This is a genomic window from Pseudomonas sp. 30_B, from assembly GCF_017491605.1.
Taxonomy (GTDB): domain Bacteria; phylum Pseudomonadota; class Gammaproteobacteria; order Pseudomonadales; family Pseudomonadaceae; genus Pseudomonas.
In genome coordinates this window covers 162,011-219,207 of sequence record NZ_JAFGYY010000004.1, presented here as the reverse complement: position 1 = coordinate 219,207, position 57,197 = coordinate 162,011, and the positions used below count along the sequence as shown (strand labels likewise).

The following is a 57,197-nucleotide window of genomic DNA, read 5'->3' as shown; positions in this document are numbered from 1 at the left end:
GGTCGAGCCGGCCGCTGAAGTCACCACCGAGACCGTCGAGGCCGAAGTGGTGAACGAAGCCGTCGAGCAGACCGAGCAATCGGTTGCCGAGCAGGCTGAAGGCGAAAAAGCCGAGAAGACCGAGGAAGAAGAAGGCAACGTGGTAGAAAAACACCACAGCTGATAGCTTCCTGGCGAGAAAAAGGGGATGCGATTGCATCCCCTTTTTTATTGCCCTCGCACTGTGGTGCTAGTCAGCTTTGTAGGAGCGGACTCTGTCCGCGATGGGTCCGCATCGCGCCGTAAGCCAATCGCGGACGAAGTCCGCTCCTACGCCCGATCTGGTCCTGCATCTCGGGGCGATTCGCGAGCAAGCTCGCTCCTACAAGTGCCTGAGCGGCGGGCACAAAAAAGGGATGCCATGGCATCCCCTACTTCACAGCCGAAACGACCTCAATAGAGATTCGGCTCCATCTCCAGCTCAACGCCAAAACGCTGCTGGATGTCGTCCCGGATGCGCTCCGCCAGCGCATATAGCTGCGCACCGGTAGCTCCGCCGTAATTGACCAGCACCAGCGCCTGCTGTGCATGCACGCCCGCCGCGCCGTCACGGAAGCCCTTCCACCCCGCCTTGTCGATCAGCCAGCCGGCCGCCAGCTTCACCAGGCCGTCGCCTTGCGGGTAGGCCACCAGGTCGCTGTAGCGCGCGCGCAGGTGGTCCGCCTGGCTGGCAGGCACCACGGGATTCTTGAAGAAGCTCCCGGCATTGCCGAGCACCGCCGGGTCGGGCAGCTTTTCACGGCGGATCGCGCAGATCACCCGCGATACATCAGCCGGCGTCGGCGCGGCGACGCCCTCTTCCGCCAGACGCTGACGTACGGGACCGTAGTCCAGGTGCAATGGCGCCGCGCGACGCAAGGCGAAGCGCACCCGCAGGATCAGCCAGCGGCCCGACTCACGCTTGAAGCGGCTGTCGCGATAGGCGAAGGCGCAGTCTTCCAGGCCGAACTCGCGCAGCTCGCCGCTTTGGCGATCCAGCGCGGTCAGGCCGGCAAACACGTCCTTGATCTCGACGCCGTAGGCACCGATGTTCTGCATGGGCGCGGCGCCCACGGTGCCGGGAATCAGGCTGAGGTTTTCCAGTCCGCCAAAGCCCTGCCCGAGGGTCCAGCGCACGAAGTCGTCCCAGACCTCGCCGGCTTCCGCCTCGACCAGCACGCGATCGCCGTCGTCACTGAGGATGCGAACGCCACGGGACGCTATGCGCAGTACCAGCGCCTCGACGTCACGGGTCAGCAGCAGGTTGCTGCCGCCACCGATCACCATCAGCGGCAGGTTCTTTTCGGCGGCGGCGGCGATGCCTGCGCGCACCTCGGTGTCGTCATGCGCCTGGGCGAACCAGCGGGCGGCAACCTCGACACCAAAGGTGTTGTAGGGCTTGAGGGACAGGTTTTCTTGCAGTTGCAGCGTCACAGGCGCCTCTTCACTTCCGTGAGCAGACCGTCGCAGGCCTGCTCCACCAGGTCCAGCACCTGCTCGAATCCGTCGTCGCCGCCGTAGTACGGGTCGGGGACTTCATCGATTTCCAGCTCGTAGCGGCGCAGGAACAGGTCCAGCTCGGCCGCCCCGTTTCCGGCACGCAGGTGCTTCAGGTCGCGCAGGTTGGCGTGATCCATGGCGAGGATCAGGTCGTAGCGGGAAAAATCCTCCACACTGACCTGCCGCGCACGCAGGTTCGACAGGTCATAGCCGCGACGCAACGCTGCGGCGCGGGTGCGCGCATCCGGCGCCTTGCCGACGTGCCAGTCGCCGGTGCCGGCGGAGTCGATCTCGATGCGATCCTCAAGACCCGCTGCGCGAACCTTTTGGCGGAATACGCCCTCGGCGGTGGGCGAGCGGCAGATGTTGCCCAGGCAGACGAACAGGACCTTCATCAGGCCCCCAGGATGCGCCGTACGCGCTCCAGGTCTTCCGGGGTATCGACACCAGCCTGCGGCGCTTCCAGGGCGTCAGCCACGTGGATACGTACGCCGTGCCAGAGCGCGCGCAGCTGCTCCAGGCACTCGGTGTCTTCCAGCCAGCACGGGCCCCAGGCCACGAAGTCGCGAAGGAAACGTGCGCGGTAGGCGTAGATGCCGATGTGGCGGCGATACGGCACGTTGGCCGGCAGAGACTCGCGGTCCACCGCAAAGGCGTCCCGCGCCCAGGGCAGCGTGGCGCGGCTGAAGGTCAGGGCCAGGCCGTTCTTGTCGCTCACCACTTTGACGATGTTCGGGTTGAACAGCGCGGCCGGATCGTGGATTTCCTCGCACAGGGTGGCGATGCCCGCTTCCGGGTGCGCCGCGAGGTTGGCGGCCACCTGGTCGATGATCGACGGCGGTACCAGCGGCTCGTCGCCCTGTACGTTGACCACGATGGCGTCGTCGGCCAGGCCCAGCGCGTCCGCCACTTCCGCCAGACGGTCGGTGCCGGAGTTGTGGTCGGCACGGGTCAGCACCACCTCGGCGCCGAAGCCCTGGCAGGCATCGAAGATGCGCTGATCGTCGGTGGCGACCACCACCTGGGTGGCCGAGCTTTTGCCGGCCTGCGCCCAGACGTGCTGGATCATCGGCTTGCCGGCGATGTCCTGCAGCGGCTTGCCGGGCAGGCGGGTGGAGGCGTAGCGGGCGGGAATGACGACGGTGTAGGCCTGGCTCATGGCGTTACTTGTCCAGACGCTCGTCGACGTTCAGGGTACGCGCCTCGCCTTCGAGCATCACCGGGATGCCGTCGCGCACCGGGTAGGCCAGGCCGTCGGCCTTGCAGATCAGCTCGGACTTGTCGTCGGTGAGCTTGAGCGGGCCCTTGCACAGCGGACAGGCGAGGATATCGAGGAGTTTCGGGTCCATGGTGCGTTCCTTGAGCTTGAACAGCGAAGAATGTGAATGCGGGCGGCGCCGGATTGCGACGGTGGATCAGCGGGCGAGCAGGCGCTCGAGCTGGGCGTCGAACCAGGCGACGAAGGCCGGTGAGGGCTGTGCTTCGACGGCGAGGTACCACCAGTCGGGCGCGGCGAAGGACCGGCATTTCACCGCATCCTTCTCGGTCATGACCAGCGGCAGTTCCGGCGTGAAGCGCAGCTGCTCGGCGGTATAGGCCGCATGGTCGGGGAAGGGATGCGGAATCGGCCGCCAGTTTAGCGCCTCGAGCGTCGTGAAGAAACGCTGCGGGTTGCCGATCCCGGCCAGGGCATGGAGCGGCTGACCGGCGGGGAAATGCTCGACGCCACGGCGTTCGCCGCTGGCCAGGTTGACCAGGGCAGAAGGTTGCAGGACGAAGGAGAAGGCGCCCGGCGGATCGGACGGCGCGCCGTTGTGCAGCACGGCATCCACCTCCTGCAGGCGCTCGGCCGGCTCGCGCAGCGGCCCGGCGGGCAAGCAGCGGCCGTTGCCCAGGCCACGGGCAGCGTCGATCAGCACCAGTTCCAGGTCACGGGCCAGGCGATAATGCTGCAGGCCGTCGTCACAGAGGATCAGGTCCAGCGGCTCCTCGGCCAGCAGCGCGCGCACGGCGCCGGAGCGGTCCGGGTCGATCATCAGCGGCACGCCACTGCGGCGCACGATCATCAGCGGCTCGTCCCCCGCCTCCGCCGCCGACTGCTCGGCGCGCACGCGCCAGGGCGTCTGCGGGGGCCTGGCGCCGTAACCGCGGCTGACCACGCCAACCTTCAGGCCACGGGCGCGGCAGTGTTCGATCAACCAGAGGATCATCGGCGTCTTGCCGGTGCCGCCCACGGTGATGTTGCCGACCACGATGATCGGCACGGGGGAGCGGTAGGCCGGCCTGGCGCCGGAGAGGAAACCTTCGCGGCGGCCACGGGCGACGCGCCGGTAGAGCAGTTCGAGGGGCTTGAGCAAGGCCAGGGCCGGGTGGCCCTTGTACCAGGCGTCGAGCAGGCGGTCGGAGAACGCCATCAGGGGGTCTTCTTGTCCGCCTGGGCCTCGATGGTGGTGATGCGCAGGTGGGTGAAGCCCAGCTTGCCTGCGGCATCCATCGCGGTGACCACGGACTGGTAGTTCACCTTGCCGTCGGCGGTAATCACTACCGGCAGGCTGTTGTCGCCGGCGGACTCGCGCTGCATGGCATTCATCAGGTTTTCCAGGTCGTCACGGGCCAGGCTCTGGCCGTTCAGGGCGTAGTGCCCCTCGACGCTGATGGAGATTTCCAGCTGTTTGATCTCGGTGGCTTCCGGCGGCGTGCCGCTGACCGCCTCGGGCAGTTCGACCTTGAGTTGCGCCGGCTTGGTGAACGAGGTGCTGACCACGAAGAACAGCAGCAGCACGAAGATCACGTCGATCAGCGACGCGAGGTTGATGAAGACATCCTCGCGGGCCGCGCCACCCGCTCTGCGGCGGAACTTCACGCTTTGCCTTCCATGGAGAAATCGACTTCGCGATCGCCCTGGGTCACTTCCACCAGCTTGATGGCTTCCTGCTCCATGGCGATGACCAGTTCATCGACGCGGCGCAGCAGGTAACGGTGGAAGAACACCGCCGGGATCGCCACGATCAGACCCGAAGCGGTGGTGATCAGGGCCTTGGAGATACCGCCGGCGAGCATCGGCGCGTTGGCCATGCCGTCGCCCATGAAGGCGCTGAAGATCTGGATCATGCCGAACACGGTGCCCAGCAGGCCGAGCAGCGGGGCCATGGCAGCGATGGTGCCAAGCGCGTTGAGGTAGCGCTCCAGCTCGTGGATGACCCGGGAGGCGGCCTCCTCGATACACTCCTTCATGATCTCGCGACCATGCTTGGAGTTGGCCAGGCCGGCAGCGAGGATTTCACCCAGCGGGGACGACGCGCGCAGGTCCTTCAGGGCCTGGCTGTTCATCTTCTTGTCCTTGATCTGCTTCCACACCTGGCCGAGCAGTTGCGGCGGGGCCACGCGGCTCAAGCGCAGGGTCCAGAGACGTTCGGCGATGATCGCCATGGCAGCGACGGAGCTCAGCATGATCGGCAGCATCATCCAGCCGCCAGCTTTGACCAGTTCCCACACAGTGGTGAATCCCCTGAAAAAAAGTGGCGCCACTCTAGCACAGGGGCCCGTGCCAGCCGACCGCCCCCGTCTCATTTTTCCTGCCAGAAATGTGCGCCTTCCCGCACTCCCCGGAGCTCGCCGTGGGTGCCAAGCACCAGCGACAGAGCGCCCTCCTGCGCCGTATCGTGAATCCGGATGCCAAGTGCATGGAAGCGCTCGACGACCGACGGATGGGGATGGCCGTAGGGGTTGTTGGCGCCGCGGGAAATGATCGCGGCAGATGGCGAAATGCCCCGCAGGAAGGCAGGCCCGGAAGAGCTGCGGCTGCCATGGTGCCCGGCCAGCAGCCAGTCGACACGAACGTCCGGGTGCCCGGCCAACCAGGCCAGCTCGCCGGATTGCGGCAGGTCGCCGGTCAGTAACAGGCGCTCGCCGTCGGCTTCGATCTGGAGGACGCAGGAGCGATCATTGCTCTCCTGCGCGCCCGCCCATGCCCAGGACGTGAAGCTCACGCCATCGATGTCCCAGTGCTGGTTCCGGCAAGGGCTTGCCCGCAGCTCAGGGGATAGGCGATCCGGCTCACCGCTGATCACCCGAGCCGGCCGCAGCGACTTCTTCACCGCCAGGGCGCCACCCGCGTGGTCATTGTCGGCATGGCTGAGCATCAGCAGGTCGAGATGGTTGATCCCCAGGCTACGCAAGATCGGCACGACGACCCGCTCGCCGATGTCGAAGTCGCCATTGCGCGCGCCGGTGTCGTAGAGCCAGGCCTGGCTACGGGTGCGGACCAGCACCGACAGGCCCTGCCCCACATCCAGCACCCGGACTTCGGCCTGACCCAGCGGCAACAGCGGAATCGACGGCCAGAACACCGGCAGGAACATCGCCACCCCGAGCGCCCGCAATGGAACACCTGCCGGAGCCAGCAGCAATAACGCCCCGAGCATCGCCAGCAACAACGACCAGGTCGGCGCCGCCACGGGCTGCCAGGCAGGCGCCAGCCCGGCCATCCAGCCCAGCAGGCGGAACAGCAGTTCCAGCAACCCGCCGGACACCCAGAGCAGCGCCTCGCCCAGCCAGGGGATGCCCAACGCCAGACTGCCCAGCAAGGCCAGCGGCACGACCACCATTTCCACCCAAGGCACGGCGATCAGGTTGGCGATGACTCCGGAAACGCTCAATGGCAGGCCGAGGGCCATGGACGCGGGCAGCAACCCGATCGCCATCAGCCATTGCGCGCGCAGCCAGGTGCGCCAGGCCGTCCAGCGCCCCAGGCGGCCGGAGAAGCCGAAGATCAGCAGCGCCACCGCCGCGTAGGACAACCAGAAGCCCGGCAGCAGCACGACCAAGGGTTCGGCCAGGAGCACCACCAGCAAGGCGCCGAGCAAGGGCGTCCACAGACCACTGCGGCGATAGCGCAGGCGCCAGAGCAGGACGATCGAGACCATGACGCAGGCCCGCTGCAACGGCACATCGAACCCCGCCATCAGGCTGTAGGACCAGGCGCCGGCCGCAGCCAGCAGGCAAGCGCAGGGCTGCCAGGGCAGGCGCGACGGCCAGCAGCCGAAACGCGCCAACCCCGCGACCACGGCATAGAGCAGCCCCGCCAGCAGGGAAATGTGCGAGCCGGAGATCACCATCAGGTGCAGGGTTCCGGTGTCCTGCAGCACCTGCCAGTCCGCCGTCGTGAGGCCAGACGCATCGCCCAGCACCAGCGCAGCCAGCGCGCCGGAGCGCCCCTGGGCATCGACTGCCAGCAAACTCTGCCGCCAGGCTTCGCGCCAGGCCGGCGGACCGCTGGCCGCCTCCAGTCGCTGCCCGTCCTTCACGCTGCCGGTGGCGCCGATACGCTGCGCGGTAAGCCAGGCCTCGTAGTCGAAGCCCGCGCCATTGGCCATGCCATGGGGTCGCTTGAGCTTCACCGCCAGGCGCCAGCGTTCGCCCCCCTCCACCGGCGGGCCATCGAACCAGGACAGGCGCAAGGTGGCCGGCACCCGCGCCCGCGGGCTGGAGACATCGGAAAGCATGAAGCGCACCGAAGGCCCGGAGCGATCCGGCAGCCCCTCTACCCTTCCCTCCAGCCAAAGCGTGCGGCCGTCGAGGTCCCTGGCCAGCCGGTCATCCATGGCCCACTGCGCCGACTGGCAGGCCCAGGCAAACCCGAGCAGGAACAGGCCAATGAAATAGCCACGGGTGAACAGCAGCGGCAACGCCAGCACAACCAGCAGCAACAGCACCCATCCGGGTGGAATTGCCGATAACCAGCGCAGCGCCAGCAGCCCGAAGGCCAGCGCGAACATCCCTGAACGAGGCAATGGACTCCTCCCTGGAGCCACCGCATGACCGCTGGTCTGGCCGATTCGCGATCAGGCCGCTGCGGTTACACACGGACATACTTGGCAACCAATGACTGTCACCTAGCTAGGCATAATGGGCCGTCGTCCGTCTGCCAGAGATTTCCTCCATGCCGCGCCGAATTTTCAAGCGCTACATGCCGGATCCGGAGAGCATCAGGAACCATAAGGGCCTGCGCTTTCTCGGACCGCTGATCCAGTCGCCCAACCTCTGGCACCTGAACCGCCGCTCCGTGTCCCGCGCCATGGGCATGGGGCTGTTCGCCGCCTTCATCCCAATCCCGTTGCAGATGCTGCTGGCCGCCTCCCTGGCCGTATGGGTGCGGGCCAACCTGCCGATCTCGGTCGGGCTGGTCTGGCTGACCAATCCGATCACCATGCCGCCGGTGTTCTACTGCACCTACAAGATGGGCGCCTGGGTCATGGGCATCCCGGCGCGCGCCCTCCCCGACCACCTGACCTGGGAGTGGATCAGCGGCGAACTGTCGATGCTCTGGCAGCCGTTCCTGCTCGGTTCGGTGATCTGCGGGATTCTGGTGGGTATCCTCGGTTACCTCGCCACCGAGGGTTACTGGCGCTGGTGGATCGGCCGCAGCTGGCGGCGTCGCCGGGCGCTGCGCAATGTGCAGAACGGGTCATGAGCCTTTCATAGGAGCGAGCTTGCTCGCGAACCCGCCCAACGCCAGAGCGCCGGCAAGATTGTTCGCGAGCAAGCTCGCTCCTACAGGTACAAAAAAGCCGCCCCGAGGGGCGGCTTTTTCATGGGCCGGTGGATCACTCGTAACGCAACGACTCCGCCGGCTGGGTCGACGCCGCGCGCCAGGCCGGGTACAGCGTGGCGAGGAAGCTCATCGACAGCGCCGCGACGCAGATCAAGACGATATCCAGCACCTGCGGATCGGACGGCAGGTAGTTGATGAAGTAAATGTCCGAGTTGAACACGTGGGTGCCGGCGACGCGCTCCAGGGTCGAGACGATGGCGGTGACGTTGTACGCCGCCAGCACGCCCAGCACGCAGCCGATGACGGTACCGATCAGGCCGATCACCGTGCCCTGCACCATGAAGATCGCCATGATCTGCTTCGGCGTGGCGCCCAGGGTACGCAGGATGGCGATGTCCGCGCGCTTGTCGGCCACCACCATGATCAGGGTGGCGATGATGTTGAAGGCGGCGACCGCGACGATCAGCAACAGCAGCAGGCCGATCATGGTCTTTTCCATCTTCATCGCGCTGAACAGGCTGCCCTGGGTGTGGGTCCAGTCCACCGAGCGATAACCGTCGCCCAGTTGTTTGGCGATGGCAGCGCCGATGTCCGGCGCCTGGAACAGGTCCTTCAGGGCGATGCGCACGCTCTGCACCTGGCCGGGCTGCCAGCGCATCAGGCTGGCGGCGTCATCGACGTGGATCAGCGCCAGGGTGCTGTCCAGCTCGGCACCGACCTTGAACACGCCAACGACATTCAGCCGCTGCATGCGCGGGGTGATGCCGCCAGGCGCCGTGCTGGGCTCGGGGACGATCAGCAGCAGGCTGTTACCGACGCCGACGTGGAAGCGCCGCGCGGTGATCTCACCGATGACCACGCCGAATTCGGTGGTCTTGAGGTCCTCGAGACGCCCCTGGACCATGTGCTGGCCGATGATCGACACCTGGGTTTCCAGCGCCGGGTCGACACCGTCCACTTCGATGGGCTGCATCAGGCCCTTGTAGGAGAGCATGCCGTCGACCTGGGTATAGGGCACCGCGCCGACAACCTGCGGATTTTTCTTCGCCGCCTCGGCCACGTGCTGCCAGTCGTCCAGCGGGCCGCTGGCCTGCTGCAGCACGGCATGCGGGACCATGCCGAGGATGCGCGAGCGCATTTCCTTCTGGAATCCGTTCATCACCGAGAGCACCACGATCATGGCCAGCACGCCCAGGGCGAGGCCGATCATCGAGGTCAGGGAGATGAAGGAGATGTAGTGGTTGCGTCGCTTGGCCCGCGTATAGCGGGTGCCGATGAAGACGGACAGGGGTCTGAACATTCCGGTATCCCTTAGGCGGCGACCAGCCGGCCCTCCTCCAGGCGCAGCACGCGGTCCATCTGCTGGGCAAGGTGGGTGTCGTGGGTCACCACCAGGAAGGCGGTGCGCAGGGACTGCGACAGTTCCAGCATCAGTTCCTGGATACCGTGGGCCGTGTGCTGATCGAGGTTGCCGGTAGGCTCGTCGAGCAGCACCAGTTTCGGCGTATTCACCAGGGCGCGGGCGATGGCCACGCGCTGGCGCTCACCACCGGAGAGTTCGGCCGGCTTATGGCTCAGGCGGTGCTTCAGGCCCACGCGCTCCAGCAGCGCGGTCGCGCGCTGCCGTGCCTCGGGGATCGGCGTCTTGCCGATCAGCAACGGCATGCAGACGTTCTCCAGGGCGGTGAATTCAGGCAGCAGGTGGTGGAACTGGTAGACGAAGCCCAGCGCGCGGTTGCGCAGCAGGCCGCGCTGCTTCTCGTTCAGCGCCGACAGCTGTTCGCCGGCCAGCCAGACGCTGCCGGTGCTGGGCGTGTCGAGGCCGCCGAGCATGTTCAGCAGGGTGCTCTTGCCCGAGCCGGAGCTGCCGACGATGGCGACGCGCTCGCCGGGGAGCAGCTCCAGCTGCACGCCGGAGAGTACCTCGACCGACTGCGGGCCCTCCTCGTAGCGCTTGCCGAGGTCGCGGCAGCTCAGGACGGCCTGGTCGTTGGGGGTCGGCTTACTCATAACGCAGGGCCTCCGCGGGCTGGGTGCGGGCCGCACGCCAGGCCGGATACAGGGTGGCGAAGAAACTCAGGATCAGCGCGGCACTGCACACCAGGATCACGTCCTCGCTCATCAGCTGCGAGGGCAGGTAATCGATGAAGTAGACGTCCGCGTTGAGGAATTTGTGGCCCAGCAGGCGTTCCAGCAGGGCAATGGCGGAGCTGACGTTGAGCGCCGCGAGCACGCCCAGCACACCGCCGATGAAGGTGCCGATCACGCCGATCACCGTGCCCTGGACCATGAAGGTCGCCATGATCTGCCCCGGCGTGGCGCCCAGGGTACGCAGGATGGCGATGTCGGCCTTCTTGTCGGTGACGACCATGACCAGGGTGGAAATGATGTTGAACGCGGCGACCGCAACGATCAGCAGCAGCAACAGGCCGATCATGGATTTCTCCATGCGGATCGCCTGGTACAGGTTGCCGTGGCTGCGGGTCCAGTCGCGGGCGAAGTAGTCGTTGCCCTTCAGGGTGCGGGCGATTTCCCAGGCGGTGCGTGGTGCCTGGAACAGGTCGTCGAGCTTCAGGCGCAGGCCTTCCACCTGGCCGTCCTTGAGGCGGCGCATGCGTGCGGCGTCGTCGATATGGACCATGCCGACGTAGCCATCCAGCTCGCCGGCGCCAATGTGGAAGGTGCCGACCACGGTGAAGCGCTTCATGCGCGGGAACACGCCGGCCGGAGTGACCGAGACTTCCGGGGCGATGAAGGTAACCTTGTCGCCCAGCTTCACGCCGAGGTTCTTCGCCGCCTTGTCGCCGATGATGATGCCGAACTCGCCGGGCTTCAGGCTCTGCAGCGAGCCCTGCGTGAAGAACTGGTCGATGATCGAGACCTTGCTCTCCTCGTTCGGGTCCACGGCGTTGATCAGCACCTTCTGCACCGTGCCGCCGGCGCTGAGCAGGCCCTGCATCTGGATGAAGGGGGCGACCTCCAGCACGTTGGGATGCTGGGTCTTGATCTGCCCGGCGATGCCCTGCCAGTCGGAGATGGGCTGGTAGGACTCGACCGTGGCGTGGGGCACCATGCCCAGCACGCGAGTGCGCATCTCATGGTCGAAACCGTTCATGACCGAGAGTACGACGATCATCACCACCACGCCCAGCGCGAGGCCGATCATGGAAGTGAGCGAAATGAAGGAGACAAAGTGACTGCGGCGTTTTGCGCGGGTGTAGCGCGTTCCGATGTAGACGGAAAGGGGTCTGAACATGTGGGGCCGATTTAGAAGATGAAGAGTGCGTCGAACGCCAGAGTCTACTTACGATCAGCTGCGCGTCGGCATAACTGCGTTAAAAACAGGCTCGGATGCTCATTTACCAAACGTAAACTGCGCGTCCTCGCCAATTTGACTCGCTAGCGCTCGCCCTTCGGGCCAGCCTTTGGCTGTTACTCCCGTTGGTCGTTGCGCCTTGTTCTGCTCTAGCTCGGGTGATCGTAACCAGACTCTTGGGTCCTTCTGGTGTTCGACTTCCGTGTGGCGAGGCTCGGCAGGCGGCTTTACACTCAGACCATCACTGCCTCCGTGGGTTCGCCATGTCCACTCCAGACGCGGATGACCGCCGCGAATACTATCGTATTGAAGACACGCTCGCATTGGAATTTCGCCCGCTGCGCGAGGACGAAATCCAGTCGCAAGAAGTGCTTCAGGATGATTCGGCGCTGTTCAATCTGCTCAGCGACCTGCACCTGACCGACTTCGAGTCGCAGCACCTGCTGCGCCATATCAACGAGCGCGACCGCCCGCTGGCCAGCTACCTGAAGGTGATCAACAAGCGCATCGACCTGATCGCCCAGGCCCTGACCCAGAGCCTGCTGCGTGAGATCGGCCCGGCGCGCCCGGTGACGCTCTCCGAAGGCGGCATCGACTTTCGCGACCACCACCCCCTTGCAGTCGGCCTGGGCCTGGCGCTGAAGATCGTCCTGCTGCCCCAGGGCCTGGGCCTGTTGCTGCGCGCGAAAGTGACCCATTGCCAGCAGGAGGCCGACGGCCGCTACGAGATCGGCACCGAATTCGAGACGCTCAGCGATGCCCAGCGCCAGCTGCTGGCTCGCCACATCCTCCAGCGCCAGGCACTGGAACGCCGTCTGGCCAAGGCCCGCGGCGAATGAACGAAGGGAACTCCATGCGCCACCTGCTCCTGCTGCTCTGCCTTGCCATACCCCTGCCACTGATGGCCGATACGATAGAAATCCCGGTGGGCGACCAGGGCGATCCGCATATCGTCCTGCCGGCCCGCGGCGAGAGCCAGAACGCCGTGCTGGAGCGCTTCGGCCTGCCGGACGACGAGCACCCGCCGGTAGGCAAGCCGCCGATCACCCGCTGGGACTACCGCGAATTCAGCGTCTATTTCGAGAGCGGCCGCGTCGTCGATGCGGTGCGCCAGCACCACGCCCAAAACCTCAAGCCCCAGAATCCGTCTCCCAAGGAGCCCCAGTGACTCTGATCTATGGACATCGCGGCGCCAAAGGCGAAGCACCGGAAAACACCCTGACCAGCTTCCAGCGCTGCCTGGAACACAACGTGAAGCGTTGCGAGCTGGACCTGCACCTGTCCCGCGACGGCGAGCTGATGGTGATCCACGACCCGACGCTCAAGCGCACCACCGGCCGGCGCGGCAAGGTCTCCGAGCAACTGGCGGACGACCTGGTCACCATGGACGCCCGCCAGGGCGGTCCGGGCTGGGTGCGCCCCTGCCCCATCCCACGTCTGGCTGAGCTGTTCGAGCGCTGCGAGTTCGAACACTGGCAGCTGGAAGTCAAGAGTGCCTCGAAGGAGCGTGCGAGCCGCACCGTGCAGGCGATCCACCATCTGGTCGGTCGCTTCGGCCTGCGCGACCGCATCACCGTGACCTCGAGTTCACGCACGGTGCTGCGCGCGGTGGAAGAACTGGCGCCGGAGCTGTCCCGCGGGCTGGTGGCTGAGTACGCCTGGCTCGACCCGTTGAAGGTCGCCGCGCACTATGGCTGCGATCTGCTGGCGCTGAACTGGACGCTGTGCACCCCCGAGCGCCTGCTGAAAGCGCAGAAACAGGGGCTGCATGTGTCGGTCTGGACGGTCAACGAGCCGGCCCTGATGCGCCGGCTCGCCGATTTTGGCGTGGACAGCCTGATCACAGACTTTCCCGGTTTGGCCACTGCCACGATCGGGAATCGCTGAGCAGGTTCTCCCCGGCCGGCTCAGGCCGCCGGTCGGGGTACTTCAAAAAATCCGGTTCAGGCCGTCGAACGCCGCTACGCGGTAGGCTTCGGCCATGGTCGGATAGTTGAAGGTGGTGTTGACGAAGTACTTCAGAGTGTTCAGCTCGCCCGGCTGGTTCATGATCGCCTGGCCAATGTGGACGATCTCCGACGCCTGGTCGCCGAAGCAGTGCACGCCGAGGATTTCCAGGGTTTCGCGGTGGAACAGGATCTTCAGCATGCCCACCGGCTCGTTGGAGATCTGCGCGCGGGCCATGCCTTTGAAGAAGGCCTTGCCCACTTCGTAGGGGATCTTCGCCGCGGTCAGCTCGCTTTCGTTGCGGCCGATGGAGCTGATCTCCGGAATGGTGTAGATGCCGGTCGGCACGTCGTTGACGAAGCGCCAGCCGTCGTGCTCGACAATGTTGCCGGCGGCCGAGCGGCCCTGGTCGTAGGCGGCGCTGGCCAGGCTCGGCCAGCCGATCACATCGCCCGCGGCGTAGATGTTCGACACCGAGGTGCGGTAGTTCTCGTCCACCTCGATCTGGCCACGGCTGTTGACCTTGATGCCGATGTTCTCCAGGCCCAGGCGGTCGGTGTTGCCGGTACGGCCGTTGCACCACAGCAGGGCGTCGGCCTTGATCTTCTTGCCCGACTTCAGGTGCAGGATCACCCCGTTGTCCAGGCCTTCCACGCGCTCGTATTCCTCGTTGTGACGGATCAGCACGTTGTTGTTGCGCAGGTGGTAGCTCAGCGCATCGGAGATTTCGTCGTCGAGGAAGCTCAGCAGCTGGTCGCGGGTATCGACCAGGTCCACCAGCACGCCAAGGCCGCTGAAGATCGAGGCGTACTCGCAGCCGATCACGCCGGCTCCGTAGATGATCAGGCGGCGCGGGGTGTGGCTCAGCGACAGGATGGTGTCGCTGTCGTAGACGCGCGGGTGATTGAAGTTGATGTCCGACGGGCGATACGGACGCGAGCCGGTGGCGATGACGAACTGGTCGGCCACCAGGCGCTCCACGGCGCCGCTGGGGGTCACCACTTCAACGGTGCGCTCGTCGACGAAGCTGGCAGTGCCGTTGAACATGTCGATGCGGTTGCGCGCGTAGTAGCCGGTGCGCGAGGAAACCTGCTTGGAGATGACCTTCTCGGCGCTTTTCAGCACGTCCGGGAAGGAGAACCAGCGCGGCTCGCCGATCTGACGGAACATCGGGTTGGTGTTGAACTCAATGATCTGTTTCACCGAGTGACGCAGCGCCTTGGACGGGATGGTGCCCAGGTGCGTGCAGTTGCCGCCGACCACGCGACGGCTGTCCACCACCGCCAGCTTGCGCCCGTACTTGGAGGCGTTCATCGCCGCCCCCTCGCCTGCCGGGCCCGTGCCGAGAATCACCACGTCGTAGTTGTAGACAGCCATGCGTACTCCTTCAGAACAGGCCGGGGCGCCCGCGTGGCGCTCCCGGCAAAACCCCGGCACCACATGCGCCGAGGCGGATCGAAATCATTGGCGCAGCTTAGCCCTGCGGCAAAAGGCTGCACATTAGCGGTTGGTCGGCAGGTAGGCGAATTTTGCCGTCACTACATGCCTTTACCGGCTTTCCGGGCGACATCATGCCCGCTGAAGCTTTCATTCAGGCTTCGGAAACAACGCTTCGAAGCGCGGCGTCGCGCGAGTCACGAAACCCTCGCCCTGGCGCACGATGAAGAACGCCGCCAGACCATTGCGCTCGGCAAAGGTATAGCCCTCCTCCGGCCCCAGCACCATCAACAGGGTCGACAGGCCATCGGCGCGCAACGCCTGCGCATCGGCCACGGTGACCGCCGCCAGCGCGTGCCTGACCGGCGCGCCCGTGCGCGGATCGAAGGTATGCGAATAGCGCCGCCCACCTTCCTCGAAATAATTGCGGTAGTCGCCGGAGGTGGACAACCCGAAACCGTCCAGCACCAACGAGCGCTCCACCTGCCGCTCGCGCTCGCCGCTGGGCACTTCCAGGGCGATGCGCCAGGGCGTTCCATCCGGCTTGCGGCCCACGGCCTTGAGCTCGCCGGTGATCTCCACCAGGTAATCCTTCAATCCCAGCTCGGCCAGGCGCGCGCTGACCTTGTCCACCGCATAACCGGCCACGATGCTGTCGAAGTCCAGCTGCGCGTCGACGTCCTTGCACAGCCGCTCGCCATCCAGGCGCAGGTGCTGGTGGCCGACCCGTGCCCGCTCGCGCTCAAGGGCGGCGGCATCCGGCACCTGCTCGGCACGCGACTGCGGTCCGAAGCCCCAGAGGTTCATCAGTGGCTCGACGGTAAGGTCGAAGGCGCCGCCGCTCTGCTGCGAGAGGGCCTCGCCATAGCGCCACAGCGTCAGCATGTCCGCCGACAAGGCCATGCAGGCGCCGGCCGGCAGGGCGTTGAAGCGCGACACCATGGAGTCGTCACGGTAGGTGGAGAATTGCTCGTCCAGGCCGGTGAGGATCATCTCGATCTCGGCCTTGAGCTTCGCGGCATCCGGCGCCTGGTCGGTCGGCACGTACTGCACCGTGTAGCTGCTGCCCATGGTCGGACCGCCGAAGCGTTCGACGGACTGCCCGCAGCCGCTCACGGCGGCAACCAGCAGAACGATCAACAGGCTTGCGCGGGACAAGGTTTTCTCCTTCACCGCCAGGCACGCGGCGCCGGGCATTCTACCGCAAGCACCCGCCGCCACTGTTTCCGCTCCGGCAAAGGTGCATTACCAAAGAAAACGGGAGCCGAAGCTCCCGTTTCTCAACCGGTTCAGGCGTTGACCTTGGCCGGGGACTTGCGCTTGAACAGGTAGCAGGCCCCCATCAGCACGATCCACACCGGGATCGCGTACACCGACACGTCGATGCCCGGGATCTGCAGCATGATGCCGAGGATGAACACCACGAACGCCAGGCACAGCCAGTTGCCGAAGGGGTACCACAGCGCGCGGAAGAACGGCTGCACACCCTTGGCCTGCATGGCCTTGCGGAACTTCATGTGAGCCAGGCTGATCATCGCCCAGTTGATCACCAGGGCGGCGACCACCAGGGACATCAGCAACTCCAGCGCCTGGTGCGGGATCACATAGTTGACCACCACGCAGGCCAGGGTGATGAAGGCCGAGACGCCGATGGCCAGCAGCGGTACGCCACGGTCATCGACCTTGGCGAAGGCGCGCGGGGCATCGCCCTGCTCGGCCAGGCCGAAGAGCATGCGGCTGTTGCAGTACACGCAGCTGTTGTAGACCGACAACGCGGCGGTGAGCACCACGAAGTTCAGGATGTTGGCCGCGATATCGCTGCCCAGCAGCGAGAAGACCTTCACGAACGGGCTGCCGCTGTAGGGATCGCCGGCGCTGCTGATGCTCTGCAGCAGGGCATCCCAGGGGTACAGCGAAAGCAGCACGGCCAGGGCGCCGATGTAGAAGATCAGGATCCGGTAGATGACCTGGTTGATCGCCTTGGGGATCACCTTCTTCGGCTCGGAAGCCTCGGCGGCAGTGATGCCCACCAGCTCCAGGCCACCGAAGGAGAACATGATGATCGCCAGGACCATCACCAGCCCCTTCCAGCCATTGGGGAAGAAACCGCCGTGGGCCCACAGGTTGCTCACCGAAGCCTGCGGACCACCGGTGCCGCTGACCAGCAGCCAGATGCCGAGAAGGATCATGCCGATGATGGCGACGACCTTGATGATCGCGAACCAGAACTCGGTCTCGCCGAAGGCCTTCACGTTGAACAGGTTGATGGCGTTGATCAGGACGAAGAACACCGCCGCCGTCGCCCAGGTCGGGAAGTCCGGCCACCAGAACTGGATGTACTTGCCGACCGCCGTCAGCTCCGACATCCCCACCAGGATGTACAGCACCCAGTAGTTCCAGCCCGACATGAAGCCGGCGAAGCCGCCCCAGTACTTGTGCGCGAAATGGCTGAAGGAACCGGCGACGGGCTCCTCGACGATCATCTCGCCCAGTTGGCGCATGATCAGGAAGGCGATGAAGCCGCCGATGGCGTAGCCGAGGATCATCGATGGGCCGGCCGATTGCAGGACACCGGCCGAGCCCAGGAACAGGCCGGTACCGATGGCGCCGCCGAGGGCGATCAGCTGGATATGGCGGTTCTTCAGGCCGCGCTTCAGCTCGCCTTCATGCAGATGATGTCCATCCATTCGAAGTCTTTCCAGTATCAGGAATTGGCAGATTTTATCGTTGTAGGGTGGAGCCAGTAACGAAAAACGGGAGCCCGAGAGCTCCCGTTTTCCTAAATCGCCTGAATCAGCGCGGGAAAGCCGGCGGGTTGACGCCAGCCATCTCTTCCATCACGCGGACGACCTGGCAGCTGTAGCCGAACTCGTTGTCGTACCACACGTACAGCACGACGCGGTTGTCGTTGGCGATGGTCGCCTCGGCATCGACGACACCCGCATGGCGGGAGCCGACGAAGTCGGTGGAAACCACTTCCTGGGAGGAGACGAAGTCGATCTGCTTCTGCAGGTCCGAGTGCATGGCCATCTGGCGCAGGTACTCGTTGATCTCTTCGCGGTTGGTGGCCTTTTCCAGGTTCAGGTTCAGGATGGCCATGGAAACGTTCGGCGTCGGAACGCGGATGGCGTTGCCGGTCAGCTTGCCCTTCAGAACCGGCAGAGCCTTGGCGGCTGCAGTGGCGGCACCGGTCTCGGTGATCACCATGTTCAGCGGCGCGGCGCGGCCACGACGGCTGCCCTTGTGGAAGTTGTCGATCAGGTTCTGGTCGTTGGTGAACGAGTGAACGGTTTCGACGTGGCCGTTGACGATGCCGTACTGGTCGTTGACAGCCTTCAGCACCGGCACGATGGCGTTGGTGGTGCAGGAAGCGGCGGAAACGATCTTGTCGTCAGCGGTGATGTCGCCATGGTTGATGCCATGCACGATGTTCTTCAGCGCGCCCTTGCCCGGAGCGGTCAGGATCACGCGATCGACGCCCGGGCACTTCAGGTGCTGGCCCAGACCGTCGGCGTCACGCCACTTGCCGGTGTTGTCGACCAGCAGGGCGTTCTTGATGCCGTACTGGGTGTAGTCGATCGACGCCGGGTCGTTGGAGTAGATCACCTGAATCAGGTTGCCGTTGGCAGTGATCGTGTTGTGTTCTTCATCGATGGTGATGGTGCCTTCGAACGGACCATGCACGGAGTCGCGGCGCAGCAGGCTGGCGCGCTTGACCAGGTCGTTCTCGGCGCCCTTGCGGACGACGATGGCGCGCAGGCGCAGGCCGTCGCCGCCACCGGTCTTCTCGATGAGGATGCGCGCCAGCAGGCGGCCGATGCGGCCGAAGCCGTACAGCACGACGTCGGTGCCTTCGCGGTCGCCGCCGTTCTGCTTGCCAACCACGTCGGCCAGTTCGTCCTTGGTGAACTGCTCGATGCTGCGGCCGTTACCTTCGGCCTTGAACTTGGCAACCATCTTGCCCAGGTCGACGGAAGCGGCGCCCAGCTTGAGCTCGCTCATCGCCTTGAGGATCGGGAAGGTGTCGTGTACCGACAGGCCGCCTTCGGCCAGGCGGTGACGGGCGAAACGGTGCGCTTTGAGGATCGCGATCACCGAACGGTTGATCAGGCCACGGCCGTAGATCGAGGTCACCACGTTGTTGTTACGGTAGAGTTGGCCGATCAGCGGAATCATGGCTTCCGCGAGGGCTTCACGATCGATCCACTCACCGAGACACTGGTCGGGCTTCTGGGTCACGGGCAATACCTTCCACATGTAGGAGAAGAAAAAAGGGGCTACATTATGACGGCGTGAACATTCGCCGGCAATCCGCAGCGGTCGTATGACTGACATCCGTCAATCGGGATAGTTACAATCCGACCGGTCAAATTCCTCGACCGGAGCCAAGACTGCCCGTGTCCGTATTGCGTATTCCTACATTGCCGACCGCAGCCGGCAAGCAATCCTGGGGCAACCTCCCCGGGGCCGCCCTGAGCCTTGCCATCGCTGAAGCGGCGGGACCGGCGAAGCGTTTCACCCTGTTGCTGACCGCCGACAGCCAGAGCGCAGAGCGCCTGGAGCAGGAACTGCGCTTCTTCGCGCCAGACCTGCCGGTGCTGCAACTGCCGGACTGGGAAACCCTGCCCTACGACGTGTTCTCGCCGCACCAGGACATCATTTCCCAGCGCGTCGCCACCCTTTATCAGCTTCCCGAACTGCGCCGCGGCGTGCTGGTGGTGCCCATCACCACCGCCCTGCACCGCCTGGCGCCGGCCAAGTTTCTGCTCGGCAGCAGCCTGGTGCTGGATGTCGGCCAGAAACTCGACGTCGAGCAGATGCGCAGCCGCTTCGAGGCCGCCGGCTACCGTTGCGTGGACACCGTCTACGAACACGGCGAATTCGCCGTGCGCGGCGCGCTGATCGACCTGTTCCCGATGGGCAGCGAACTGCCCTACCGCATCGACCTGTTCGACGACGAAATCGAGACGCTGCGCACCTTCGACCCGGAAACCCAGCGCTCCATCGACAAGGTGGAAAGCATCCGCCTGCTGCCGGCCCGCGAGTTCCCGCTGCGCAAGGAGGCGGTGACCGGTTTCCGCGGCCGCTTCCGCGAGCGCTTCGACGTCGACTACCGCCGCTGCCCGATCTACCAGGACCTGGCCAGCGGCCTGACACCCGCCGGCATCGAGTACTACATCCCGCTGTTCTTCGACGATGGCGAGACTTCGACGCTGTTCGACTACCTGCCGCAGGACACCCAGGTGTTCTCCCTGCCGGGCATCGAGACGGCCGCCGAGCAGTTCTGGACCGACGTGCGCAGTCGCTACGAAGACCGCCGCTACGATCCGGAGCGCCCGCTATTGCCGCCCGGTGAAGTGTTCCTGCCGGTGGAGGACTGCTTCGCTCGCCTGAAGAACTGGCCGCGCGTCATCGTCAGCCCCGAGCCCATCGAATCGGGCGTCGGCCGCGAGCGCTTCGCCGCCGAGCCGCTGCCGGAGCTGGCCATCGAGGCCAAGGCCACTGAGCCCCTGGCCCGCCTGCGCCAGTTCATCGAGCAGTTCGACGGACGCATCCTCTTCACCGCCGAATCCGCCGGCCGCCGCGAAGTGCTGCTGGAACTGCTGGCGCGGTTGAAGCTGCGCCCGGTGGAAGTCGACGGCTGGCCGGGATTCCTGGCGCACAAGGACCGCCTGGCGATCACCATCGCGCCGATGGACGAAGGCCTGCTGCTGGACGCCGATCAAGGCCAGCCGGGCATCGCCCTGGTGGCCGAGAGCCCGCTGTTCGGCCAGCGCGTCATGCAGCGCCGGCGCCGCGAGAAGACCCGCGACGGCGGCGAGAACGTCATCAAGAACCTCACCGAGCTGCGCGAAGGCGCACCGGTGGTGCACATCGACCACGGTGTCGGCCGCTACATGGGCCTGATCACGTTGGAGATCGACGGCCAGCACGCCGAATTCCTCGCCCTGGAATACGCCGACGAAGCCAAGCTCTACGTGCCGGTGGCCAGCCTGCACCTGATCGCCCGCTACACCGGCAGCGACGACGCCCTGGCGCCGCTGCACCGGCTGGGCTCGGAAACCTGGCAGAAGGCCAAGCGCAAGGCCGCCGAACAGGTCCGCGACGTCGCTGCCGAGCTGCTGGACATCTACGCCCGCCGCGCCGCGCGCAAGGGTTACGCGTTCAAGGACCCGCAGGCCGACTACGCCACCTTCTCCGCCGGATTCCCCTTCGAGGAAACCCCGGACCAGCAGACCGCCATCGAAGCGGTGGTGGCCGATATGCTCGCCGACAAGCCGATGGACCGCCTGGTCTGCGGCGACGTGGGCTTCGGCAAGACCGAAGTGGCCATGCGCGCTGCCTTCGTCGCGGTACACAGCGGCAAGCAGGTCGCCGTGTTGGTGCCCACCACCCTCCTCGCCCAGCAGCACTACAACAGCTTCCGCGACCGCTTCGCCGACTGGCCGGTGACGGTGGAGGTGATGAGCCGCTTCAAGTCGGCCAAGGAAGTCGAAGGCGCCGTGGCGCAACTGGCCGAAGGCAAGGTGGACATCGTCATCGGCACCCACAAGCTGCTGCAGGACGACGTCAAGTTCAAGAACCTGGGTCTGGTCATCATCGACGAGGAACACCGCTTCGGCGTGCGCCAGAAGGAGCAACTCAAGGCGCTGCGCAGCGAGGTGGACATCCTCACCCTCACCGCCACGCCGATCCCGCGCACACTCAACATGGCCGTGGCCGGCATGCGCGACCTGTCGATCATCGCCACGCCGCCGGCGCGCCGCCTCTCCGTGCGCACCTTCGTCATGGAAGAGCAGAAGTCGGTGATCAAGGAAGCCCTGCTGCGCGAACTGCTGCGCGGCGGCCAGGTGTACTTCCTGCACAACGAAGTGAAGACCATCGAGAAGTGCGCCCGCGACCTGGCCGAGCTGGTTCCCGAAGCGCGCATCGGCATCGGCCACGGGCAGATGAACGAGCGCGAACTGGAACGGGTGATGAGCGACTTCTACCACAAGCGCTTCAATGTGCTGGTGGCCTCGACCATCATCGAAACCGGCATCGACGTGCCCAGCGCCAACACCATCCTCATCGAGCGCGCCGACAAGTTCGGCCTGGCCCAGCTGCATCAGCTGCGCGGGCGCGTCGGCCGCAGCCACCACCAGGCCTACGCCTACCTGCTCACCCCGCCGCGCAAGCAGATGACCCCGGACGCCGAAAAGCGCCTGGAAGCCATCGCCAACGCCCAGGACCTGGGCGCCGGCTTCGTGCTGGCCACCCACGACCTGGAAATCCGCGGCGCCGGCGAACTGCTCGGCGAAGGCCAGAGCGGGCAGATCCAGGCGGTGGGCTTCACCCTCTACATGGAAATGCTCGAACGCGCGGTGAAGGCCATCCGCAAGGGCGAGCAGCCGAACCTGGAGCAGCCGCTGGGCGGCGGTCCGGACATCAACCTGCGGGTGCCGGCGCTGATCCCCGAGGACTACCTGCCGGACGTCCACGGCCGCCTGATCCTCTACAAGCGCATCGCCAACGCCCTCGACGAAGACGGCCTGCGCGAGTTGCAGGTGGAAATGATCGACCGCTTCGGCCTGCTGCCGGAGCCGGCGAAAAACCTGATACGCCTGACGCTTCTCAAACTGCAGGCGGAAAAGCTCGGCATCGTGAAGGTGGATGCCGGCCCCCAGGGAGGCCGGGTAGAATTCGCCGCCGATACCTGCGTCGACCCGCTGGTGCTGATCAAGATGATCCAGAGCCAGCCCAATCGCTACAAATTCGAAGGGGCCACCCTCTTCAAGTTCCAGGTGCCCATGGAGCGCCCGGAAGAACGGTTCAACACGCTGGAAGCGCTACTCGAACGCCTCCAGCCACAGACTCACTAAGGACCCCGTGCAATGCGCCTGTTCCAACCCCTGCTGCTGTCACTGGCCCTGCTCTCGCCAGCAGCCTTCGCCGAGCCCTACCAGGTGGAGCTGATTCTCTTCCAGCAGTCCGGCGATGCCGTTTTCGCCAGCCGCCCCGCGCCCGATGACTGGGCCAAGGGTGCGCAACCGCCGGGCCCGGACAGCTCGCGCCCCACGGCAATGGATGCGCAGGTCGCCAAGCTCAAGCAGAACGAAGGCTTCCAGGTGCTGATGCACAAGGCCTGGCGCCAGGAGATAGACACCAACCCGGTGAAGATTTCCCTGACCGAGGGCCAGAAACAAGACGGCCACTTCCCGGTGGAAGGTACCGTCACCCTCAGCCAGCAGCGCTTCGTGAACACCCAGACCGACTTCTGGATCAACCAGTTCAGCGCCGACGGCCTGCTGTCCGCCAGCCAGCACATGGTCCAGGAAGCCAGCCTGAAGAACAGCGTGCTGACCTACCTCGACCATCCGAGCCTGGGCATGCTGATCAAGGTCAGCCCGCTCAATGCCCGCCCCGCCTCCCCGACGCCGCCCGGCATGGAAGACGAAGCGCCCACCGGCCCGGACGCACCGCAGCAGCCGGCGCCGGCCGCTCCGGTCGATGGTGGCTTCGACGCACCGCCGCCGGCGCAACCCGCCCAGTAACCAGGCCCCGAAAAAGGCCGCGCCATGGTCCCGTTCGCCGAGCAACTGCAACGCATCCCCTGGCGCCGCCTCTTCCCCGCGATCACCCTGGTACGCGGCGAGGCCTATGCCCGGGAAGGCCGGGCGAGCGTCCTGCGCCTGGCCGAGCGTTCGCTGGAAGGCCTGTGCCGGGGTTCGGACAACAATCGCTATCGCCAGCGGATCAACTTCTCCAGAAGCGGTGACACCCTCGACTGCCAGTGCGACTGCCCGGTCGGATTCGACTGCAAGCATTGCGTGGCCGTGTTGCTGCACCTGCTGGGCGATCAGGCCGCTAACCTCGGCAACGCACCCAAGCCCGCTGCGATAAACGCCCCGGCTCCGGTCGACAGCCTTTCGCCCAGCCTGCAAGCCTGGCTGAACAATGCCCCGGCAGCGCTCAAGGCTCAGCCCGAGAGCCGGGCGCCCCACAACGACCCCTTGCGTTACCAACTGACCAGGAACGGCCGGGTCTTCATCCACTTCACCCAACGCGGCGAGAACGGCCAGCTCCAGGGTTACCCGCGAATCGCCTCCATCGCCCTCGCCCTGGGCCAGGGCGTGACCGAACAGGATCAGCGCATCCTGCTGCACGTGCTCGGAATGGCAGGCGTACCTCCCCATGCCAACGAAGTGAACCTGCAAGGCCGCGACGGCGCCGAACTGCTGGAGCTCATCCTGCGGAACGGACAACTGCTCCTGGAGTTCGAAGTCCTTTCCAGCCCGCTGCGCCTCGGCGAGGAACTGCCCGCCCGGCTCGCCTGGCAACTCCGTGACGATGGCTGCTTCATCGCGGCCTGGGAGACCGACGCGATCTCCAATCCGCAATTGCTGACCCAACTGACGCCCCCCTGGTACGTCGATCGCCAGGGACTGCGGGCCGGACCTCTGCGCCACGAGCTGCCGGATGAACTGGCCAGCTATCTGTCGAGCGCCCCGCCAATTCCGCAGCAGGAGGCTGCACTCTTCAGCCTGCAACTCAGGGCCCTGGCACCACAGGCTCCGCTACCGTTGGCAGCCAATGAGCGACGGCTGGACGTCCAGCCGGTACCCCACCTGCGACTGAGCACCCTGCGCGACGAGACTCGAGGCCATGAGAACGAGCACCACCAGGCCTGCCTGCTCTTCGCCTACGGCAAGCAACAGGTCCACGGCCCTGTGCGCGGCGGCCAGCCGATCCGCTACCTGGAAGACGGCAGCTTCGTCGTCATCGAACGGCAACCCAAGGCCGAGCAGTCCTTGCGCAAGATGCTGCAGAAACTGGGCCTGAGGAAACTCGACAAGCGCGCCACACCCCGCGATCTGGAGGACCGCTACGAATGCTATCGGCCATCCGACGACGCGCAGTGGGCACCGATCATCCAGCAGTCAGGGAGCCTTCGCGCCCAAGGCTGGGTGATCACGATCGACGATGACTTCCCGTTCGACGTCAGCGAAGTCGAAGAGTGGTACGCACATATCGAGGAACAACCCGGCCAGGCCTGGTTCGACCTGGAACTGGGCATCGTGGTCGATGGCCAGCAGGTCAGCCTGCTGCAACCGCTTCTGGAGCTGATCCGGAAAACTCCGCCGACCCTGTTCAAGGGCGCCGACGATGCCGAACTCCCCATCCGCCTCGACGCCCGCCGCCAGGCGGATGGCCGGCCACTGACCGTGAGCCTGCCCGTGGCGCGGGTACGAACCATGCTCCAATTGCTGGAAGGACTGCTGCTGAGCAGCCTGCAGCGTGAGGGAAGCCGCCTGCGGATCCCCAGCACCGATGCCAACCTGCTGACCCAACTCGACGAGCACTCGCTGCGCTGGCAAGGCGGCGAACGCCTGCTGCACCTCGCTCGGCGCCTGCGCAACTATCACCAGCAAACCTGCGCCGCGCCGGAAGGCCTGCAGGCGGAGCTGCGCCCTTATCAACTTCAGGGCCTCGCCTGGATGCAGGCACTGCGCGAGCTGGAACTCGGCGGCATCCTCGGCGACGACATGGGGCTGGGGAAGACGCTGCAGGTGCTGGCCCACATCCTCACGGAAAAGCGCGCCGGACGCCTGGACCGCCCCGCCCTGGTCGTGATGCCTACCAGCCTGGTGGCCAACTGGCAGGACGAGATCGCGCGCTTCGCCCCGGAGCTGAGCGTACTCACCCTGCATGGCAGTGCGCGTCACCAACACTTCGACGACCTCGCACAACACGACCTGGTGATCAGCACCTATGCCCTGCTCGCCCGGGACATCGAAACACTGTCCCGGCAACCGCTGCACCTGGTGGTGTTCGACGAAGCGCAATACCTGAAGAACGCCAGCAGCAAATCGGCCCAGGCCGCCACCCGCCTCATGGCCCGGCAACGCCTGTGCCTCACCGGCACGCCGCTGGAAAACCACTTGGGCGAGCTGTGGGCGCTGTTCAACCTGGTGATGCCGGGCTGGCTGGGCGATGTGCGCCATTTCGCGCGCCTGTACCGCCACCCCATCGAAAAAGCCGGCGACAGCCAGCGCCTGGCGCACCTGAACGCGCGCATCAAGCCCTTCCTGCTGCGGCGCCGCAAGGACCAGGTGGCCACCGAACTGCCACCCAAGAGCGAAATCACCCACCGGGTGGAGCTCGATGAGCGTCAGCGTGACCTCTACGAGACGGTGCGCCTGACTATGGACCGCAAGGTCCGCGAGGAAATACGCCGGAAGGGCCTGGCGAGCAGCCAGATCGTCGTGCTCGACGCCTTGCTCAAACTTCGCCAGGTCTGCTGCGACCCACGGCTGCTGCAGCCGGACTTGCCGGCGGCACATTCGGGCAAGCTGAGCGCCCTACTGGAGATGCTCGACGAACTCCTCGCGGAGGGACGTCGCGTCCTGCTCTTCTCGCAGTTCACCTCGATGCTCGATCTGATCCAGGAACAGCTACAGGCAAGAAACATCCGCTATGCGCTCCTCACCGGCGAAACCCGCGACCGCCGCCAGCCGGTGGAAGACTTCCAGCAGGGATGCGTCCCGCTGTTCCTCATCAGCCTGAAGGCCGGCGGCACCGGCCTCAACCTCACCGCCGCCGACACCGTGATCCACTACGACCCGTGGTGGAATCCGGCAGCGGAACAACAGGCCACCGACCGTGCCTACCGCATCGGGCAGGACAAGCCCGTGTTCGTCTACAAGCTGATCACCCGCGGCACCCTGGAAGAAAAGATCCAGCAACTGCAGGCACGCAAGGCGGCACTGGCCGCTGGGGTGCTGGAGGACGGCAAGAACACCGGCCTGCAATTGCAGCAGAGCGATATCGACGCACTCTTCGCGCCGCTGCCGAAACCGTAACGGCGGGATAAAGCGCTTTTGATCCAGCAGGAGCGGATTCATCCGCGATCCACACGGCACGCCGCTGGATCGCGGACAGAGTCCGCTCCTACGGGAATTGCTCCATGAAACTGCTCAGCGCGTATTCAGCTCACCAACACGCGCCCCAGCACCTCGCGCACCTTGCCGATGCCCTCGTGCAGGGCCTGCTCGATCTCGGCCATGGTGATGATTCCGCTGGACTTGCCGGCCGCCGGGTTCACCACCAGCGACAGGCAGGCATAGGGCAGCTCCAGCTCACGGGCCAGGGCGGCTTCGGGCATACCGGTCATGCCGACGATGTCGCAGCCGTCGCGCTCCAGCCTGGCGATTTCCGCCACGGTCTCCAGGCGCGGGCCCTGGGTCGCGGCATAAACACCATGGCTGCTGTACGGATAGCCCAGCGCCTGTAGCGCGGCGATCAGCTTCTGGCGCAACGGCTCGTCATAGGGATGGCTGAAATCGATGTGGGTGACATGGTCGATGTCGCCAGCGAAGTAAGTGTGCTCACGCCCCCAGGTGTAATCGACGATCTGGTGCGGCACGCAAAGATGGCCGCTGCCCATGGCCGCATGGATACCCCCCACCGCATTCACCGCCAGCACCGCCTCGGCGCCGGCCTGCTGCAGCGCCCAGAGGTTGGCGCGGTAGTTCACCTGATGCGGCGGGAAGCGGTGCGGATGGCCATGGCGGGCCAGGAACAGCACCTCGCGACCGGCGAATTCGCCGCGCTGGATGGCTGCCGACGGCGCGCCGTAGGGCGTGTCCAGTGCAATGGAATCTTTCAGAGTCAGGCCTTCCAGCTGGGTCAGGCCGGTGCCGCCGATGATGGCGTAGACAGTCATGCTTCTATCCTCAAGTTGTCCCTGCGATCTCGCGAGCTAGAGCAGAACAAGGCGGAAGGCTGGATCGGACGCGGAGTTGACTTCATGTCAATGAGCAGTCCGATCCAGCCTTCCAACGCCGTTATGCCGACGCGCAGCAGATCGCAATCAATCGATCAGTTGGGCGGCGCGCAACTCACCGACGGCCTGCTGCCAGCGCGGCAGCTGCTTGTATTCGGTGCCCGGCCAAGCCTTGGCGCGCATGCGCTGCAGGCGCTGCGGCGCAGTGACCTTCAGGCGCTGCAACGCGCTCAGCGCCAGCTCGGCGGAGGCGCGGTCGTTGCACACCAGGCCCATGTCGCAACCTGCCGTCAGCGCGGCCTCGATACGGTTGGCGGCATCGCCCACCACGTGGGCGCCAGCCATGGACAGGTCGTCACTGAAAATCACGCCGTCGAAACCCAGTTCACCGCGCAGAATGTCCTGCAGCCAGCGGCGGGAGAATCCAGCGGGATTCGGATCGACCTGCGGGTAGATCACGTGGGCCGGCATCAGCGCATCCAGCTCGCCGGACAGGCGCTGGAACGGCACCAGGTCCACGGCGCGGATCTGCTCCAGGGTGCGTTCGTCTTCCGGAATGCCGACGTGGGAATCGACTTCAGCCCAGCCATGGCCGGGGAAGTGCTTGCCGGTGGCGGCCATGCCGGCGTCGTGCATGCCGCGAATGAAGGCGCCGGCCAGCGCGACCGCGCGCTCAGGATTGCCCTCGAAGGCGCGGCTGCCGACCACGGCGCTGCGCTGGTGATCAAGGTCCAGCACCGGAGCGAAGCTGAGGTCCAGGCCCACCGCCAGCACCTCTGTCGCCATCAGCCAGCCGCACTGTTCCGCCAGGCGCTCGGCATTGGCGTTGTCGGCAATGGCCCGCATGGCGGGCAGGCGCAGGAAGCCCTGGCGCAGGCGCTGCACCCGGCCACCTTCCTGATCGACCGCCAGCAGCAGGTCCGGACGCACCGCGCGGATGGCCGCGCAGAGCTCGCGCACCTGGCGCGGCGACTCGATGTTGCGGGCGAAGATGATCAGGCCGCCCACTTCCGGGTGGCGCAGAATCTGACGGTCCTCGGCGGTCAGCCAGGTGCCGCCGATGTCGAGCATCAGGGAGCCTTGCATGTGCATTCCTTTCAATTCAGTTGTGGCGACTGCCAGTCGGGGCAGGCGGCCTCTTCGATTCGGACCCGGCAATGGAGGGGAACCCGGGGAAAGAGTTCCAGCAGGTCATCGTTGCGCAGGCGGATACAGCCATGGGACAGCGGCGTGCCCATGGGCTCGCAGTCCGGCGTGCCATGCAGATAGATGTAGCGGCGGAAGGTATCGACCTCGCCCATTCTATTGCGCCCCGGCTCGCAGCCGCTGAGCCAGAGGATGCGGGTGAGAATCCAGTCGCGGCCGGGAGACTCATCGTGCAGCACCTGGGTCCAGACCTCGCCGGTCCAGCGCCGCCCCTTGAGCACCGCGCCCTTGGGCAGCCCGTCACCGATGCGCGCGCGGACCTGATGCAATCCGCGCGGCGTGCAGCCGGAGCCGTTGCGTTCGCCGGCGCCATTGGCCGCCGTGGAGACCGGCAGACGCACGCGCAGCTGCTCCCCGGCAAAGCCGTAGAGCATCTGGTCGGACAGGGAAATATGGAGGAGATCGAGATCAGCCATGGCCGGCTACTTTAGCCGATCAGGCCTGCACCGCCCAGCGCAAAGCCGGGCGTTGTTCAGACCTTGGCGGGTGCGGCGCTCGACTTGCTGCGCGGCTTGAGCTGCGCACCCGCCAGCGAAGGATCGCTGACGCCGCTGTCGGCGCGCATACCGGCGGCGAGGAACGGCACCATCAGGCGCATCACCTGCTCGATGGAGGTGTTCACCCCGAAGTCGTTCTCGGCCATGGCGCGCAGCGCCTTGATGCCGGACATGCTGAACACCGCGGTACCCAGCATGAAGTGCACGCGCCAGAACAGCTCCAGCGGCGGCAGGCGCGGCGCGGCTTCGTGCACCAGCAGCATGTAGCGGCGGAACACCTTGCCGTAGACTTCTTCGAGGTACTTGCGCAGGTGGCCCTGGCTCTGGCTGAAGGCCAGGCCCAGCAGGCGCATGAAGATGGACAGGTCGTTGCCGCTGCGCGGCTTGACCGCCATGGCCTGAACGACCAGCAGTTCCAGCAACTCTTCCAGTGTGGCGCGCGGCGCGTCAGGCTTGGCCTGGCGGCGGTCCAGCTCCTTTTCGAGGCTGGCGCAGAACGGGCCGAGGAAGCGCGAGAAGACCGCCTGGATCAGCGCCTTCTTCGAGCCGAAGTGATAGTTCACCGCCGCGAGGTTCACCCCCGCCTTGCTGGTGATCAGACGCAAGGAGGTTTCGGCGAAGCCTTTCTCCGCGAACAGCTGTTCCGCAGCATCCAGGATGCGTTCGACGGTTTCCGACTGGGCCATGGCTACTCCGCCTGACAAACACTTGTTTGAAACATACGTTTCAGCCTCTTGTATTGTCAAGCAAAGTGCGACCGATTGTTAACAAAAACATGGGCAATGCGACAAGCTGATTTCAACCTTCAGCAAGACGCTTGCCAGCCCGCACAGGTTACATCTGCCGTTGCAGCACCGACAGCCGCGCGAAATTAGGCATTGCCAGAGCGCCTTCACTGTATATAATTCCAGTCACTGTATAAAAAGCCAGAGTATGGACATGCTGAAGCTGACGCCGCGCCAAGCCGAAATCCTCGCCTTCATCAAACGCTGCCTGGAAGACAACGGCTATCCGCCCACCCGTGCGGAAATCGCCCAGGAACTCGGCTTCAAATCGCCCAACGCCGCCGAGGAGCACCTGAAGGCCCTCGCCCGCAAAGGCGCCATCGAGATGACCCCGGGCGCCTCCCGTGGCATCCGCATCCCTGGCTTCGAACCCAAGGCCGCCGCCAACGAAGACGAGCTGCCGATCATCGGCCGCGTCGCCGCCGGCGCGCCGATCCTCGCCGAGCAGAACGTCGACGACACCTGCCGGATCAATCCCACCTTCTTCAACCCGCCGGCCGACTACCTGCTGCGCGTGCGCGGGCAGAGCATGAAAGACGTCGGCATCATGGACGGCGACCTGCTCGCCGTGCACGTCACCCGCGAAGCGCGCAACGGCCAGATCGTGGTCGCCCGCCTGGGTGAAGAAGTGACGGTAAAGCGTTTCAAGCGCGAAGGCAGCAAGGTCTGGCTGATCGCCGAGAATCCCGAGTTCGCCCCCATCGAGGTCGATCTCAAGGAACAGGAACTGATCATCGAAGGCTTGAGCGTCGGCGTGATCCGTCGCTGAACAGGAGATATCCATGCAGTACCCGCAGCCGCTGAACCTGCCGCAACTCCCGCTGTTCCAGGAAGCACTCTGGGCGAGCGGTACTGCTCCCCTGCTTCCGGAGCTGATGGAAGACGAGCCCGCTGATGACGAACGCGCCTTCAGCGAAATCGCCCTGCGCGGCCTCCCCGGCCAGTGCCTGACACTGCTGGCGCCGATGCTCCGCGAGCTGAGCGAGGAAAGTGACTCCCGCTGGCTGACGCTGATCGCCCCGCCCTCCAGCCTGACTCCGGACTGGCTACGCAAGGCCGGCCTGAACCGCGAACGCATCCTGCTGCTGCCGGCGCGCGACCAGGCCGCCGCACAAGCCCTGGCCTGCGAGGCGCTGCGCCTGGGCAACAGTCATACCGTGGTGAGCTGGCTGAATCTAAACGCCAAGGCGCGCGCACAGCTGTCCCGCGCAGCCGTTACCGGCCAGGCGCAGAGCCTGAACATTCGTCTGGGTTGAAACAGAAGCTTCGCCGCGAATGCGGCGAAGTAGCGGGATTCAGTGCAGGACGCGCGGACCTTCGTCGTCCATGCCCATGTCGCCACCTTCGGCAAGGCGGCCAGCCATCTGCACGCCGACATTGAACATCGCCTTGGCGATTTCGATGTGCTGGCCCTGCAGGAAGCCTTTGGCGTCAGCGGAGAACTCCAGGGTCACCAGCGACTCCTCATCATCCGCGCGACGCAGCACGATACGCCCGTCAGGCAGCTCTACGATTTCCAGAAATGAGGTTGGCATAGCGAAGGTTCTCCACAGCAGAACCCGTAGTGTAACAGCCACATTCGCTACACCCTAGTGCAACATTCCTCGGGCCGACCGACTGGTCGCAGCTGTGGATCAATGCACCAATCAGAGCTCGGTCAGCGAGGCGCGGAAGCGCAGCACCAGCTCTTTCAGGGATTTCCGCCAGGCTTCCAGCTCGTCGTTGCTCAACTCGACCGGCGCTTCGTCATCGACATTCACCGCCTGGATCAGCGGCTGGGTCGGATCGACCTTGGCCTTCTTCGGCTCGCTCGGCGGCTGGAACAGCGCAGCGTAGGTGGCCAGCAGGCGGCCCAACCAGGCTTCCGGCGATTGCGCCAGCTCGACCATTTCCGCCAGCTCCGGGCTCGGGGCGGCGGCCAGCACGTCGGCGTTCAGCAGCATGTCGACGCGCGGCGCGCCCGCCTGCGGCAGGCGGTAGTAACCGGCGATCTCATGGGCCACACCCAGCACCGCACCATAGAGATGGAACAGTGCCGCTTCGCGCTCGGCCTGGATGCGCGCCTGGGCGTTCATCGCGCGGGCGGACTCGGCAGTGCGCCAGGCTTCCAGGGCGAGGCCGGCGAAGAACAGCTTCTGGTTGGTACGGGTATAGAGTTCGTGCGCCATGGCCAGGCCCTCTCGCAATCCACGTCGGCAGTATAAGCACGCCCCGCCTCAGCGGGGCGCGCCTTCCATCAGCGCTTGTCTTCGACCTTCCACTTGCCGCCGTCGAAGAACGCACGCCAGCCGGTGGGTTTGCCGTCGACCTCGGACTGCACGTACTGCTCCTTGGTCTTGCGGCTGAAGCGGATCACCGCCGGGCGGCCATCCGGGTCCTTTGCGGGAGCGGCAAGCAGGAAGTGGTACTTCGGATCCAGCTCATCCTTGTGCGGCACCAGTTCGGCCACCAGCGGAGCGCGAGTCTCGCGGTTCTTCGGGAACTGGCTGGCGGCCAGGAACAGGCCGGAAGCGCCGTCACGCAGTACGTAGATGTCGTCCACCTTCTCGCACTTGAGTTCCGGCATGCGGATGGCGTCCATCTTCGGCGGGGCGGGCTCGCCGTTCTTCAGCAGCTTGCGGGTGTTCTTGCAGGTCGGATTGGTGCAACCGAAGAACTTGCCGAAACGGCCGGTCTTGAGCTGCATCTCGCTGCCGCACTTGTCGCATTCCAGGCTCGGGCCTTCGTAGCCCTTGATGCGGTACTGGCCTTCTTCGATCTCGTAGCCGGCGCAGTCCGGGTTGTTGCCGCAGATGTGCAGCTTGCGCTTCTCGTCGACCAGGTAGGCGTCCATCGCGGTGCTGCAGATCGGGCAGCGGTGCTTGCCACGCAGTACGCGGGATTCGGATTCGCCTTCGTCATCCGCAGCGATTTCGTCGCCCGGAATCAGGTTGATCGTGGCCTTGCAGCGCTCTTTCGGCGGCAGGCTGTAGCCCGAGCAGCCGAGGAACACGCCGGTGGAGGCGGTACGGATCATCATCGGCCGGCCGCACTCGCGGCAGGGGATGTCGGTCAGGGTCGGCTGGTTGGCGCGCATGCCGTCGTTGGCAGCTTCGGCCAAGTCGAGCTTCTTGCGGAAGTCGCCGTAGAATTCGTCCAGCAGGTGTTTCCAGTCGCGCTCGCCCTGCGCCACGTCATCGAGGTGCTCTTCCATTCCGGCGGTGAAGCCGTAGTCCATCAGGTTGGAGAAGCTCTCGTTGAGGCGGTCGGTGACGATGTCGCCCATCTTTTCCGCGTAGAAGCGGCGGTTGTGGGTGGTGACGTAGCCGCGCTCCTGGATGGTGGAGATGATCGCCGCGTAGGTGGACGGACGGCCGATGCCGCGCTTTTCCAGCTCCTTGACCAAGCTGGCTTCGGAGAAACGCGCCGGCGGCTTGGTGAAGTGCTGGCTCGGGTCGAGCTTGAGCAGCTTCATCGCTTCGCCCTGGTTCATTTCCGGCAGGACGTCGTCCTCGCCCGGCTTGCTCTGCTGCGGCAGCACCTTGGTGTAACCGTCGAACTTGAGGATGCGGCCCTTGGCACGCAGCTCGAAGTCACCGGCGGCAACGCTGACGGTGGTAGACAGGTATTCGGCCGGCGGCATCTGGCAGGCCACGAACTGTCGCCAGATCAGGTCGTACAGGCGCTCGGCGTCGCGCTCCATGCCCGACAGCTGGGTCGGACGCAGGTTGACGTCGGACGGACGAATCGCTTCGTGCGCTTCCTGGGCGCCTTCCTTGCTGGAGTAGAAGTTCGGCTTGGCCGGCAGGTATTTCTTGCCGAACTCGCTGTCGATGAAACCGCGCACCATATCGATGGCGTCGGCCGACAGGTTGGTCGAGTCGGTACGCATATAGGTGATGTAGCCGGCTTCGTAGAGACGCTGGGCCATCATCATGGTCTTCTTCACCCCGAAGCCCAGGCGGTTGCTCGCGGCCTGCTGCAGGGTAGAGGTGATGAACGGCGCCGAGGGCTTGCTGGAGGTCGGCTTGTCCTCGCGCTTGGAGACGCTGTAGCTGGACGCCTTGAGCTTCTCCAGGGCGGCCATGGCCTGGGCCTCGTTCAGCGGCTTGAAGACTTCGCCCTTCTCGCGCACCACTTCGAAGCGGACCTTGTCGTTCTTCGGCGTGCCGAGATCGGCATGCACTTCCCAGTACTCTTCCGGGACGAAGGCACGGATCTCGCGCTCACGCTCGACCACCAGCTTCACCGCCACCGACTGCACGCGGCCGGCGGAAAGGCCACGGGCGATCTTGGCCCACAGCAGCGGCGAGACCATGTAGCCCACCACGCGATCGAGGAAGCGGCGCGCCTGCTGGGCATTCACGCGGTTGATGTCCAACTCGCCGGGCTGGGAGAAGGCCTCCTGGATGGCCTTCTTGGTGATTTCGTTGAAGACCACGCGCTTGTAGCGCGAGTCATCGCCGCCGATGGCCTCGCGCAGGTGCCAGGCAATGGCCTCCCCTTCGCGGTCCAAGTCGGTTGCGAGATAGATGGTGTCGGCATCCTTGGCCAGGCGGCGCAGCTCGTCGATCACCTTTTCCTTGCCGGGCAGGATCTCGTACTTGGCCTTCCAGCCGTGCTCCGGATCGACGCCCATGCGGGTGAAGAGCTGGCGCTTGGCCTTCTCCTTCGGCGACAGGGCCGGCGCTTCAGCTGCCGTCTTGCGCGCTTTGGCCGCAGGCTCCTTCGAAGCGGAAGAGCCGCTGGTGGGCAGGTCGCGGATGTGGCCGATGCTCGACTTCACCACGTACTGGTTGCCCAGGTACTTGTTGATGGTCTTGGCCTTGGCCGGTGATTCCACGATGACCAGCGATTTACCCATGGATCGGAATATTCCTGCGTCGAAAAGATGAATAAATAAGGAGGGAGGCGCTTGGAGCGGCACCGCTATATATAGTGGCGGTCACGCCAAGGTCAAGCTTGGGTTTCGCCGGACGGGCCTTCCTGGAGACCCAGCGGGTCGTTTTCCGCGCTGACCAGGGCGAAGCGCGGAACGCGCTCGCCGTTCACTTCCACCGCTTCGGTGAACATGCTCAGCGGACGCACCCAGAGGCCGAATTCACCGTACAGCGCCTGATAGATCACCAGCGTCTCTTCGGTCTCGGAATGTCGTGCCACACCGAGCACACGGTACTGCTGCCCCTTGTAGTGTCGATACAGTCCGGTCTGCAGTTGCATGGGTCGTCCTCTTGCGGCTGGCAGAAAAAAGGCCGCGATTGTCCATGTTGCCCTCGTCCCCGGCAATCCCCACCGGGCGGGGCCGAAAAACAAAAGCCGGGGCACAAGGCCCCGGCTCGTCCATCTTCGACAGCTTAGACGGGATCGTCAGATGCGTTCGAAGACGGTGGTGATGCCCTGGCCGAGGCCCACGCACATGGTGGACACGCCCAGGGTACCGCCGTTCTGCTTCATCACGTTCAGCAGGGTGCCGGAGATGCGCGCACCGGAGCAGCCGAACGGGTGACCCAGGGCGATGGCGCCGCCGTGCAGGTTGACCTTCTCGTCCATCTTGTCGAGCACCTTGAGGTCCTTCAGCACCGGCAGGGCCTGTGCGGCGAAGGCTTCGTTGAGCTCGAAGAAGTCGATGTCGTTGACGGTCAGGCCGGCGCGCTTGAGCGCCTTGTTGGTCGACGGAACCGGACCGTAGCCCATGATCGCCGGATCGACGCCAGCAACGGCCATGGCGCGAACCACGGCCATCGGCTGGATGCCCAGGTCCTGGGCGCGCTGGGCGCTCATCACGATCATGCAGGAAGCGCCGTCGGTGATCTGCGAGGAAGTACCCGCGGTCACGGTGCCGCCTTTCGGGTTGAATGCCGGCTTCAGGGCCGCCAGGCTTTCCAGGGTGGTGTCCGGACGGATGGTTTCGTCGAAGTCGAAGACCTTCAGGAAGCCGTTTTCGTCGTAGCCTTCCATCGGGATGATTTCGTCCTTGAACTTGCCTTCCTGGGTCGCTTTCCAGGCCAGCTGGTGCGAACGCACACCGAACTTGTCCTGCGCCTCGCGGGTGATGCCATGCATCTTGCCCAGCATTTCGGCGGTCAGGCCCATCATGCCGGACGCCTTGGCGGCATACAGCGACAGGTGCGGGTTCGGGTCGACGCCGTGCATCATGCCGACGTGGCCCATGTGCTCCACGCCGCCGATGACGAAGACGTCACCGTTGCCGGTCTGGATCGCCTGCACGGCGGTGTGCAGGGCGCTCATGGACGAACCGCACAGGCGGCTGACGGTCTGGCCGGCGCTGGTGTGCGGGATCTGGGTCATCAGCGACGCCATGCGCGCGATGTTCCAGCCCTGCTCCAGGGTCTGGTTCACGCAGCCCCAGATCACGTCCTCGACTTCCGCCGGGTCGATCTTCGGGTTGCGCTCCAGGACTTTGCTGATCAGGTGCGCGGACATGGTCTCCGCGCGGGTGTTGCGGTGCATGCCACCCTTCGAACGGCCCATCGGGGTGCGGCCGAAGTCGACAATGACGGCGTCTCTCGGATTCAGGCTCATAAATTCACTCTCGCTCTATTCGTTGCGCACTCAACCGAAGAACTTCTGGCCGTTCTTGGCCATTTCACGCAGCTTCGCGGTCGGGTGGTACAGCGCACCCAGGTCGGCGTACTTGTCGGCCAGTGCGACGAATTCGGCCACACCGATGGAGTCGATGTAACGCAGGGCACCGCCACGGAAGGGAGGGAAGCCGATGCCGTAGATCAGGCCCATGTCGGCCTCGGCAGCGGTCTCGACGATGCCGTCTTCCAGGCAGCGCACGGTTTCCATGCACAGCGGGATCATCATGTAGTTGATGATGTCCTCGTCGGTCAGCTCGCGCTCTTCGACAACGATGGACTTCAGCAGCTCATAAGCCTGCGGATCAGAGACTTTCTTCGGCTTGCCGCGCTTGTCGGTCTCGTAGGCGTAGAAGCCCTTGCCGTTCTTCTGGCCCAGGCGATTGGCGTCGTACATCACGTCGACAGCGGTCTTGCCTTCCACCGCCATGCGGTCCGGGAAGCCTTCAGCCATCACGTCGCGGCCGTGGTGGCCGGTGTCGATGCCGACCACGTCGGACAGGTAGGCCGGGCCCATGGGCCAGCCGAACTTCTCCATGACCTTGTCGATGCGTACGAAGTCCACGCCGAAGCCCAGCAGCTTGGAGAAGCCGCCGAAGTACGGGAACAGCACGCGGTTGACCAGGAAGCCGGGGCAGTCATTCACCACGATGGGGTTCTTGCCCATCTTCTTGGCGTAGGCCACGGTGGTGGCGACGGCGACGTCGCTGGACTTCTCGCCACGGATGACTTCGACCAGCGGCATCATGTGCACCGGGTTGAAGAAGTGCATGCCGACGAAGTTCTGCGGACGCTTGAGCGCCTTGGCCAGCAGGTTGATGGAGATGGTGGAGGTGTTGGATGCGAGCACCGCATCGTCCTTCACCACGCCTTCAACTTCAGCCAGAACGATCTGCTTGACCTTCGGATTCTCGACCACGGCTTCGACGACGATGTCGACATTGCCGAAGTCGCCGTAGGACATGGTCGGGCGAATGGCGTTCAGGGCCTCGGCCATCTTGGCCGGGGTCATGCGGCCTTTTTCGACGCGCTTGCCCAGCAGCTTCGAGGCTTCGTTCAGCCCCATCTGGATACCCTCTTCGCGGATATCCTTCATCAGGATCGGAGTGCCCTTGGAAGCGGACTGGTAGGCGATGCCGCCACCCATGATGCCGGCGCCCAGTACGGCGGCCAGTTTCACGTCCTTGGCGATCTCGTCGTACTGCTTGGCCTTCTTCTTCAGGTCCTGGTCGTTCAGGAACAAGCCGATCAGGCTCTGCGCAACCGAGGTCTTGGCCAGTTTCACGAAGCCCTGGGCTTCGATTTCCAGCGCCTTGTCACGACCGAAGTTGGCGGCTTTCTGGATCGACTTGATCGCCTCGACCGGAGCCGGGTAGTTCGGGCCGGCCTGGCCAGCGACGAAGCCCTTGGCGGTCTCGAAGGCCATCATCTGCTCGATGGCGTTCAGCTTGAGCTTTTCCAGCTTCGGCTGACGGCGGGCCTTGTGATCCAGCTCGCCGGAAATGGCGCGCTTGACCAGGTCCAGGGCAGCGGCTTGCAGCTGCTCGGGCGCCACGACGGCGTCGACGGCGCCGACTTTCAGCGCGTCCTCAGCCTTGTTTTCCTTGCCCGAGGCGATCCACTCGACCGCGTTGTCGCAGCCGATGAGGCGCGGCAGGCGCACGGTGCCGCCGAAGCCCGGGTAGATGCCCAGCTTCACTTCCGGCAGGCCGATCTTGGCGGTGGCGCTCATGACACGGAAGTCGGCAGCCAGGCACATTTCCAGACCGCCGCCCAGGGCGATGCCGTTGATCGCGGCCACGGTCGGAACGTTCAGGTCTTCGAAGTCGCTGAAGATCTTGTTGGCTTCGAGGTTGCCGGCCAGCAGCTCTTCGTCGGGCAGCTTGAAGTTGTCGACGAACTCGGTGATGTCGGCGCCGACGATGAATACGCCCTTGCCGCTGGTCACGATCACGCCCTTGACGGACGCATCGGCCTTGATGGTATCGACTGCTTGGCGCAGTTCATTCAGGGTGAGTCGGTTGAACTTGTTGACGGACTCGCCCTTGAGGTCGAAATTCAGCTCGACGATGCCGCTCTCAAGAGCCTTAACCGTGATGGCTTTACCTTGGTAAATCATCAACTGATCTCCACGCTAGGGAAGCTTGAAATCACACGTCGGACACCGTGTATCGAGACTGCCCGGCAGTCGCCGAGGATAGTCCCAAAGCTGGCGGCACACCCGCCGACGCGATAGCCGGGGCGTTCTGTCCGAGTCTTCGCACGAGGCAAACGCTCGATTCATACGCCCGTTTGATTTGGGTGCGCCCACCTTCTAGCAAAAGCCGTTGCTTGTCAATCGGCGAGACGCAACAGTCGCAAAGCGGCCGGAACGTCTGGGCCGGAGCATTCAGCAAGCTCACCCACCTCTATTCACCACACCTATCGTGACAATTTGCATCTGGCACCTGCGTACCGAAAAGCTCGGTATACAACTGTTCAAACGCGGGAGCGCACGTTAGAGTCCGACGGCAATGGCGATCTGCCTGCTGCCGTCGGACGAAAGGACATCGCCCGCCGGCCAGCCCGGACCGCCTGGAACCTGTGGAACACAACAACAAGAAGCCCATGGCTCCAAGGAGATGGAACGATGACAAGCCGTTCGCTTGTACGTCTGTTGTCTGCATTCGCACTTACTGCCCTCCCCCTCTTCGCCATGGCGGATGCCGCCAGCGACCTGCTCAGCCTCCACCAGATGCGCCTGGCCGCCCAGCGCAGCCTGGGGGACTTCTTCATGTTCAATGCGATGGAAGGCGACCAGAAGTACGCACGGCTGGTGGAGGCATCCTCACAGAGTGCCGGTGAAGCGCTGGGCAAGCTGGGGACCATGCCCGGCACCGAATCCACGAAACTCAAGGCGCAACTCCAGGACCAGTGGAAAGGCTATGCGGCGCAATTGCAGACGCTGACCGGCGCGCTGGACAAGAGCGGCTATACCGACCTGCAGCCGGTGGCCGACCTCGCGACGCAGAATCGCAAGCTGCTGGAGACCGCCGACCAGCTCTACACGAAGATCCAGGATGAAAGCGGCAGCAAGGTCCCGCCGCTGACCCAGCAGACCCGTGAGCAGAGCCTGCTGATGCAGGACATCGCCGTGGACTACGCCTCGCGCAACGCCTCGGTCGGCGCGAGCTTCTTCGGCGGCGGCGAGGAGCGCCCGCTGGATGACCTGGCCAACCGTTTCGCGATCAACCTGGTGAAGCTGCAGCAGGCGCCGCAGACCACACCGGAGATCGGCAAGGCGCTGCGTTCAGTGGCGATCAAGTGGCACTACATCGAGAAGTCGCTGCAGAACTACAACAAGAACAGCGTGCCCTTCCTGATCAACAAGTATTCCGACCGCATCATCGAAGACCTGGAGGCCGTCTCCAGCCTCTATGCGGCGCAGCAGAGCTGATCGCGTCAGGCATGCTGCTTGAGGAAATCGGCGACCCGTTGCAGGTCCCCGCTGTCGCCCCGCTCGCCCCAGTACAGCGCCAGGAACTGGGGCGTCGCCTCGACCATGTAGACATCCTTCGGCAGGCCGGCCAGCGCTTGGGCCAGCTCGCCCGTGGCGCTCGCCTCGCGCCAGCGGTCCAGCCAGACGCCCGGCTCGCTTTGCCAATAGCACCAGACATCCCGGTTCCTGCCACGGGCGCGGTGGTACTGCGCACACTGGCGCGGCGGCTGCCGCTCCATCCAGTGCGGCCATTCCTGGCGCGCGATCTGCATGGCCAGTCCAAGCCGCCGCGCCTGCAGGCGCAGGTCCATCTGCCCACGCTGGCCCCGCGAGGGAATCAGCCAGGTCAGCGGGCTGAGCACCAGCGCAATGAGCAGGATCACCATCCAAACGGTCATATCGGGTATACCGGTCAAACATGGCCAATCGGGCCATACTGATACTAACAAGTCCCCCGGAGGAGACGCTCATGCCCTACCAACACATTCTGGTCGCCGTCGACCTAACCGAAGAATGCGATCCGGTGATGAAGCGAGCCGTTGCGCTGGCCAAGGCCAACGACGCCCGGCTCTCGGCGGTGCATGTCGTCGAGCCCATGGCGATGGCCTTCGGCGGCGATGTGCCGATGGACCTGTCGATGCTGCAACAGCAGCAGTTCGACCAGGCCAAGGAACGCCTGCACCAGTTCACCCTCACCTACTCGGAAATCACCAGCTCCCAGTGCCACCTGGTCTACGGCCAGCCACGCCAGGAAATCCACCGCCTCGCCGATGAGCAGGGCTGCGACCTGATCGTGGTCGGCAGCCATGGCCGCCATGGTCTCGCCCTGCTGCTGGGCTCCACCGCCAACGACGTGCTGCACGGTGCGCCCTGCGACGTCCTCGCCGTCCGCCTGCAGAAAACCAGCTGATCGATACGGCGGGCCCCAGGGCCCGCCGCGTCCCGCCTCAGAGCATATCGCCGCTCATCAGCAGCGGACGCACCTTCTGCAACTGCGCCTCCAGCGAGTAGCTCATGCTCGACGCCATGGAGAAGAAGCTGAGGAAGGCCTTCAGGTTCGAGTCGCTCTCACAGGTTTCGTGGATGCGCTGCCAGAACGCCTGGTTCACCAGCTGCAACTGCTGGAACTGCTTCACCAGCCCCTTCAGCTCCCAGTCCGCATGCCGTCCTTCGCGGAAGTTGAAGTACTGCCGCATCAGGTACAGCGATACCGCCCGCAGGATGAACTCCTGATTGCTGGCAAACGGCAGGTGTTGCTGCGCCATGGGCTTGAGCTTGCTCAGCAGCGGGCAGGCGCTGGTCGCCATTATCACCCCGAGCAGCGCGCGCAGGCCCTCTTCCAGGCCCGCGTGCTTGATGTACTCACGCTCCGGCGTACGCACCTGCACCGAGGCTTTCTTGAAGGCCGGCAGGCCGCGGAAATCCTCGATCACCTGGTGCAGGTCCACTGCCGCGGGACAATGGCTGCACTGCTGCGCGTTCAGCGGGCAGTTGCTGCACTGGTTGTACTCCAGGCGCGTCCAGCGCGGGGCCTGGGCGGCAGCTTCCGGGTCGTAACGGCGGTCCACTTCGATGCGGTAACTGAACTCGTGCTCATCATCCAGGGTGATGCGGTAATCGATTGCCATTCGGCCATCCCTAACAGTCTTTGATCAGCGACACGCACGGGCACATCGCCGGACCGAACGGATCACTCCTCCAGTTCGGCCCAGCGCTCGATCAACCGGTCCAGCTCTTCCTGCAGGGAGCTCAGGCGCGCCAGGGCAGCCTGGGTTTCACCCTGCGGGCGCTGGTAGAAGTCCGGCGACGCGGTTTCTTCCTGCAGCGCGGCCATTTCGGCCTCCAGGGCGTCAATCTGCCCGGGGATGGCTTCCAGCTCGCGCTGCAGCTTGTAGCTCAGTTTTTTCTTCGGCGCGGCGGCTTCCGCCGTGGCGCTGGCTGCCGCTGCCGGTTGCACCGGGGCAGGTTCGGCAGCGGGCTTGTCGCCCTTCTCCTCACCCACGCCCAGTAATTTGGGCGAGCCGCCCTGGCGCAGCCAGTCCTGGTAGCCACCGACGAATTCGCGCACGCGCCCTTCGCCTTCGAACACCAGGGTGCTGGTCACCACGTTGTCGAGGAAGGCCCGGTCGTGGCTGACCATCAGCACGGTGCCGTCGAAGGTCAGCAGCACCTCTTCCAGCAGTTCCAGGGTTTCCACGTCCAGGTCGTTGGTCGGTTCGTCCAGCACCAGCAGGTTGGCCGGCTTGCTGAACAGCTTCGCCAGCAACAGGCGTGCCCGTTCGCCACCGGACAGCGCTTTCACCGGGGTACGGGCGCGTTGCGGGGAGAACAGGAAGTCGCCCAGGTAGCTGAGTACGTGGCGGTTCTGCCCATTGATGGTGATGAATTCGCGACCTTCGGAAATGTTGTCGATGACGGTCTTTTCCGGCTCCAGCTGGTGACGCAACTGGTCGAAATAGGCCACTTCCAGTCGGGTACCTTCCTTGACGGTGCCGGAGGTCGGCTGCAGGTCGCCCAGCAGCAGCTTGAGCAGTGTGGTCTTGCCGGTGCCGTTGGCACCCAGCAGGCCGATGCGGTCGCCACGCTGCAGCACCAGGGAGAAATCACGGATCAGCGTCGGGCCGCCCGGATGAGCGAAGCCGGCATTCTCGACGACGATCACCTGCTTGCCGGACTTCTCCGCCGTCTCCAGCTGGAAGCTGGCCTTGCCCTGGCGCTCGCGGCGTTCGGCGCGCTCGTTGCGCATCGCCTTGAGCGCGCGCACGCGGCCTTCGTTACGGGTACGGCGGGCCTTGATGCCCTGGCGAATCCACACTTCTTCCTGGGCCAGGCGTTTGTCGAACAGCGCGTTGGCGGCCTCTTCCGCCGCCAGTTCCTGCTCTTTATGCACGAGGAAGCTGGCGTAGTCGCCGTTCCAGTCGATCAGGTGGCCGCGATCCAGTTCAAGGATGCGGGTGGCCACGGCCTGCAGGAAGGCACGGTCGTGGGTGATGAACAGCACGGCGCCGGGGAAGTCGGCCAGGGCGTTTTCCAGCCAGGCGATGGCGCCGATGTCCAGGTGGTTGGTCGGCTCGTCCAGCAGCAGCAGGTCGGGTTCGGCGACCAGTGCCTGGGCCAGCAGCACACGGCGGCGCCAGCCACCGGAGAGCTCGGCGAGCGTCTTGTCGGCCGGCAGTTGCAGGCGGCTCAGGGTGGTATCTACCAGTTGCCCCAGGCGCCAGCCATCGCGGGCTTCCAGTTCCTGCTGGACGCGGGCGAGCTTGGCCAGGTCGTCCTCGTTCTCGATGTGCAGGCTCAGGTGGTGATAGCGCGCCAGCAGCTCGCCGACTTCGGCGAGGCCTTCGGCGACCACGTCATAGACGGTGCGGTCGTCGGCGCGCGGCAGTTCCTGGGGCAGCTCGCCGATCTTCAGGGATGGCGCGCGCCAGATATCGCCGTCGTCGGGCTTCTGCTCGCCCTTGACCAGCTTGAGCATGCTCGACTTGCCGGTGCCATTGCGGCCGATGACGCAGACCCGCTCGCCCCGGGCGATCTGCCAGGACACCTTGTCCAACAAGGGCGTAGTGCCAAAGGCAAGGGACACATCGGTGAACTTCAGCAGGGTCATGGGGCATCTCCACAAGCAGGGCGCGCAGTTTACGGGAAAGCGCGGAAAAGTCAGAGGGTTGCGCGCAATCATCGACTGCCGCTCAGCAGCCTTGGATGGCGCTTTCACCACCCCGGCGCAACGGCTAAGCTACCGGCAGCGGCGCGAGCCTTCGCCCGCCCTCCGATCATCATCACGGAAGTGCCATGCGCGGTCGTCTTTTCACACTGTTGTCCTGTTTCGTCCTCAGCCTGTCCGCCCACACGGCCAACGCAGCGTCCCTGTCCCAGCAGCGCCAGATGTACGACGAGGCGCAAAAAGCCCTCGCCCGCAACGACAGCGGCCCCTACTTCCGCTACCAGTCGGCGCTCGCCGATTATCCGCTGGAACCCTACCTGGCCTATGACGAGCTGACCAACCGTCTGAAAAGCGCCAGCAACGCCGAGATCGAACGCTTCATCAGCGAGCACGGCGACCTGCCGCAGATCAACTGGCTGAAACTGCGCTGGATGCGCCAATTGGCCGACCGCGGCGACTGGCCCACCTTCGTCACCTATTACGATCCGAAGATGAATTTCACCGAGCTGGATTGCCTCTACGGCCAGTACCAGCTCAGCCATGGAGACAAGGCCGAAGGCTACGCCACCGCGGAAAAACTCTGGCTGGTGGGCAAGCCGCAGCCCGACGCCTGCGACACCACCTTCGCCCTGTGGCAGGCCGACGGGCAGCTCACCGAAGAGAAGGTCTGGAAGCGCCTGAAGCTCGCCGCCGAGGCCCGCAACTATGGCCTGGCGACCACCCTGTCGAAACGCCTGCCGACCCTGGGCAGCCAGGGCGCGCTGATGGTCAGCGTGGCGCAGACCCCCTCCCAGGTCAGCCAGACCACGCGCTTCACGGCCCGTGACCATGCCACCGCCGACGTGGTTGGCCTGGGTCTGCGCCGCCTAGCCAAGCAAGACCCGGAAAAGGCCATCGGCCTGCTCGACTACTACAGCTCAGTACTGCCCTTCTCCAGTGACGAGAAAGTTTCCATCGCCCGCGAGATCGGCCTGAGCCTGGCGCGCAGCTACGACTCGCGCGCCTTGCCGCTGATGGAGAAGTACGACCCGCAACTGCGCGACAACACCGTCACCGAATGGCGCCTGCGCCTGCTGCTGCGCCTGGGCCGCTGGGAAGACGCCTACGAGCTGACCCGTGCGCTGCCGCCAGAACTGGCCGACACCAACCGCTGGAAGTACTGGAAGGCACGTGCCCTGCAACTGGCGCAGCCGCAGAACCAACAGGCCATCAGCCTGTACAAGCCGGTGGCCGATGAGCGCGACTTCTACGGCTTCCTCGCCGCCGACCGGATCAATGCGCCCTACCACCTGAACAACCGCCCCGTCTCACCCGATGCCGGCACCCTGCTGCGCGTGCGCAACGCCCCGTGCACGCGCCGCGCCCTGGAGTTCTATGCCCGTGGCGAGATCATCAACGCCCGTCGCGAGTGGTACCACGCCGCCCGCCACCTGAGCCACGACGAGCTGCTGGCCCAGGCGAAGATTGCCTATGACATGCAGTGGTACTTCCCGGCGATCCGCGCGATCAGCCAGGCCAAGTACTGGGACGACCTGGACATCCGTTTCCCCATGGCGCACCGCAACACCCTGGTGCGCGAGGCGCGCAATCGCGGCCTGCATTCGAGCTGGGTGTTCGCCATCACCCGCCAGGAGAGCGCCTTCATGTCCGATGCGCGCTCGGGCGTCGGTGCCACCGGCCTGATGCAGCTGATGCCGGGCACCGCCAAGGAAACCGCGAAGCGCTTCGGCATCCCGCTGGCCTCGCCGCAACAGCTGATCCTGCCGGACGTGAACATCCAGCTCGGCGCCGCCTACCTCAGCCAGGTGCACGCCCAGTTCAACGGCAACCGCGTATTGGCCACCGCGGCCTACAACGCCGGCCCCGGACGCGTGCGCCAGTGGCTGAAGGACGCGCGCCACCTGGCCTTCGACGTCTGGGTAGAGACCATCCCGTTCGACGAGACCCGCACCTACGTGCAGAACGTGCTGTCCTACGCGGTGATCTACGGGCAGAAGCTCAACGCCCCGCAGCCCATCGTCGACTGGCACGAGCGCTTCTTCGACGAACTCTGATCCACTCCCCGCCCGGCACCCGCCGGGCGGTTTTCATCCCCTCAAGGAAAAGGAAATTCCCATGCGCAAGACCGTCCTGTCTTTCACCGCCCTCGCCGCCGGCCTGCTGGGCGCCAACCTGGCGATGGCCGCCTGCGAGAAGCCGCGCAACGCCTTCGACAGCGTGTACTGCCTGAGCACCGAGTACGCCCAGGTCGACCGCGAGCTGAACCAGGAATTCGGCACCCTGCGCAAACTGCTCAACGATGGCCAAAAGGCCGCGCTGAAGAAGAGCCAGATCGCCTGGATCAAGGACCGTGATGCACAGTGCAGCTACGAGCGCGACGACGGCTACTTCGTGAACCTGCAGTGCGCGGTGGACAAGACCAACGAACGCCTGGATGTGCTGCGCGAGCGGGAGCGCGAGTGCCAGAGCACCGGTTGCGTCGAGGCCAAGCTGTAAGACGAGAGCCGTTGGCCACGCCTGACGATGGTGTGGCCAAAGGCGTCGGTCCGACGGCCAGCAGCCGCAAACGGTTGCAGGCTATCTGTAGGAGCGAGCTTGCTCGCGAACAAACCCACCGGCAGCTCTGGCGTTGGGCGGTTCGCGAGCAAGCTCGCTCCTACAAAAGGTGCCCACCCCGGTATTGGCAGCAAGGACGTACGACGTCCGCGTTGTACGCCGATTGGCCTTGGCCCTACTCCAGAACTTCCACATCCATGCCCACGCGCAGCTCGCCGCCATTCAGGGCAATCAGGTTCTGGCCGAACAGCGCCTCGCCATTGACGTTGCGGTAACCCAGCAGAGTCGCCAGCGGTTCACGGTTGGCATCGCGCTCGCCGGTGTGTGGGTCAATGGTGGTGAGAATGCAGCGCGCACAAGGCTTGGCCACCTTGAAGGTGACGTCGCCAATGCGGATGCGTTTCCAGCTGTCCTCGGCAAACGGCTCGGCACCGGCCACTACCAGGTTCGGACGGAAGCGCAGCATTTCCAGCGGGCGACCGACCTTCGCGGAAAGATCGTCCAGCGAACCCTGGCCGATCAGCAGCAGCGGGAAACCATCGGCGAAATGCACCTGCTCGCCCGGCTCGGCATAGGCAGTATCCACCTGCCGCGCCCGTTGCTCGGGCATCTGCACCAGGCGCACGTCACGACCGAGGAAGGTGCTCAGCCACTGGGCGGCGGCATCGCCGGCATCCGGCACCTGCAGCATGTCGCGCCAGATGACCACGCCACGCAGATTGGCGTCGCGGCCCGGAACGTCCACCAGCAAGTCATCCATGCCCGGCGCGCGCAAGCACAGCGCCCGGAAGTCATCCTGCCAGCGCGCCTCGATGCGCCCCATCTGCGGCAGCAGGCGCTGGGTCAGGAAGCGACCATTGGCGGCTTCGACCACCATCCAGCGGCGGTCACCTTCCAGCCCCAGCGCGTCCAGGCGGATCGACTGCAGGGGTTCGTTGGCGGTGGATTTGACCGGGTAGCGGTAGAGTTCGCTGAGGCTGTACATCGGGGCGTCCTTTCACGTGGGCGAAAGCGACCTTATACGGGGTGGGACAGGCGTCTAGCAATGGCGTTGGGGAAGGAGGCGCGGCAGGTGCGCTCCTGTTGCAGTGGAGCTACCCGGCGGGACTTCGCGGACAAGGTCCGCTCCTACGCCCTGTAGGAGCGCCCCATGGGCGCGATCGCGGGCATGGCCCGCTCCTACAGGGAGGATCGACGTCAGGCGGGGACTTTCTGCACCCGGCGGCGGATCACCTCCACCAGTTGATCCGGCTGGAACTTGGAGAGGAAGTCGTCGCAGCCGACCTTCTTCACCATGGCGTCGTTGAAGCTGCCCGACAGCGAGGTGTGCAGTACCACGTAGAGGTCCCGCAGGCGCGGGTCGTTGCGGATCTCCGTGGTCAGCCGGTAGCCGTCCATCTCGGGCATCTCGGCATCGGTGAAGACCATCAGCAGCTTCTCCTCCATGTCATGCCCCTCGTCCGCCCAGCGCTTGAGCTGCTGCAGCGCACGCAGGCCATCGGTTGCCACGTGCAGGCGCAGGCCGAGCTGGGTCAGGGTGTCGCGCAACTGGGTAATGGCCACGCTGGAGTCATCCACCACCAGCACTTCGCGACCACGGGTGCGTTCGAGCAGATCGTTATCCAGGCGATCGGCAGATACACGAGTGTTCATCGGCACGATCTCGGCCAGCACCTTTTCCACGTCGATGATCTCCACCAGGCGGTCGTCCACCTTGGTGATCGCGGTGAGGTAGTGCTGTCGCCCGGCGCCACCGGGTGGCGGCTGCACGGCCTCCCAGTTGAGGTTGAGAATGCGCTCCACCCCGCCGACCAGGAAGGCCTGCACCGAGCGGTTGTACTCGGTGACGATGATGGTGCTGTTCGCATCCGGAGTCAGCGCGCGCATGCCGATGGCGCGGGACAGGTCAATCACCGGCAAGGTCTGGCCGCGCAGGTTGATCACCCCGCAGATCATCGGGTGGCGCTGCGGGATCAGGGTCAGGCGCGGCAGCTGCAGGACTTCCTGCACCTTGAATACGTTGATCGCGAACTGCTGCCGTCCGGCCAGGCGGAAGACGAGGATTTCCAGGCGGTTCTGTCCCACCAGCTGGGTGCGTGAATCGACGCTGTCGAGAATACCGGCCATGCCTGCTCCTGCTTCGAAAGGGATCGTGCGAAAGGCTATCGGCCAGTTATCCCGATCCAGGATAATGGCTCAGAGCCATCATGCCCGACTCCCTCACAGGCTACCAGTACGCTTCAGCGGGGCGGCAGCGCCTTGGCCAGCAGCGCAGAGTCCTCTGGCAGGTGCATGGACAGCGCGTTCGGCCGCACCGCGAAGCGCAGGTGTCGTCCTCCAAGCGGCTCACCGTCGAGGTTTACGTCCAGCCCCTCGGCGGCATCCACTTCCAGCCAGGGCAGGCGCGCGCGGACGAACACTTCCTGGCCGCCCAGTCCGCTGCCGAGCAGGGCGCCCAGTGCGTCGACCATGTCCTGCGGCGCCGGCAGGATGCTGACGTCCAGCAGCCCGTCATCCACCCACGCTTCTGGACACAGCGCATGTCCGCCACCGGCCTGCCGGCCGTTGCCGATGCCCAGGGCGAGAAACTCACCTTCCCAGTGGAAGCCCGGCCCACGGAAGCTCCCGCGTGCGGTGTGCACCTCGGAGAAACGCGTCAGGCCGGTCAGCAGGTAGGCGGCGCCGCCCAGCAGCTTCTTCAACTCCTCGGGCGTGTTGGCGGTGACCTTCGAGCCGAAGCCGCCGGTGGCCATGTTGAGGAACAGATGGCCGTCCATCTCACCGATATCAACCGGGCGCGGCGGGATTTCCAGCAGCGCCAGCGCGGCCGCCGGCTCCAGCGGTACCCCGGCGGCGCGGGCGAAATCGTTGGCGGTGCCCAGCGGCAGGATCGCCAGGCTGGCCCGTCCCTCGCACTGGACCAGCGCTTCGGCCACGTCGCGTACGGTACCGTCTCCCCCGCCGGCGACTATGGTCGTGTAACCGGCTGCCAATGCTTCCTGGACCAGACGCCGGGCGTCTCCACCCTCCCAGGTCACCCGCACATCCAGCTTGCGCCCGGCCCGGCGCGTGGTCTTCACCGCCTCGCGCACCGCGTCATTGGTTGCCTGCTTGCCATGCAGGATCAGCATGGCCCTGGGTTTCGTCATGGTCGGCGGTCTCCCGATAATTCCCGTAACTGTGACCCCAGAGTAGCGGACAGTGCTTGCGCCAACCTTAATCCAGCCGGTTCATGCCGGATAACCGGTGATCTCGCGGATGCTCTGGTACAGCGGCTTGAGCTGCTTGTACATGCGCTGGTAGACCTCGTTGTACAGCCGCTCGTAGGTGCGCTGCGCCTCGGGACGCGGCTGGAAGACCTCGCCCACGCGGGTCATGGCGGCGATGGCGCTGGCAAAGTCCGGGTAGAGTCCGAGCCCCAACGCGCAGTCGATGGCCGCACCCAGGCCGGACGCCTCGTAGACGTGCGGGCGCTCCGCCGGCAGACCGAAGATATCGGCGGTGAGCTGCATCGCCGCATCGCTCTGCGAGCCGCCACCGGCCACGCGCAGGCGCTGGATGCGGGTGCCGGAGCGCTTCTCGATGCGCTCCTTGCCCTGGCGCAACGCATAGGCCAGGCCTTCGAGGATGGCGCGGTAGATGTGCGCACGGGTATGCACGTCGCCGAAGCCGATGATCGAGCCCTTGGCCTCCAGCCCCGGCTCACGGATGCCGGGGGTCCAGTAGGGTTGCAGCATCAGGCCCATGGAGCCGGCGGGCACGCTGTTCACCAGCTCGTCGAACAGTTTCTCCGGCTCGACGCCCAGCTCGGCGGCGCGCTGCATTTCGCGCAGGCCGAACTCGCGCTTGAACCAGCTGACCATCCAGAAACCCCGGTAGATCATCACCTCGGTGTTGAAGTGGTCGGGGATCGCCGCCGGGTACGGCGGGATCAGCGGAATGGTTTCCAGGTAGCGCGAGCGCGTGGTGTTGATGGTCGCCGTGGTGCCATAGGACAGGCAGGCCACGGTCGGATCGATGGCGCCGGCGCCCAGCACTTCGCAGGCCTTGTCCGCGCCCGCGGCGATCAGCGGCAGGCCCTCGGGAATCCCCGTGTGACGGCTCGCTTCGGCGCTGATCTCGCCCAGCCGCTCGCCGGGTTTGAGCAGCTCCGGCAGTTGCTCGCGGCGCACGTCCAGCGCCTGCCACTTCCAGTCGCGCGGCGCGGCCCATTGCAGTTTCTTGTAGTCGAATGGCAGGTAGGCGACGCTGCACGCCACCGAATCCACGTAGCGCCCGCTCAGGCGCTGGGTGAGGAAGCCGGAGAGCAGCAGCACCTTGTGGGTGCGGCGGTGGATGTCCGGCTGCTGCTGGGCCACCCAGTTCACTTCGGCCTGGGTGCGGAAGTAGTCCACCGCACCCTGCGCCCCCACCAGCTTGAACAGCCATCCCCAGGGGCCCTTGATCGACTCGCCCAGCTCGGCGCGGCGCTGGTCCAGCCAGATGATCGCCGGGCGCAGGGCCTGCCCCGCTTCATCGACGTGGATCACCGTGCCACGCTGGGTGGTGAGCGACACGCCACGGATGCGGCTGCGATCGATGTCCACACTGGCCCACAGACGCTTGCACGCCTCGCCCAGTTGTTCCCAGTAATAGTCCGGGTGCTGCTCGGCCCAGCCGGGGTGGTCGGAGAAATAGGCCTCCAGCTCCACCTTGCCCTTGCCGACAAGGTTTCCCTCCAGGTCGAAAAGCAGTGCGCGCACGCTCTGGGTGCCGTTGTCGATGGCCAGCAGGTAGTTCTGTTCGCTCAAGGTGCGATCCTTCTTGTTCTTGACAGGCGCCCGCTCAGCGCGGGTCCGGCAGGCTGTAGCAACGCCGCCAGAGCGCCAGGTAATCCTGTTCTTCCTGCTTCCAGCGGGCATCGTCCCAACCCAGGCGCGGCTGGCACAGTGCACGGACCTTCGGCAGCTCGGCGGTGGCGCCGTCGGCCAGCAGCAGGCCGATACGGGTGCGGCGCAGCAACAGGTCGTCCAGGTGCAGCACCATTTCCCCCTCCGCCGCCCAGGCCAGTTCGGCCCAGAGGCAGTCGGTGTCGCCGATGCGTCCGGTGCCTACGCTTTTCAGCAGGCGTGCAAGCTCCGGCAACGCACGTCCATGGCGGCCGCTCAGGCGGCGCCGTTGGGTCGGTGTCAGGCCCGGCAATACCACGGCGGCGCCGGTGCTGAAGACGCTCTCTCCCGCGGCTTCCAGCGGCCGTTCCAACATCGGCGCGCAGGCCTCCAGCACCTCCAGCGCCAACAGACGGAAGGTCGTGAGCTTGCCGCCGGCCAGGGTCACGCAGCCGGGCTCGGACCACAGCGCATGCTCGCGCTTCTCGTCCGAGGGTTTGAGCGTCGGGGCGCCATCGCTGACCACCGGGCGCACGCCGGCCCAGGTGGAGCGCACGTCGTCGGCAGTAATCCGGGCGGACGGAAACTGCTGGGCACAGGCGGCCAGCAGGTAGTCCAGCTCTTCGCGACTGATGGCCGCGTCGTCATCCAGGCTGTCACGGTGATCGAGGTCGGTCGTGCCAACCACCGTCGCGCCCTCCCAGGGGAAGACGAATACCGGGCGCTTGTCCTGGCCATGCATGAAGCTGAAGGCATGGGCCACCGGCAAGCGCCAGGCCGGCAACAACAGGTGGCTGCCGCGCAGCGGACGGATGTGTTCGCTGCCCTGCTTCTGCCGCAGCGCATCGGCCCAGGCGCCGGTGGCCAACGCCACGGCGCGGCTGCGGAAGCCAAAGCGCCGGCCGCTCTCGCGGTCCTCGGCGAGCAGTCCCTGCACGCGGCCATCGCGGCGTTCCAGTTCGATCACCTTCAGGCCGTTCAGCGCCTCGGCACCTTCAGCCCGCGCCTCAGCGATCACGCGCATCACCAGGCGCGCATCGTCGGTCACCGCATCCTGGAAACGGGTGCCTCCCAACAGACGATCTTCCTTCAGGCCCGGCGCCAGGTAACGCAGCTCTTCGAGCCGGTAGAACAGATGATTGCTCCGCCCGGCCAGGGCGTCGTACAGCGACAGCAGCGTGCCGAACACCCGCGGGCCGGGGAAGCCGCCCCGGTAGTGCGGCATGATGAAGCTCAACGGATCGACCAGCCCCGGCGCTTCGCCGAGCAGACGCTGGCGTTCGCGCACCGAGTCGCGGGTCAGGCCGAACTGGCCCTTGGCGATGTAGCGCAAGCCACCATGGACCATCTTCGACGAGCGACTGGAAGTGCCCCAGGCGAAGTCGCGCTGCTCGATCAGCAGGCAGCTCCAGCCGCGCCGCGCGGCCTCCCTCAGGATGCCGGCGCCACTGATGCCGCCACCGACCACGATCATGTCCCAGTCGCGTGTCGCCAGCTCAGACAGCGCCTTTTCACGCCAGGCTGCGTTCCAGGCGGACATGCCGTCAGTCCTGCAGCAGGGTGCCGGGGTTCATCCGGCCGGACGGGTCGAAATGCCCGGCCAGCGCCTTGATCGCCGCCATGCCCAGCGGGCCCTTCTCCACCGGCAGGTAGGGCGCGTGATCCTTGCCCACGCCGTGCTGGTGGCTGATGGTGCCGCGGTTCTGCACGATGGCCTGGCTCGCCGCGTGCTTGAGCTTGCGCCAGCGCTCATGGGTCTGCGCGTAGCTGCCTGCCGGGCGGAACACGTAGGTGGTATAGATGCTCGACCCTTCGCCATAGACGTGGGAGAGGTGGGTGAACACGTGCACCCGCTCGCTCTCGGCAGCCAGGCCGTCGCGCAGGCTGGCTTCGATGCGATTCAGCAGGTTGTCGACGTTGGACCAGTCGGTGGCGGTTTCCAGGGTGTCCACCACGTAGCCGTTCTCCCACAGCGCCTCGCGCAGGTAGGGGAAGCGGAAGCGGTTCTGCGCCCACTTCTTGCCCAGCAGGGTGCCGGTGAACACGCCACCAAATCCCTTGAGCAGGCGTCGCGCGGCACGCAGCGAGGTGGCGTTCTGCGCCCGGTCGCCGGTGACGCCGAAGGTCAGCATGCACTTGCCCTCCGCCGCGCCGCGCAGCTTCAGGTAGCGCTCCAACCAGGCGATCTGCCCGGGGTGGCCGGCGAGCGCGAGCTGGGTCTGGGTCTCGATGGCGTTGGACAGGCGCAGCATCGACAGCGGAACCCGCGCCTGCACCAGCGTGCGGATACCTTCCAGCGCCTGCTCCCAGGACGGCAGGAACACGGCATAGAAACGCTCGTCCTCGGCGATGCGAGTAACACGTACCTTCACCGAGGAGAGGATACCGAAGCGCCCTTCGGAGCCCATCACCACCTCGCGCAGATCAGGCCCTGCCGAGGAGGCCGGGAAGGTCGGAATCTCCAGGGTGCCAGCGAAGGTCTCCAGCGAACCGCCGGCGAACAGCTGCTCAATGCGTCCGTAGCGCAGCGACTGCTGGCCGCTGGAGCGACTGACAACCCAGCCGCCGAGGGTGGAGAGTTCCCACGACTGCGGGAAGTGTCCGAGGGTATAGCCACGGGCGCGCAACTGGCTTTCTACCTGCGGGCCATTGGCGCCGGGGCCGAAGGTGGCGATCAGGCTCTGCTCGTCCAGCTCCAGCAGGCGGTTCATGTGTTCCAGGGAAACGGTGAGCACCGCCTTGTCGGACGCTGGCGGATTGATGTGGCCGGCCACCGAGGTGCCGCCGCCGTAGGGGATCACCAGGCAATCCCAGAGCTCGGCGAACTTCAGCAGCTCGCGGATCTGCTCGGCGGTCTGCGGGTAGGCGACGCCATCGGGGAACACGCCGAATTCGCCTTCGCGCATCGCCAGCCAGTCCGGCAGGCTCTGGCCACGGGCATGCAGCAGGCGGTCACGGGCATCACGCACCACCAGCGGATGCTCCGGCAGACGCGAAGCCGGTACTTTCGCCAGCACGCTCTCCAGCGAGGCATCCGGCAATGGCTGGCCAGCGCCAACCAGTTCGGCGAGAAAACCGCGCCCGTTCTCGGGCAGTTCCACTACCGTCGTTTCCTCACCCCAGCCGTTCCAGCGTCGCATGCCCGCTCCTTTTTACTGTTTCGATAGCGCCTGATGGCTGCCTATACTAGCCAGCCGCCCTGCCCTGTCACTGTCGGATCAAGACAGGCGCAGTTGCCGATCGAGACACCAGAACAAGAACGAGCGCCATGCATTCCCTCGGCTACACCTCAGTCCCCGCCCTGCTGAAATACCTGCGCCACGCCGAATCCCTCGGCATGGACCTGGACGCTGCCTTGCAGGCCGCGGGCCTCGAACGCTCGCAACTGAGCGACAACAGCCAGCGCCTGCCCAGCGAGGCCCATGAGCGCCTGCTGCAGTATCTCTGCACACACTCCGGCGACCCGCTGTTCGGGCTGCATTCGGCGCGCTTCGTCCAGCCCGGCTCCTGGAGCGTACTCGGCTACATCACCATGAACTGCGCCAATCTCGGCGAAGCCATGGGCCGGATCATTCCGTACGAGAAACTGGTGGGCGACATGGGCACCAGTGCGCTGGAGCCGGCGGACGACCATGTGAAGCTGATCTGGAATTGCCGCCACGACGCAGCACCGATCCGCCGGCACATGGTGGAGAACGTGCTGGCCTCCTGGTTGCTGTACGCCCGCTGGATCGCCGACACACAGGGCTCGCCGAAGGAAGTCTGGTTCCAGCACGCACAACCCGAGGGCACCACGCTGGCCGAGTACGAGCAGCTGTTCGGCTGCCCGGTGCGCTTCGAACAATGCTTCAGTGCCCTGCTGGTGCCGTTGCCGCTGCTGGCCTACCCGCTGCGCCAGGCCGACGCCAACCTGCTGCGTACCCTGGAAGAACACGCCCTGGCGCTGATGGCCGAACTGGACGACGACGAGCCGCTGCCGCTACGGGTGAAGAACGCGCTGCGCCTGCTGCTCAAGGACGGCCTGCCGCGCAAGGAGCGCGTCGCCGAGCGCTTCGAGATGACCGTGCGCACCCTGCAGCGCCACCTGCAACAGGCCGGCACCAGCTACCAGCAGATCCTCGACGAACTGCGCCAGGAACTGGCCGAGCATTATCTGGTGCACAGTGATTTGCCCATCCAGGACATTGCCCAGTACCTGGGCTTCACCGAGTCGCGCTCATTCCACCGCAGCTTCAAGGCCTGGACCGACCAGACACCCGGCGAATACCGCCAGCAACAAAAGAAAACGCCGGTCTGAGACTGGCGTTTTTCATTGCGGCCAACCTATTCGCCCTTGCGGCTGACGCTTGGATATTGACGCTTTTCGCCACTCATCGGATTAACTCCTGCATTTCGTCAATTCCCTGTCGAACCGACGAACACTTTAATGGCATTGAGCTACCGTCCAAGGGCAGTACAAACCTGAATCGGGTGTAAAGCCAAAGCAACGTAAAGGTATGCAGCCGCGTTATCGGGCCCGTATTCCTTATATCGGTTGCGTCGAGTGCTCCATGCACCTGAGCGGGTTTGGTACCGAGCGGAGAATCAAAAAACCAATGACCTGACGGATGCATGGATGGGAGGTTTCGATAAGCGTTGCCACCGTAAAGTGCGCAGTTTTCCGGGACGACGAAGAATCGACCTGCACCGACGTCGGCACTCACTACGCTTGCAGCCCCCCTCTTGGCGGTTCGAAAGACTCCCCCACCCCGAATCCGCAGGATCCCAAATCAGGGATTAATTGGCCGCGAGCTCCAAAACAGAGGTTGTCCGAGGCATTTCAGCTTTGATGTGAGGGAAGGATCATGAGCGAATATCAGTGGGACTTCGGTTCTGCCGCGTCCGGTTTGCAGTTCAAGGTCGTCTACAACAGTGCCGGCACCTTCACGGTGACCTGTACAACCGGGTATCTGGACCTCAATGCGCTCTGGTTCTCCGATGGCGACAAGCTCGTTGAAGGAACGGTCACCCTGGCCAAGTCCGACAACAGCCTCAACATGAATGGCACCGGCATTACCTGGGACGACGTCTACAAGGTTTCCAGCACCGGGCTCGGGTCGGCGGGTGTGAACAAGGTGAGCTTCCTCACCGCCGGCGAGTCGATGTCATTCTCGGCGACGACGCTCGACCTGCCGACGGCCATCACCGCGCTGCTAGCGAGCAACCCGACGCTCCTGACCATTGGTGTGCGAGTCACCAGCGACAGCTCGATCAGCGGCGAAGGCAAGTACGTCGACACCAGCGGCACGCTGATCACCAGCGTCAACCATGCGCCGACTCTGGACACCGTCAGCAACGGCACGGTGACCGATACGGCGGGCGACGACACCTATGCCCCTGTGACCGGCACCCTGCACGGCAGCGATTCCGACGGCAATACGGTGAGCTACAAGCTAGCGGGCTCCGTCGCCGCGAGCGGGACGGGGGATAGCCTGGGCTTCGACGTGCAGAAGGGTTCGGCCTACGGCACCTTCTACCTGAACACCACGAGCGGCGCCTACAAGTTCGTCGCCAACGATGCGGCGGTGGAGGGCCTGAAGATCACCCAGGCCGTGGACTTCACGGTCAGCGCAACCGACGGCACGGCCGACAGCGCCACCCAGACCATCAGCATCAGCCTGAAGGGCGTCAACGACACGCCCGAGCTCAGCGCAAACCTGACCGCCAAGACCTATATCGACACCTCGGTCGACAACACCTTCACCAGCGTGACCGGCCAACTGACCACGGCAGACCGTGATGCCGGCGATAGCAAGGCCTATACGATCGACAGTGCCGGTACGACCAGCGGGTCCTTCGATATCAATGGAACCAACTACCAGCAAAAACTGGTCGGCAACTTCGGCACGTTGTATCTGGCTAACAGCGGCGCCTATGAGTACGTCCCCAACGACAACGCCATCGAGGCGCTCAAGGAAGACAACAGCGAAAGCTTCACGCTCAAGGTGACCGACGGCTCAGGCGCGACCGATACCAAGACCCCTGT

50 protein-coding genes (1 of these 50 cut by a window edge) are annotated in these 57,197 nt (G+C 65.2%); 16 read left to right on the top strand and 34 right to left on the bottom strand.

Going from position 1 to position 57,197, the window contains the following annotated elements:
- Positions 1-163, top strand: the end of a protein-coding gene (gene rne, locus J5M67_RS06130) for a ribonuclease E (protein WP_207884433.1). 3,017 nt of this gene lie to the left of the window's left edge; only the last 163 of its 3,180 coding nucleotides appear in the window; its start codon lies beyond the left edge, outside the window; it ends in the stop codon at positions 161-163.
- Between the two features lie 269 nt (positions 164-432).
- On the opposite strand, the gene murB is transcribed toward rne, so the two are convergent.
- The 8 genes from murB to J5M67_RS06090 all read right to left on the bottom strand — a co-directional run bounded on the left by murB (position 433) and on the right by J5M67_RS06090 (position 7,295).
- Positions 433-1,452 (bottom strand): UDP-N-acetylmuramate dehydrogenase, encoded by a 1,020-nt coding sequence (gene murB, locus J5M67_RS06125; protein ID WP_207884432.1) that lies wholly within the window; start codon positions 1,450-1,452, stop codon positions 433-435.
- A complete protein-coding gene (locus tag J5M67_RS06120) occupies positions 1,449-1,913 on the bottom strand; it encodes a low molecular weight protein-tyrosine-phosphatase (protein ID WP_207884431.1) in 465 nt (154 codons plus the stop codon). The genes murB and J5M67_RS06120 overlap by 4 nt, the downstream gene beginning before the upstream one ends.
- Positions 1,913-2,677, bottom strand: coding sequence for a 3-deoxy-manno-octulosonate cytidylyltransferase (kdsB, locus tag J5M67_RS06115; RefSeq protein WP_207884430.1), 765 nt, complete (start codon positions 2,675-2,677; stop codon positions 1,913-1,915). Before kdsB ends, J5M67_RS06120 begins: the two co-directional genes overlap by 1 nt.
- Positions 2,678-2,681: 4 nt before the next feature.
- Positions 2,682-2,867, bottom strand: coding sequence for a Trm112 family protein (locus tag J5M67_RS06110; RefSeq protein ID WP_009621404.1), 186 nt, complete (start codon positions 2,865-2,867; stop codon positions 2,682-2,684).
- A 66-nt stretch (positions 2,868-2,933) separates the two neighbouring features.
- Positions 2,934-3,932, bottom strand: a complete 999-nt coding sequence (gene lpxK, locus J5M67_RS06105) for a tetraacyldisaccharide 4'-kinase (RefSeq protein ID WP_207884429.1) — start codon at positions 3,930-3,932, stop codon at positions 2,934-2,936.
- Positions 3,932-4,381: a biopolymer transporter ExbD gene (locus tag J5M67_RS06100; protein WP_207884428.1), complete on the bottom strand. Its 450-nt coding sequence runs from the start codon at positions 4,379-4,381 to the stop codon at positions 3,932-3,934. Before J5M67_RS06100 ends, lpxK begins: the two co-directional genes overlap by 1 nt.
- Positions 4,378-5,013: a MotA/TolQ/ExbB proton channel family protein gene (locus J5M67_RS06095; RefSeq protein ID WP_207884427.1), complete on the bottom strand. Its 636-nt coding sequence runs from the start codon at positions 5,011-5,013 to the stop codon at positions 4,378-4,380. Before J5M67_RS06095 ends, J5M67_RS06100 begins: the two co-directional genes overlap by 4 nt.
- Positions 5,014-5,084: 71 nt before the next feature.
- The gene (locus tag J5M67_RS06090; protein ID WP_207884497.1) at positions 5,085-7,295 is read right to left on the bottom strand and encodes a DNA internalization-related competence protein ComEC/Rec2; all 2,211 of its coding nucleotides are present in this window, start codon (positions 7,293-7,295) and stop codon (positions 5,085-5,087) included.
- Between the two features lie 164 nt (positions 7,296-7,459).
- Here J5M67_RS06090 and J5M67_RS06085 point away from each other — a divergent pair, with 164 nt between their 5' ends.
- Complete coding sequence (locus tag J5M67_RS06085; RefSeq protein WP_207884426.1) at positions 7,460-7,990, top strand: DUF2062 domain-containing protein; 531 nt, start codon at positions 7,460-7,462, stop codon at positions 7,988-7,990.
- Between the two features lie 133 nt (positions 7,991-8,123).
- Here J5M67_RS06085 and J5M67_RS06080 read toward each other — a convergent pair whose 3' ends face one another.
- Genes J5M67_RS06080 through J5M67_RS06070 form a run of 3 tightly spaced genes read right to left on the bottom strand, consistent with a single transcriptional unit; the run spans position 8,124 to position 11,327 of the window.
- Entirely contained in the window at positions 8,124-9,371 is a 1,248-nt protein-coding gene (locus J5M67_RS06080; RefSeq protein ID WP_207884425.1) for a lipoprotein-releasing ABC transporter permease subunit, read from the bottom strand.
- A gap of 11 nt (positions 9,372-9,382) precedes the next feature.
- Positions 9,383-10,081, bottom strand: a complete 699-nt coding sequence (gene lolD, locus J5M67_RS06075; RefSeq protein WP_207884424.1) for a lipoprotein-releasing ABC transporter ATP-binding protein LolD — start codon at positions 10,079-10,081, stop codon at positions 9,383-9,385.
- Positions 10,074-11,327 carry a lipoprotein-releasing ABC transporter permease subunit gene (locus J5M67_RS06070; RefSeq protein ID WP_207884423.1) on the bottom strand — a complete coding sequence of 418 codons (1,254 nt, stop codon included), beginning with the start codon at positions 11,325-11,327 and terminating at the stop codon, positions 10,074-10,076. The genes lolD and J5M67_RS06070 overlap by 8 nt, the downstream gene beginning before the upstream one ends.
- 323 nt (positions 11,328-11,650) lie before the next feature.
- Between J5M67_RS06070 and J5M67_RS06065 the strand changes: the two genes are divergently transcribed.
- The 3 genes from J5M67_RS06065 to J5M67_RS06055 are packed head-to-tail and all read left to right on the top strand — an operon-like array spanning position 11,651 to position 13,274.
- The gene (locus J5M67_RS06065; RefSeq protein WP_207884422.1) at positions 11,651-12,226 is read left to right on the top strand and encodes a PilZ domain-containing protein; all 576 of its coding nucleotides are present in this window, start codon (positions 11,651-11,653) and stop codon (positions 12,224-12,226) included.
- Between the two features lie 14 nt (positions 12,227-12,240).
- Complete coding sequence (locus tag J5M67_RS06060; RefSeq protein ID WP_207884421.1) at positions 12,241-12,555, top strand: phosphodiesterase; 315 nt, start codon at positions 12,241-12,243, stop codon at positions 12,553-12,555.
- Positions 12,552-13,274 carry a glycerophosphodiester phosphodiesterase gene (locus tag J5M67_RS06055; protein WP_207884420.1) on the top strand — a complete coding sequence of 241 codons (723 nt, stop codon included), beginning with the start codon at positions 12,552-12,554 and terminating at the stop codon, positions 13,272-13,274. Before J5M67_RS06060 ends, J5M67_RS06055 begins: the two co-directional genes overlap by 4 nt.
- A 42-nt stretch (positions 13,275-13,316) precedes the next feature.
- Here the strand turns inward: J5M67_RS06055 and sthA are convergent, their stop codons facing one another.
- From sthA to J5M67_RS06035, 4 genes are all read right to left on the bottom strand, one after another.
- Positions 13,317-14,711: a Si-specific NAD(P)(+) transhydrogenase gene (gene sthA, locus J5M67_RS06050; protein WP_207884419.1), complete on the bottom strand. Its 1,395-nt coding sequence runs from the start codon at positions 14,709-14,711 to the stop codon at positions 13,317-13,319.
- Positions 14,712-14,921: 210 nt separating this feature from the next.
- Positions 14,922-15,950 (bottom strand): FAD:protein FMN transferase, encoded by a 1,029-nt coding sequence (locus J5M67_RS06045; protein ID WP_243434532.1) that lies wholly within the window; start codon positions 15,948-15,950, stop codon positions 14,922-14,924.
- 110 nt (positions 15,951-16,060) lie between these two features.
- A complete protein-coding gene (locus J5M67_RS06040; protein WP_207884417.1) occupies positions 16,061-17,458 on the bottom strand; it encodes an amino acid permease in 1,398 nt (465 codons plus the stop codon).
- Positions 17,459-17,564: 106 nt separating this feature from the next.
- Positions 17,565-19,028 (bottom strand): glyceraldehyde-3-phosphate dehydrogenase, encoded by a 1,464-nt coding sequence (locus J5M67_RS06035; protein WP_207884416.1) that lies wholly within the window; start codon positions 19,026-19,028, stop codon positions 17,565-17,567.
- A gap of 140 nt (positions 19,029-19,168) precedes the next feature.
- Here J5M67_RS06035 and mfd point away from each other — a divergent pair, with 140 nt between their 5' ends.
- The 3 genes from mfd to J5M67_RS06020 are packed head-to-tail and all read left to right on the top strand — an operon-like array spanning position 19,169 to position 26,614.
- Entirely contained in the window at positions 19,169-22,633 is a 3,465-nt protein-coding gene (mfd, locus tag J5M67_RS06030; RefSeq protein ID WP_207884415.1) for a transcription-repair coupling factor, read from the top strand.
- 12 nt (positions 22,634-22,645) lie between these two features.
- A complete protein-coding gene (locus tag J5M67_RS06025; protein WP_207884414.1) occupies positions 22,646-23,305 on the top strand; it encodes a CsiV family protein in 660 nt (219 codons plus the stop codon).
- Positions 23,306-23,329: 24 nt separating this feature from the next.
- Complete coding sequence (locus tag J5M67_RS06020; RefSeq protein ID WP_207884413.1) at positions 23,330-26,614, top strand: DEAD/DEAH box helicase; 3,285 nt, start codon at positions 23,330-23,332, stop codon at positions 26,612-26,614.
- 125 nt (positions 26,615-26,739) lie between these two features.
- Here J5M67_RS06020 and J5M67_RS06015 read toward each other — a convergent pair whose 3' ends face one another.
- From J5M67_RS06015 to J5M67_RS06000, 4 genes are all read right to left on the bottom strand, one after another.
- On the bottom strand, positions 26,740-27,477 hold the full coding sequence (locus J5M67_RS06015) for an S-methyl-5'-thioinosine phosphorylase (protein WP_207884412.1): 738 nt from the start codon (positions 27,475-27,477) through the stop codon (positions 26,740-26,742).
- A gap of 147 nt (positions 27,478-27,624) precedes the next feature.
- A complete protein-coding gene (gene nagZ, locus J5M67_RS06010) occupies positions 27,625-28,623 on the bottom strand; it encodes a beta-N-acetylhexosaminidase (protein WP_207884411.1) in 999 nt (332 codons plus the stop codon).
- 11 nt (positions 28,624-28,634) lie between these two features.
- The gene (locus J5M67_RS06005; RefSeq protein WP_207884410.1) at positions 28,635-29,159 is read right to left on the bottom strand and encodes a L,D-transpeptidase; all 525 of its coding nucleotides are present in this window, start codon (positions 29,157-29,159) and stop codon (positions 28,635-28,637) included.
- A 56-nt stretch (positions 29,160-29,215) separates the two neighbouring features.
- The gene (locus J5M67_RS06000; protein ID WP_207884409.1) at positions 29,216-29,926 is read right to left on the bottom strand and encodes a TetR/AcrR family transcriptional regulator; all 711 of its coding nucleotides are present in this window, start codon (positions 29,924-29,926) and stop codon (positions 29,216-29,218) included.
- 253 nt (positions 29,927-30,179) lie between these two features.
- Between J5M67_RS06000 and lexA the strand changes: the two genes are divergently transcribed.
- Both lexA and sulA read left to right on the top strand, forming a co-directional pair.
- Positions 30,180-30,794: a transcriptional repressor LexA gene (lexA, locus tag J5M67_RS05995; RefSeq protein WP_207884408.1), complete on the top strand. Its 615-nt coding sequence runs from the start codon at positions 30,180-30,182 to the stop codon at positions 30,792-30,794.
- A gap of 13 nt (positions 30,795-30,807) precedes the next feature.
- Complete coding sequence (gene sulA / locus J5M67_RS05990) at positions 30,808-31,281, top strand: SOS-induced cell division inhibitor SulA (protein ID WP_207884407.1); 474 nt, start codon at positions 30,808-30,810, stop codon at positions 31,279-31,281.
- Positions 31,282-31,320: 39 nt separating this feature from the next.
- Here sulA and J5M67_RS05985 read toward each other — a convergent pair whose 3' ends face one another.
- The 6 genes from J5M67_RS05985 to fadB form a co-directional block, all read right to left on the bottom strand.
- Positions 31,321-31,560 (bottom strand): hypothetical protein, encoded by a 240-nt coding sequence (locus J5M67_RS05985; protein WP_207884406.1) that lies wholly within the window; start codon positions 31,558-31,560, stop codon positions 31,321-31,323.
- A 111-nt stretch (positions 31,561-31,671) separates the two neighbouring features.
- Positions 31,672-32,193, bottom strand: coding sequence for a DUF6586 family protein (locus tag J5M67_RS05980; protein WP_207884405.1), 522 nt, complete (start codon positions 32,191-32,193; stop codon positions 31,672-31,674).
- Positions 32,194-32,261: 68 nt separating this feature from the next.
- Positions 32,262-34,868, bottom strand: coding sequence for a type I DNA topoisomerase (gene topA / locus J5M67_RS05975; protein ID WP_207884404.1), 2,607 nt, complete (start codon positions 34,866-34,868; stop codon positions 32,262-32,264).
- A 92-nt stretch (positions 34,869-34,960) separates the two neighbouring features.
- On the bottom strand, positions 34,961-35,224 hold the full coding sequence (locus J5M67_RS05970; RefSeq protein ID WP_207884403.1) for a DUF1653 domain-containing protein: 264 nt from the start codon (positions 35,222-35,224) through the stop codon (positions 34,961-34,963).
- Between the two features lie 147 nt (positions 35,225-35,371).
- Positions 35,372-36,547 (bottom strand): acetyl-CoA C-acyltransferase FadA, encoded by a 1,176-nt coding sequence (fadA, locus tag J5M67_RS05965; RefSeq protein WP_207884402.1) that lies wholly within the window; start codon positions 36,545-36,547, stop codon positions 35,372-35,374.
- Positions 36,548-36,577: 30 nt separating this feature from the next.
- Entirely contained in the window at positions 36,578-38,725 is a 2,148-nt protein-coding gene (gene fadB / locus J5M67_RS05960) for a fatty acid oxidation complex subunit alpha FadB (protein ID WP_207884401.1), read from the bottom strand.
- 510 nt (positions 38,726-39,235) lie between these two features.
- On the opposite strand from fadB, the gene J5M67_RS05955 reads away from it, so the two are divergent.
- Positions 39,236-40,042, top strand: coding sequence for a hypothetical protein (locus J5M67_RS05955; protein WP_207884400.1), 807 nt, complete (start codon positions 39,236-39,238; stop codon positions 40,040-40,042).
- 5 nt (positions 40,043-40,047) lie between these two features.
- On the opposite strand, the gene J5M67_RS05950 is transcribed toward J5M67_RS05955, so the two are convergent.
- Complete coding sequence (locus J5M67_RS05950; RefSeq protein WP_207884399.1) at positions 40,048-40,482, bottom strand: hypothetical protein; 435 nt, start codon at positions 40,480-40,482, stop codon at positions 40,048-40,050.
- Between the two features lie 71 nt (positions 40,483-40,553).
- On the opposite strand from J5M67_RS05950, the gene J5M67_RS05945 reads away from it, so the two are divergent.
- On the top strand, positions 40,554-40,994 hold the full coding sequence (locus tag J5M67_RS05945; RefSeq protein ID WP_207884398.1) for a universal stress protein: 441 nt from the start codon (positions 40,554-40,556) through the stop codon (positions 40,992-40,994).
- A gap of 37 nt (positions 40,995-41,031) precedes the next feature.
- On the opposite strand, the gene J5M67_RS05940 is transcribed toward J5M67_RS05945, so the two are convergent.
- Both J5M67_RS05940 and J5M67_RS05935 read right to left on the bottom strand, forming a co-directional pair.
- Positions 41,032-41,712, bottom strand: a complete 681-nt coding sequence (locus tag J5M67_RS05940) for a hypothetical protein (RefSeq protein WP_207884397.1) — start codon at positions 41,710-41,712, stop codon at positions 41,032-41,034.
- 62 nt (positions 41,713-41,774) lie between these two features.
- On the bottom strand, positions 41,775-43,691 hold the full coding sequence (locus J5M67_RS05935) for an ATP-binding cassette domain-containing protein (protein ID WP_207884396.1): 1,917 nt from the start codon (positions 43,689-43,691) through the stop codon (positions 41,775-41,777).
- A 185-nt stretch (positions 43,692-43,876) separates the two neighbouring features.
- On the opposite strand from J5M67_RS05935, the gene J5M67_RS05930 reads away from it, so the two are divergent.
- Positions 43,877-45,802: a transglycosylase SLT domain-containing protein gene (locus J5M67_RS05930; RefSeq protein WP_207884395.1), complete on the top strand. Its 1,926-nt coding sequence runs from the start codon at positions 43,877-43,879 to the stop codon at positions 45,800-45,802.
- A gap of 61 nt (positions 45,803-45,863) precedes the next feature.
- Positions 45,864-46,244 (top strand): lysozyme inhibitor LprI family protein, encoded by a 381-nt coding sequence (locus tag J5M67_RS05925; protein ID WP_207884394.1) that lies wholly within the window; start codon positions 45,864-45,866, stop codon positions 46,242-46,244.
- A 235-nt stretch (positions 46,245-46,479) separates the two neighbouring features.
- On the opposite strand, the gene J5M67_RS05920 is transcribed toward J5M67_RS05925, so the two are convergent.
- The 6 genes from J5M67_RS05920 to J5M67_RS05895 form a co-directional block, all read right to left on the bottom strand.
- Positions 46,480-47,289, bottom strand: coding sequence for an MOSC domain-containing protein (locus J5M67_RS05920; protein WP_207884393.1), 810 nt, complete (start codon positions 47,287-47,289; stop codon positions 46,480-46,482).
- Between the two features lie 212 nt (positions 47,290-47,501).
- A complete protein-coding gene (locus tag J5M67_RS05915) occupies positions 47,502-48,431 on the bottom strand; it encodes a chemotaxis protein CheV (RefSeq protein ID WP_207884392.1) in 930 nt (309 codons plus the stop codon).
- Between the two features lie 113 nt (positions 48,432-48,544).
- Positions 48,545-49,453, bottom strand: a complete 909-nt coding sequence (yegS, locus tag J5M67_RS05910) for a lipid kinase YegS (RefSeq protein WP_207884391.1) — start codon at positions 49,451-49,453, stop codon at positions 48,545-48,547.
- 81 nt (positions 49,454-49,534) lie between these two features.
- Positions 49,535-51,094, bottom strand: a complete 1,560-nt coding sequence (locus tag J5M67_RS05905; RefSeq protein WP_207884390.1) for an FGGY-family carbohydrate kinase — start codon at positions 51,092-51,094, stop codon at positions 49,535-49,537.
- Positions 51,095-51,128: 34 nt separating this feature from the next.
- Complete coding sequence (locus J5M67_RS05900; RefSeq protein ID WP_207884389.1) at positions 51,129-52,712, bottom strand: glycerol-3-phosphate dehydrogenase/oxidase; 1,584 nt, start codon at positions 52,710-52,712, stop codon at positions 51,129-51,131.
- Positions 52,713-52,716: 4 nt separating this feature from the next.
- Positions 52,717-54,312: an FAD-binding oxidoreductase gene (locus J5M67_RS05895; protein ID WP_207884388.1), complete on the bottom strand. Its 1,596-nt coding sequence runs from the start codon at positions 54,310-54,312 to the stop codon at positions 52,717-52,719.
- 128 nt (positions 54,313-54,440) lie between these two features.
- Between J5M67_RS05895 and J5M67_RS05890 the strand changes: the two genes are divergently transcribed.
- On the top strand, positions 54,441-55,469 hold the full coding sequence (locus J5M67_RS05890; protein WP_207884387.1) for an AraC family transcriptional regulator: 1,029 nt from the start codon (positions 54,441-54,443) through the stop codon (positions 55,467-55,469).
- Between the two features lie 547 nt (positions 55,470-56,016).
- On the top strand, positions 56,017-57,197 hold a 1,181-nt coding region (locus tag J5M67_RS05885), incomplete at its 3' end, for a VCBS domain-containing protein (RefSeq protein ID WP_207884386.1).

What these genes read in the sequence shown, in the direction of transcription:
- J5M67_RS05890 (WP_207884387.1), top strand. Translation starts at nt 54,441, where the DNA reads ATGCATTCCCTCGGCTACACCTCAGTCCCCGCCCTGCTGAAATACCTG.
- J5M67_RS05900 (WP_207884389.1), bottom strand. Translation starts at nt 52,712, where the DNA reads ATGTCCGCCTGGAACGCAGCCTGGCGTGAAAAGGCGCTGTCTGAGCTG.
- J5M67_RS06035 (WP_207884416.1), bottom strand. Translation starts at nt 19,028, where the DNA reads ATGTGGAAGGTATTGCCCGTGACCCAGAAGCCCGACCAGTGTCTCGGT.
- J5M67_RS06065 (WP_207884422.1), top strand. Translation starts at nt 11,651, where the DNA reads ATGTCCACTCCAGACGCGGATGACCGCCGCGAATACTATCGTATTGAA.
- fadA (WP_207884402.1), bottom strand. Translation starts at nt 36,547, where the DNA reads ATGAGCCTGAATCCGAGAGACGCCGTCATTGTCGACTTCGGCCGCACC.
- J5M67_RS05940 (WP_207884397.1), bottom strand. Translation starts at nt 41,712, where the DNA reads ATGGCAATCGATTACCGCATCACCCTGGATGATGAGCACGAGTTCAGT.
- J5M67_RS05915 (WP_207884392.1), bottom strand. Translation starts at nt 48,431, where the DNA reads ATGGCCGGTATTCTCGACAGCGTCGATTCACGCACCCAGCTGGTGGGA.
- kdsB (WP_207884430.1), bottom strand. Translation starts at nt 2,677, where the DNA reads ATGAGCCAGGCCTACACCGTCGTCATTCCCGCCCGCTACGCCTCCACC.
- J5M67_RS05980 (WP_207884405.1), bottom strand. Translation starts at nt 32,193, where the DNA reads ATGGCGCACGAACTCTATACCCGTACCAACCAGAAGCTGTTCTTCGCC.
- J5M67_RS05930 (WP_207884395.1), top strand. Translation starts at nt 43,877, where the DNA reads ATGCGCGGTCGTCTTTTCACACTGTTGTCCTGTTTCGTCCTCAGCCTG.
- J5M67_RS05955 (WP_207884400.1), top strand. Translation starts at nt 39,236, where the DNA reads ATGACAAGCCGTTCGCTTGTACGTCTGTTGTCTGCATTCGCACTTACT.
- J5M67_RS06025 (WP_207884414.1), top strand. Translation starts at nt 22,646, where the DNA reads ATGCGCCTGTTCCAACCCCTGCTGCTGTCACTGGCCCTGCTCTCGCCA.
- sthA (WP_207884419.1), bottom strand. Translation starts at nt 14,711, where the DNA reads ATGGCTGTCTACAACTACGACGTGGTGATTCTCGGCACGGGCCCGGCA.
- J5M67_RS05945 (WP_207884398.1), top strand. Translation starts at nt 40,554, where the DNA reads ATGCCCTACCAACACATTCTGGTCGCCGTCGACCTAACCGAAGAATGC.
- lpxK (WP_207884429.1), bottom strand. Translation starts at nt 3,932, where the DNA reads ATGGCGTTCTCCGACCGCCTGCTCGACGCCTGGTACAAGGGCCACCCG.
- nagZ (WP_207884411.1), bottom strand. Translation starts at nt 28,623, where the DNA reads ATGCAAGGCTCCCTGATGCTCGACATCGGCGGCACCTGGCTGACCGCC.
- J5M67_RS06060 (WP_207884421.1), top strand. Translation starts at nt 12,241, where the DNA reads ATGCGCCACCTGCTCCTGCTGCTCTGCCTTGCCATACCCCTGCCACTG.
- J5M67_RS06090 (WP_207884497.1), bottom strand. Translation starts at nt 7,295, where the DNA reads ATGTTCGCGCTGGCCTTCGGGCTGCTGGCGCTGCGCTGGTTATCGGCA.
- J5M67_RS05950 (WP_207884399.1), bottom strand. Translation starts at nt 40,482, where the DNA reads ATGACCGTTTGGATGGTGATCCTGCTCATTGCGCTGGTGCTCAGCCCG.
- J5M67_RS05925 (WP_207884394.1), top strand. Translation starts at nt 45,864, where the DNA reads ATGCGCAAGACCGTCCTGTCTTTCACCGCCCTCGCCGCCGGCCTGCTG.
- J5M67_RS05970 (WP_207884403.1), bottom strand. Translation starts at nt 35,224, where the DNA reads ATGCAACTGCAGACCGGACTGTATCGACACTACAAGGGGCAGCAGTAC.
- J5M67_RS05895 (WP_207884388.1), bottom strand. Translation starts at nt 54,312, where the DNA reads ATGCGACGCTGGAACGGCTGGGGTGAGGAAACGACGGTAGTGGAACTG.
- J5M67_RS06040 (WP_207884417.1), bottom strand. Translation starts at nt 17,458, where the DNA reads ATGGATGGACATCATCTGCATGAAGGCGAGCTGAAGCGCGGCCTGAAG.
- J5M67_RS06000 (WP_207884409.1), bottom strand. Translation starts at nt 29,926, where the DNA reads ATGGCCCAGTCGGAAACCGTCGAACGCATCCTGGATGCTGCGGAACAG.
- lolD (WP_207884424.1), bottom strand. Translation starts at nt 10,081, where the DNA reads ATGAGTAAGCCGACCCCCAACGACCAGGCCGTCCTGAGCTGCCGCGAC.
- J5M67_RS05985 (WP_207884406.1), bottom strand. Translation starts at nt 31,560, where the DNA reads ATGCCAACCTCATTTCTGGAAATCGTAGAGCTGCCTGACGGGCGTATC.
- J5M67_RS06080 (WP_207884425.1), bottom strand. Translation starts at nt 9,371, where the DNA reads ATGTTCAGACCCCTGTCCGTCTTCATCGGCACCCGCTATACGCGGGCC.
- lexA (WP_207884408.1), top strand. Translation starts at nt 30,180, where the DNA reads ATGCTGAAGCTGACGCCGCGCCAAGCCGAAATCCTCGCCTTCATCAAA.
- J5M67_RS06120 (WP_207884431.1), bottom strand. Translation starts at nt 1,913, where the DNA reads ATGAAGGTCCTGTTCGTCTGCCTGGGCAACATCTGCCGCTCGCCCACC.
- J5M67_RS06070 (WP_207884423.1), bottom strand. Translation starts at nt 11,327, where the DNA reads ATGTTCAGACCCCTTTCCGTCTACATCGGAACGCGCTACACCCGCGCA.
- fadB (WP_207884401.1), bottom strand. Translation starts at nt 38,725, where the DNA reads ATGATTTACCAAGGTAAAGCCATCACGGTTAAGGCTCTTGAGAGCGGC.
- yegS (WP_207884391.1), bottom strand. Translation starts at nt 49,453, where the DNA reads ATGACGAAACCCAGGGCCATGCTGATCCTGCATGGCAAGCAGGCAACC.
- J5M67_RS06005 (WP_207884410.1), bottom strand. Translation starts at nt 29,159, where the DNA reads ATGGCTGATCTCGATCTCCTCCATATTTCCCTGTCCGACCAGATGCTC.
- J5M67_RS05935 (WP_207884396.1), bottom strand. Translation starts at nt 43,691, where the DNA reads ATGACCCTGCTGAAGTTCACCGATGTGTCCCTTGCCTTTGGCACTACG.
- J5M67_RS06085 (WP_207884426.1), top strand. Translation starts at nt 7,460, where the DNA reads ATGCCGCGCCGAATTTTCAAGCGCTACATGCCGGATCCGGAGAGCATC.
- topA (WP_207884404.1), bottom strand. Translation starts at nt 34,868, where the DNA reads ATGGGTAAATCGCTGGTCATCGTGGAATCACCGGCCAAGGCCAAGACC.
- sulA (WP_207884407.1), top strand. Translation starts at nt 30,808, where the DNA reads ATGCAGTACCCGCAGCCGCTGAACCTGCCGCAACTCCCGCTGTTCCAG.
- J5M67_RS06020 (WP_207884413.1), top strand. Translation starts at nt 23,330, where the DNA reads ATGGTCCCGTTCGCCGAGCAACTGCAACGCATCCCCTGGCGCCGCCTC.
- J5M67_RS06015 (WP_207884412.1), bottom strand. Translation starts at nt 27,477, where the DNA reads ATGACTGTCTACGCCATCATCGGCGGCACCGGCCTGACCCAGCTGGAA.
- J5M67_RS05920 (WP_207884393.1), bottom strand. Translation starts at nt 47,289, where the DNA reads ATGTACAGCCTCAGCGAACTCTACCGCTACCCGGTCAAATCCACCGCC.
- J5M67_RS06110 (WP_009621404.1), bottom strand. Translation starts at nt 2,867, where the DNA reads ATGGACCCGAAACTCCTCGATATCCTCGCCTGTCCGCTGTGCAAGGGC.